Below are 57,363 nucleotides of genomic sequence, written 5' to 3'. Positions count from 1 at the left end.
TGAGCATTCTCGACGGCTCGATCGGCGCACTGCCGCGGCGCGTGATGATCGACGAGGAACAGGTCGACCAGGCCCGCCGGCTCCTGCGCGATGCCGATCTCGGCCATGAACTCTCCCGCTGAAATTGCGGCTGTGCCGGCTGGAACGGCGGGTGCGCCGGTTGGAACCGCCGGTGTGCCTGCGGGCGTGGACGACGCCGAGAGCGCCTGCGCGAGTCCGGAAGGCTTGAATTCTGACGGACTGATGCCGGCAGCCGAAAGGTCCGGCGCCCCCGCGGACACCACGCTCGACGCCTTCTACGCCGGCCGGTTCCAACTGTTGCAGCCGTCCGGCTTCGGTTTCCGCGCCGGACTGGACGCACTGCTGCTGGCAGCAAGCCTCCCGCCGGACCGCGCGGGCAAGGCCGCTGATCTCGGCGCCGGCGCCGGCACCGCCGGTTTTGCCGCGGCCGTGCGCTGCCCTCGCCTCGACCTCACCCTCGTTGAGAATCAGCCGGTCATGGCGGATCTGGCGCGCCGCTCCCTTGTCCTCGCCGAGAACGCCGCGCTCTCGGCCCGCGTCGCCGTCGTCGAGGGTGACCTTCTTGCCGGGCGCGCCGCGCGTCATGCCGCGGGGCTCGGCGACGGCGCTTTTGCCACCGTCCTCACCAACCCGCCCTTCCACCCCGCCGGCGGGCGTGCCTCGACCGACGGCCTGCGCGAAACCGCCCGCGGGATGCCAGACGACGGCTTCCTTACCGCCTGGATCCGCGTTGCGGCGGCCCTCCTCGAAACCGGCGGCCTGTTCGCCATGGTCGCCCGGCCGGTCAACCTTCCGGAAATCCTCGCGGCCGTGCCGAACCGTCTCGGCGACGTCCGCATCCTGCCGATCCACACCCATGCAGACCGCCCGGCCAACCGCATCCTCGTCCACGCCCGCAAGGGCTCGCGTGCGCCGCTGTCGCTGAGGCCTGCCGCCATCCTGCACGACGACGACGGCGCGCTGACCGAGATCGGTGCCGGAATTGGCAACGGTTCCGCCTGGATCGACCTCGGCCTCGCCTGAGCGAACTGGCGCGAAGCGGGTAACGCGTCCCCAAATCCTCCGACACCGACGAGCCTAGTTCTAGCGCTCCGGCATGGGTCCCCGCCCTTCGGGCGAGGATGACGACGGGAGGGTTGTTGCGACTCGCGGCATAGGTTTTAGGAAGCGAGTTGCTCTGGATGAACGCCCGGCCGTTCTGTGCATTGACGCGGCCCTTCGACCGCCGCCCTCCGACCTCTCCAGCCACCGCCCCCTCTCCGGTCGTCATCCTCGCCCGCAGGGCGGGGACCCATGCCATCGCCCCAAGCGCACCATTTTCGCTGCAGGATCGGCATCCCGCCCCGAACCTCTATCCAAATCGACAGCGGCTCATCCGGCACCAGATCACCCCTTCATTCCCCTACCTTTGCCAACAGCCCCGCGGCTTCCCATATCCAGGCTCTGATCCGCATCGAGAGGCTGAGCCGCGTGGCGTTCCCGTTCCAGAAATATCTTCCGAAACGCTTCCGGTCGGATGCCCTGACGGTGCCGGTGGTCCGCTTGAGCGGGGCGATCATGGCGGGGTCCGGGCCGCTGCGGCAGACGCTGTCGCTGGCCTCGACCGCGTCCCTCCTGGACAAGGCCTTCGCCATGAAGAAGGCGCCGGCGGTGGCGATCGTCATCAACTCACCCGGCGGGTCGCCGGTGCAGTCGCGGCTGATCTACAAGCGGATCCGGGATCTTGCGGCCGAAAAGAACAAGAAGGTGCTGGTGTTCGTCGAGGATGTCGCAGCGTCCGGCGGCTACATGATCGCCTGCGCCGGCGACGAAATCATCGCCGACCCCTCCTCGATCGTCGGCTCGATCGGCGTCGTTTCCGGCGGCTTCGGCTTCGTCGATCTTCTGGACAAGCTCGGCATCGAGCGCCGGGTGCACACGTCGGGCACCAACAAGGCGACGCTCGACCCCTTCAAGCCGGAGCGGCCAGAGGATGTCGCCCATCTCCTGGCGCTGCAGGCCGAGGTGCACGAAACCTTCATCGACCTCGTCAAGAACGCCCGCGGCAGCCGTCTCGCCGATCATCCCGACCTGTTCACCGGTCTGTTCTGGTCGGGCAAGCGCGGGCTGGAGCTTGGCCTCGTCGACAGCCTCGGCGACCTCCGCTCGGTGCTCCGCGCCCGCTTTGGCAAGAAGGTGAAACCGGTGCTGATCAGCCAGAACCGCGGTCTCTTCGGCCGCCGGGCGGCCACGGGCGTTACGACCGGGCTCGATCCGGCGCGCATCGGGGCCGGCGCCGTCGCGGAGTTCGGCGCGCTGGCCGAGGAGCGCGGCCTCTGGTCGCGCTACGGCCTGTAACCTTGCGGAGAAAGGCGCCGGCGCATCCGGCGTCCCCGCCCGGCGCTTTACTTGCGCCCGATCGCGGCTCATAGTTTTCGGACCCGTCACCATGGTCGATCTGATGCCCCAATTCATCCTTCTCAGCCTCGTCGGGGCCGCCGCCGTCTACGGCTTCAAGCAGTTGAAGCGCGAGGCCGTCCGCGTCACCGAGCGCAACCGGCGCTCCGAGGCCGAAAGCCAAAGCGGTGCGCAGGGCACGCTCGTGCGCGACGCCGACGGCATCTACCGCCTCAAGCGCGACTGAGCCGTCCGGCCGGGACTTGCTGGCGCGCCGTCAGAACTTGCTAATGCCCGGCTGCCAGCTCTTCTGGTGCCGAAGCGCTTGACGCTCGCGGCCGGCGCATGGCACTCGCGCAGCACCTTCCCCCGCCGCATCCCCCGGGGACCGCGGACGCGGGGGCCAGACAGCGAGAGCCCGCCATGACCGACCTGCCGCTGCACATGCGCCCCGAGCGCTCCTTCCAGGCGCTGATCCTGACGCTGCACCGCTACTGGGCGGACTATGGCTGCGTCATCCTGCAGCCTTACGACATGGAGGTCGGCGCCGGCACCTTCCATCCCGGCACCACGCTGCGCGCGCTCGGGCCAAAACCGTGGAACGCCGCCTATGCCCAGCCCTCGCGCCGGCCGAAGGACGGCCGCTACGGCGAGAACCCCAACCGTCTCCAGCACTACTACCAGTACCAGGTCATCCTGAAGCCGAACCCGCCCAACCTTCAGGAGCTCTATCTCGGCTCGCTGAAGGCGATCGGCATCGACACCGCGCTGCACGACATCCGCTTCGTCGAGGACGACTGGGAGAGCCCGACGCTCGGCGCCTGGGGCCTCGGCTGGGAGTGCTGGTGCGACGGGATGGAAGTCTCGCAGTTCACCTATTTCCAGCAGATCTGCGGCATCGAATGCGCGCCGGTGGCGGGCGAGCTCACCTACGGCCTCGAGCGGCTCGCGATGTACGTGCAGAACGTCGATTCCATCTACGACCTCAACTTCAACGGCCGCGAGGGCGACGAGAAGGTCACCTATGGCGACATCTTCCTGCAGGCCGAGCAGGAATATTCCCGCTACAATTTCGAGCACGCCGACACCGCCGTCCTCCTGCGCCACTTCAACGAGGCCGAAGCCGAGTGCCAGGCGCTGCTGAAGGCCGGCGCCCCCGGCGAGGCCGACGCCGAACGCCGCCACCGCATGGCCCAGCCAGCCTATGACCAGGCGATCAAGGCGAGCCACGTCTTCAACCTCCTCGACGCCCGCGGCGTGATCTCCGTCACCGAACGCCAGAGCTACATCTTTCGCGTCCGCACGCTGGCAAAGGCCTGCGGCGAAGCCTTCCTCGCGACCGAAGGCGGCGGGCTCGGCTATGTCGCGCCGGCGATCCAGGCGGCCTGAGGCCGAACATCGAGCCCCGACTCGGCTAATCGCTTGTCATCTGCGACGGCGATCACGCAAAATGTGACCGGCATGGCACTAAACCGCGGGCGGAACGTTGCCGTGCGGGACGTCAGTCAGGAGTGAGCATCCATGCGTTGGACAGGTCGGCGGCAGAGCGACAACATTGAGGATCGCCGCGGCGATGGCGGCGGCGGTTTCGGTGGCGGCGGCATGCGCGTGCCGATGCGCGCCGGGCGGGGTGGCGGCATCGGGATCGTCGGGCTGATCGTCATCGCCGGCGTCCTGTGGTTCGGCTTCGGCGTCAACCCGATGTTCCTGTTCGGCATGGACGGCGGCCAGCAGCAGACGCAGTCGCAGACCGCCAACGGACCGGGCGTCAACGGCACCTCCGACACCACCGACGACTTCGTCGCGACGGTGCTTGCCGATACCGAGGACGTCTGGACGAAGCGTTTCGCCGACGCCGGCCAGCAGTATCCAAAGCCGACGCTCGTCCTCTTCAACAATTCGGTCGCCTCGGCCTGCGGCAGTGCGAGTTCGGCCAGCGGCCCGTTCTACTGCCCGAACGACCAGAAGCTTTACCTCGACCTCGGCTTCTTCCGGCAGCTGCAAGGCCAGCTGAACTCGCCCGGTGATTTCGCGCAGGCCTATGTCATCGCGCATGAGGTCGGCCATCACGTCCAGAACATCACCGGCATCCTCCCCGCCTTCGACCGCGCCCGGCAGAACGCCAGCCAGACCGACGCCAACGCCATGTCGGTGCGCATCGAGCTTCAGGCCGACTGCTATGCCGGCATCTGGGCACACGACACGCAAGGCGCCGGCTACATCGAGCCCGGCGACATTGACGAGGCGCTGAACGCCGCCCAGCAGATCGGCGACGATACGCTGCAGAAGGAAAGCCAGGGCTACGTCGTGCCCGACAGCTTCAACCACGGCACCTCGGCCCAGCGCCAGACCTGGTTCAAGCGCGGCTACGAGCAGGGCAACATCGCCGCCTGCGATACGTCTAAGGGTAACATCTAGGGCATGAGGCGGACGGGTTGGGTTGGCCTGCGGCGCTCACCGTCCGCGCTGTTGAGGCGCTCACCGCGTCCGCTGCCGGGGCTTACACCGCTTCCGCTGACGGTGCTCACACCCCCCTCTGGCCTGCCGGCCATCTCCCCCTCAAGGGGGGAGATCAGGCACTCGACTGCCGGCGACAGGTCGATCTCCCCCCTTGAGGGGGAGATGCCGGAAGGCAGAGGGGGGTGTGAGACCCGCAACTTTCCGACAAGTGCCTCACCACACCACCTCACCCAATGGCCCTGACCCGCCTCGAACTCAAAGCCCAGCGCGACCGCCGCGCCGTGCAGGCGACCTCCACCCCCCTTGAGCAATTCCTCTGGCCGTCCCTCCAGGCCATTCCCGCTGAAGGCCGCCGCTTCCGCCGCCAGGTCACCATCGGCCCCTATCTCTGCGACTTCGTTTCCCACCCCCTCGGTCTCATCGTGGAACTCGATGGCGACCAGCACCGCACCCCGCGCCAACTCGCCAAGGACGCAGCCCGCGACGCCTGGCTCGCCGCCGAGGGTTACCGCGTGATGCGCTTCGCCAACGCCGAGGTCCGCACTGACGCCGCCGCCGTTCTTGACACCATCCGCGCCGTGGTCGAAGAGCGGCAGGGCTTGCCGCGCCGCGACGAGCCTGCCCTGGCGCCGCCGCCGGGCAAGCGCCGCCCGCGACCGAAACGATAAGGCCGACCGCCGGCCGAAACCCCTCTTCGGAGGGTGGAGAGACCGATGCCCGACCTGTTGATCGAACTGCGCTCCGAGGAAATCCCTGCCCGCATGCAGCGCAAGGCCGCGGGCGATTTGCGCAAGCTCGTCACCGATGGCCTCGTCGCCGCCGGCCTCACCTATGAGGGCGCGCGCGAGTACTGGACGCCGCGCCGCCTGACGCTCGACATCCGCGGCGTCGACGCCCGTTCCAAGGACACCGTCGAGGACCGCAAGGGCCCGCGCACCGACGCACCGGCCAAGGCGGTCGAGGGTTTTCTGAAGGGCGCCGGCCTGTCCTCGATCGAGGAAGCGCACGTCCACAGCGACCCGAAGAAGGGCGATTTCTACGTCGCCCATCTCCGCAAGCCTGGCCGGCCGACCGAAGAAATCGTCGCCGAACTGATGCCGGCCATCATCCGCGAGTTTCCGTGGCCAAAGTCGATGCGCTGGGGCAAGGCTTCGGCAGCGCCCGGGAGCTTGCGCTGGGTCCGCCCGCTGCAGTCAATCCTCTGCATGTTCGGCCCGGAAACCTCCGAGCCCGAGGTCGTCGACTTCGAGGTCTCGGGCATCCGCTCGGGCAACCTCACCTACGGCCATCGCTTCCACGCGCCGGACGCCATCCGGGTTCGTCGCTTCGACGACTACGTGACGAGCCTGGAAAAGGCCTACGTCGTCCTCGACGCGGAGCGCCGCCAGCAGATCATCAAGACCGACGCCGAGAACCTCGCCTTCGCCATCGGCCTCGAAGTGGTGCCGGACGAGGCGCTGCTCGAGGAGGTCTCCGGCCTCGTCGAATGGCCGGTGACGCTGATGGGCACGTTCGAGGAAGCCTTCCTCGACATCCCGCCCGAGGTCGTGCGCCTCACCATCAAGACCAACCAGAAATGCTTCGTCACCCGCCCGGTCGGCGGCGAGGGCCTGTCGAACAAGTTCATCCTCGTCGCCAACATCGAAGCCTCCGACGGCGGCGCCGAGATCGCCCGCGGCAATGGCAAGGTGGTGCGCGCACGCCTGTCGGACGCGCTCTACTTCTGGCAGACCGACCAGGGCGACCTCCCCGACCAGGCGGGCCTTGCCGCCTCCGCCGAAACGCTCGGCCTCGACCTGTCGAAGCCGCTCGACCAGCGCATGGCGAAACTCGACGCCCTCGGCGTCACCTTCCACGCCAAGCTCGGCACGCAAGGCGCGCGCGTCCAGCGCATCGCCGCCCTGGCCGAACAGATCGCCCCGATGGTCGGCGCCGACCCGGCGCTAGCAAAACGCGCCGCCCTTCTCGCGAAAGCCGACCTCACCAGCGAGGCCGTCGGCGAGTTCCCGGAACTGCAGGGGCTGATGGGCCGCTACTACGCCGGCCTCCAGGGCGAGCACCCGTCGGTGCAAGCGGCCATTGAGGAACACTACAAGCCGCAAGGCCCGTCCGACGCCGTCCCAACCGATCCGGTGGCGATCGCCGTGGCGCTCGCCGACAAGCTCGACACGCTGGTCGGATTCTGGGCGATCGACGAGAAGCCGACGGGGTCGAAGGACCCGTATGCGCTGCGGCGCGCGGCGCTGGGTGTGATCCGGATCGTGCTCGACCGCTCGCTGGAGCTGCAGCTTGGCGACATCGTCGGGGATGCCGACCTCGTCTCCTTCTTCCACGACCGCCTGAAGGTTCAGCTCCGCGATCAGGGCGCGCGGCATGATCTCGTCGACGCCGTGCTGTCTGGTGCGCTCGACGCCGACGCTTCGATCTCCCCCCAAGAGGGGGAGATGCCTGGCAAGGCAGAGGGGAGCGCGCGCGACACGACGCCCGCCGATGGTGCGTCCTCGAACGCTGGCGGCCGCGTGCCCCCCTCTGGCCTGCCGGCCATCTCCCCCTCCAGGGGGGAGATCGGCAGTTCGTCGGGCGACAACCTCCTCGACATCGCCCGCCGTGTCGAAGCGCTCGGCGCCTTCCTCGCCACCGAGGACGGCAAGAACCTCCTCGCCGGGACCCGCCGCGCCGCCAACATCCTCGCCGCCGAGGAGAAGAAGGGCACGCGCATCGCCGACAGCGTCGACCCCGCCCTTCTGGCCGAGCCAGAGGAGCAGGCGCTTGCCACCGCGATCGCCACGGTAGATGCCGACGTCTCCGCGGCGGTCGCCCGAGAGGACTATGCGAGCGCGATGACGGCGCTGGCGGGCCTCCGCGGCCCGGTCGACGGCTTCTTCGAGAAGGTGCTGGTCAATGCCGACGACGCGGCGGTGCGCGCCAACCGGCTGGCTCTCCTCGCCCGCATCCGCCTCGCAACCCGCAAGGTCGCCGACTTCGCCCGCATCGCCGGCTGAAGACCGACAGGACGCATTGTCCTTCCTGCAGAACGGCAGCCCCGAATTGTGTCGGAGGCTGCCGTTTTCGCATTCGGGAACAGCCGCTTGCGGCCCTTTTCTAGGGTTGGGACCCCGCCTTGTGCGGCGGCGACAGTTTCGCGCAAGGTGGCGCTAAGGCAACGGGAACAATCCCTTAACCATGAAACGCCACCAAATTATCACGCTATGTTTCATCCGGTAATCTGATATTACTCAGCGTGCCCGGAACAGGCCCGATTGGTCAGGCACACAATTCCTTGTAGCCGCTGGGGAAGGTCCCCAAAACCGCTTGGGGGTGGGGTGGCTGCGAAGGGGAATTTCTGGATGCAGAACTTGCGCGCCGCTTTCGTGGCAGCCATGACGCTCGTCGCCGTGTTCACGGACACCGCCGGCGCCGCCTGGAACAAGCCTTGGAAGGCGGAGGATCGCGCACTCGTCGTCGATGCCTACGAGTTCAACCCGATCGACTGGAAGGAACTGGCGGAGGACAAGCGCATCGCCGGTTTCATCAACAAGGCCTCCGACGGCATGCCGCCGGAATGGAACTGCAGCGGCAAGACCGGCGACGACGAACTGCTCTGCAAGAACCGCTGGTGGAAGTATTCCGTCACCAAGGAACTCTACATGACGCGGCGGACCATGGCGAAGACGCTGGGTCTGAAATGGGGCGCCTACCACCTCGCCCGTCCCGGCAATCCGCGCGCCCAGGCCGACCACTTCATCGATTTCGCCGAGCCGGAGGCCGACGACCTCATCGCCATCGACATCGAGGACAACACCAACGAGTGGATGAGCCTTGCCGATGCCGAGATCTTCGCCGACCAGGTGAAGATCCGCACCGGCCGCTACCCCGTCCTCTACACCAATGGCTCCACCGCCAAGTGGATCTCCGACTACCGCGAGACCTATCCGCTGCTGTCGCGCCTGCCGCTCTGGTACGCCCGCTACCGCGACGACATCACCGGGCTCTTCCCCGAGACGACCTGGCCGAGCTACGCGCTCTGGCAGTTCTCCTCGATGCACAACTGCTCGCCTAAGCAGTGCCCCTACCGCGTCAAGGGCGCCAAGCACGACATCGACGTCAACGTCTCCGCCTACGACGTCGCCGGCCTGCGCGCCGCCTGGCCATTCAAGGACCTGATCAAGCCGCTCGACGCGCCGGACGCCCCGAGCCTCGTCGCCAGCCTGAAGGGCCTGACGAGCAAGGCCGGATCGGTCTTCGCCGCGCTGTCGGCGGACCTCGTCCGGTTCGCCGAGACCCCGGCCGTGGTCGCCCGGGCCGAGGCCCCGCCAGCCGAGACCGCCGCGCCCGACCGGAATCCGACGTTCCTCGCCGCTTACGGCCCGGCCGAGCATCCGGCCCCGCATATCGATCCGCTGCAGCTGATCACCGCGACCGCCGAGGCCGAAAAGGCCGCTGCCCGCAAGGTCGACGCCGCCGCTCTGAAGCCGGCGCCGAAGATCCTGCATGCCGGCGGTCCGATCCAGATCGCCGCGCTCGGCCCGCTCGACGGACTGACCAGCGGCGCCCGCGAAGTGTTCGGCCCCGACCTGCCGCCAGCCATGTCCGGCGCGCGCGATCCGCTCGATGCCGCCGAAAAGGCCCGCCTGCGCCGCTGGCTGCAGATCTCCGCCAACGGCTTCCGCCGCGCCGCCGAAGCCGAAAAGGCCGCCTACATGGCCGACAGGGTCAAGGACGATGCGAGCACCAGCACCCGCGGCCCGCGGCTTCCCGCCGTCGGTGGCCAGGGCATCATCGCCGCGGCCGAAAGGGTCGCGAATGCCTTCGTCGCCACGCGTTAGTTTATTGCGGCCTGAGAGGCGGTAGCATTTGTCGGCCTGAAGGGGGCGCCTTGTGCACGGGGACTGCCCGTTGGCTTGAATAAGCTGGACGCTCACGCCAACGCTTCGTCATCCCGGACTTGATCTCTGCGAAACCAATGGTTTCGCTGGGATCCATTCCAAATCGACGAACGAGTGACCTTACGGTCGACCTTCCGGTGTTCTGTCACGGACTGCGGCATCCACCGCAGAGGAATGCATCCCAGCGAAACCATTGGTTTCGCAGAGATCAAGTCCGGGATGACGAAACTGGGACGTTTCCATTCGTCACAGAACACTCAGCGCGCAACGCACATCGCTGGCGCTCCTCAAGCTGGCCCGCACCCTTTGCCAAGTCCACCACCACCGCTAACTTCCCACGCTGCCGTCGTGCGACCGCCGTGCGGCAAAAGAATTCGCCGAACTCCCCCAGAAATTTAGATATTTTTTACTTTCCCCGGAACCGTTCACGACCGCCACGCTTATTCCAGCAACGCCACACGAACACTTGGCACCCCCCGACCCCGATCCGGCCCCCCTTCCCGATCGATGTCGCCAAGCCCGGGCGTTTTCAGACCATCCGGCCCCCCCCCGCCGGATCTGACAGTGAAAAGAGCAGCCGCCCTCCCCCTCGGGCCGCTGCTCTTTTTTTGCTTTTGCCGCGGTTTGCCGGCAGAAGACCCGGTATGACCCGGCGAATATCCTCCCGCTCCGATGATAGTATTGCTCGCGCCGCAGAGGTTCTGCGGGCCGGTGGACTCGTGGCGATCCCGACGGAGACCGTCTACGGCCTCGGCGCCGACGCGACCAACGGCACGGGCGTTGCCGGCATCTTCGCGGCAAAGGGCCGGCCCCGCTTCAATCCGCTGATCGCCCATGTGTCCGACATGGCGATGGCCGAGGCGACGGCCATGTTCGATCCGCTCGCTCGGCAGCTGGCGGAGGCCTTCTGGCCGGGGCCCCTGACCATTGTCCTTCCCTTGCGCGACAGTGCCGGCATCCATCCGCTCGTCGGCGGCGGCCTGTCCACCATCGCGCTGCGGATGCCCCACGGCATCGCCCGCTCGATCATCGCCGCGCTCGGCGCGCCGGTCGCCGCGCCCAGCGCCAACCGCTCCGGCCGCGTCAGCCCGACCACTGCCGACCATGTCGAGGCGAGCCTCGGCGGGCGCGTCGATCTGATCATTGATGGCGGTCCGTCGGCCGTCGGGCTGGAATCCACCATCGTCAAGCCGATGGGCGATCGCATCGCCCTCCTGCGCGCCGGCGGCATTCCCGCCGCCGAGATCGCCGCCCGCATCGGCTTGCCGCTGTTCAGGCCGGGCCCGGATGCCGGCATCGAGGCGCCCGGCCAGCTCGCCTCGCACTACGCGCCCGAGGGCCGCGTCCGGCTGGAGGCGCGCTTTGTCCTGCCCGGCGAATGGCTGATCGCTTTCGGTCCGACGCGCCTTCCCGGCGAGGAGCAAGCGGCGGGCACCATCAACCTCAGCCCGTCCGGCGATCTCCGCGAGGCCGCCGCCAACCTGTTTGCTGCCCTCAGCGCGCTCGATCGGCCGGACATTGCCAGCATCGCCGTCGCGCCGATCCCGTCAGACGGGCTCGGCGAAGCCATCAACGACCGGCTCTCGCGCGCCGCCGCGCCCCGCGGGTAAGGCGCATCCGCGCCTCGCGGTTGAGGCGCATCCGCTCGACGCGGCTCCGCGGCGTGGCTATCGTCCGCGCATGGATCATCCCCCGCTTTCCGCCGATTCGCTCGCCCGCTTCACCGCGCTCGTTGGCGAGGCCAATGCGCTGCGCTCGCCCGACCTGATCGCCCCGTTCCTGCACGAACCGCGCGACCTCTTCCACGGCCAGACGCAGCTGGTGCTGCGCCCCGGCTGCACCGCCGAGGTGGCCGCGATCATGGCGCTCGCCACCGAAACCCGCACGCCGATCGTGCCGCAAGGCGGCAATACCGGGCTCGTCGGCGGCCAGTCGCCACGCTCGGCGGCCGAGGTCGTGCTGTCGCTGTCGCGCCTCAACCGCATCCGCGCGATCGACCCCGTCGGCCGCATGCTGACGGTCGAGGCCGGCGTCGTGCTGGCGACGGCACAAGCGGCGGCCGATGAGGCAGGCCTCCTCTTCCCGCTGTCGCTGGGGTCGGAGGGCTCGTGCCAGATCGGCGGCAATCTCTCTTCCAATGCCGGCGGTACCGGCGTCATCGCCTATGGCAACGCCCGCGAGCTCTGCCTCGGCCTCGAGGCGGTGCTGCCGTCGGGCGAGATCATGCACGGCCTGCGCCGGCTGAAGAAGGACAACCGCGGCTATGACTGGAAGGACCTTCTGATCGGCGCCGAGGGCACGCTCGCGGTGATCACCGCCGCCGTCCTGAAGCTTTACCCCAAGCCTGCCGGGCGCGAGGTCGCCTATGTCGGCCTCGCCTCGCCGGAGGCCGCCCTGCAGCTTTTGACGCTGGCGCAGGACCGGGCCGGCGCGCAGCTGACCGCCTTCGAGCTGATGAGCCGCCGCGGCATGGAGTTCACCTTGCGCCACACGCAAGGCGCCCGCGACCCGCTGGCCTCGGCGCATCCCTGGTACGTGCTGGTCGAGATCTCCTCCTCGCGCTCGGCCGAGGATGCCCGCGACACGATGGAGGAAATTCTCGGCACGGCGCTCGAGGACGGCACCATCGACGACGCCGCGATCGCCCAGTCGCTTTCCGACGCCAAGGCGTTCTGGACCATGCGCGAGGAGATGAGCTGGGCGCAGAAGCCGGAAGGCGGCTCGATCAAGCACGACGTCTCCGTGCCCATCGCCCGCGTGCCGGAGTTCCTCGCCACCGCCGATGCCGCCGTCCTTGCGGCGATCCCAGGCGCGCGCATTGTCGCTTTTGGCCATCTGGGCGACGGCAACATCCACTACAACGTCTCGCAGCCCGTCGGCGCCGACAAGGCGGCCTTCCTCGCGCGCTGGACCGAGCTCAACCAGATCGTCCACGGCATCGTCGCCAGCCTCGACGGCAGCTTCTCGGCCGAGCACGGTATCGGACAGTTAAAACGAGATGAACTTGCCCGTACCAAGGATGCTGTGGAAATGAAGCTGATGCGCGATCTAAAACGGACGTTCGATCCTTTCCATTTGCTGAATCCGGGAAAAGTCGTTTAAAATTCTATTCAGTTTTTCGACTCAGTAACCCTGTGGATAGTCAGGATCACTTAACTGACTTTCTTAGGCTGACCTCAAGATGCCGGCTGTAGCTTCAAGTCATCAAAGGCCGGGAGACATCGGTCATACCGGGAGACCGAGCGATCGGCTCTCAGGCGAGGCATAGAGGCGTCCAAGATGAACATGGCTTCCACTTCAGCATCCCTGAAACCCGAATGGGCGAATGTTCCGATCCGGCTCGATCCTGCTTCGGCCGACCGCAAGCAGAGCTTCGAAATGCTCGATAATGGCGAGCGCGTCAGCTACCGCGTCGACCACCGCGGCGCGGTGATCAGCCGCAAGCTGGAGATGTCGGGCGTGCCGATGTCGATCGCGCTGCCGGCCCGCGCTTTCAAGGGCATCGCCGCCCGTGCAATGGAGGACGGCGCCGGCGAGGTGACCGTCACCCTCGAGCTCTACCACGAGGACCCGAAGTTCTCCGTGCCGCTGCTGGTCGCCAGCGACCTGTTCGACGTCGCCGCCGATTGGCGCGGCTGGGCAGAGCTGTTCAACCTGCCGATGCTGATGGTGGAGTCGGACGGCAGCGTCCGGCCGCTGGAGGAGACGCTCGGCGCCATCCGCGCCTCGGCCGCCGCCCCGCGCCGCCGCTCGGCGAGCCCGCACCGCAACCGGCGCCCGCGCTTCCTCGCCCGGCGCAAGCCCGGCGGCCTGGGGATGCGGATGGTCATCTCCGGCGAAGAGATCATCGCCCGGACCTGATACCAGTAGCTGTTCAGCGAACAAAGAAGGCCGGCGCGTCCTTGGATGCGCCGGCCTTTCTGCTTCGAAATGGCCTCAGCCGGGAAACGCCAGCGCCCAGAGCGCCGAGGCGATCAGCCCGGCGAAGACGATCCAGCCGAACGAGGTGTTTGACTTGAACAGCACCAGGCACTGGTCGGGATCGTCGATGTCGAGCGTGCGGATCTGCCAGAACATCTGCCCCGCGCCGATGGCAAGGGCCGCGAAGGCCGGCCAGGTCGGCCCGACATTCGGCCCGGTCAGCCAGTAGGCCGCGGCAAAGCAGACGAGCGTGCCGCCATAGAGCAAGGCCAGCGCCCGACGGGTATGGCTGCCGAACAGCCGCGCCGTCGAGCGCACGCCGACCAGCGCGTCGTCTTCCTTGTCCTGGTGCGCGTAGATCGTGTCGTAGCCGATGGTCCACAGCACGCTGCCGGCAAACAGCAGCAGCGGCGCTGCCCCGAGCGAGCCCCAATAGGCGGCCCAGCCCATCAGCGCGCCCCAGGAGAAGGCGAGGCCGAGGCCGAACTGCGGCCAGTCGGTCACCCGCTTCAGGAACGGATAGACCGCGACGACGCCGAGCGAGGCGATGCCGAGGCAGATGGCGAAGAAGTTGAACTGCAGCAGCACGGCAAGACCGACCAGCGCCTGCACGACGACGAAGATCTTGGCCTGCCCGCTCGTGACGCGGCCCGATGGCAGCGGCCGCGAGCGGGTGCGCGCGACCTTGGCGTCGATCTTCTGGTCGACGAGGTCGTTGTAGCTGCAGCCGGCGCCGCGCATGGCGATGGCGCCGATGAGAAACAGCGCGAGGTGCCAGAGGCTCGGCAGGCCGGTAGTCACCGCCCCCGCGGCCATCGCCTGCGGGGCGAGCGCGGCCGACCACCAGCACGGCCAGAGCAGCAGCTGCCAGCCGATCGGCCTGTCCCAGCGCGCGAGCTGCGCATAGGGCCAGGCACCTTGCGGCAGCAGGCGGTAGACGAAATTGTCGGACGGCGCGTCGGCAACCCGGTGCTCGGGCGGGGCGGACGCAACGGGATCTCTGAGATTCGACATGGCCGGAGAGTGCGCCGAAAGCCTCTTTCGTCAAGATGTTTCCCGTTGGTAGCGCCTTTGCGACCTTGACCTTGCGCCTTCCTCGCCCGTAATCGGCCTTTCGGCGATGAAAGACGGGCCCCGTTCCATGACCAATCTCCTCCTGATCGGCTCCGGCGGCCGCGAACACGCGCTGGCGTGGAAACTCGCGCAATCGCCCGAGATCGGCGCCTTCTACGCCGCCCCCGGCAATCCCGGCATCGCCGCACATGCGAAAATCGTCCCGCTCGACATCACCGACCACGCCGCCGTCACCGCCTTCTGCCGCGCAAAGGCCGTCGATCTCGTCGTCGTCGGTCCCGAGGCGCCGCTCGTCGCCGGCATCGCCGATGCCCTGACGGCCGCCGGCATCCTGGTCTTCGGCCCGACCGCGGCCGCCGCCCAGCTGGAGGGCTCGAAAGGCTTCACCAAGGACCTCTGTACCCGCATGTCGATCCCGACCGCGGCCTACCAGCGGTTCGCCGATGCCGAGAGCGCCAAGACTTATGTCCGCGCGAGCGGCGCGCCGATCGTCGTCAAGGCGGACGGGCTCGCCGCCGGCAAGGGCGTCACCGTCGCCGAGACGGTCGAGGCCGCCCTCGCCGCGGTGGAGGACTGCTTCGCAGGCGCCCCGGAGGGTGCCGAGGTGGTGGTCGAGGAGTGCATGACCGGCGAGGAGGCGAGCCTCTTCTGCCTCGCCGACGGGACGCGCGCCGTCCTGTTCGGCACCGCGCAGGACCACAAGCGCGCCTTTGACGGCGATCAAGGCCCCAACACCGGCGGCATGGGCGCCTATTCGCCGGCCCCGGTGATGACGCCGGCCCTGACCGAGCAGGTGATGGCCGAGATCATCCGCCCGACGCTGAAGGGCCTCAGCGAAGCCGGCACGCCGTTCTCCGGCGTGCTCTATGCCGGGCTGATGCTCACCGCCGCCGGGCCGAAACTCATCGAGTACAATGCCCGCTTCGGCGATCCCGAGTGCCAGGTGCTGATGATGCGGCTCGAGAGCGACCTCCTGCCGATCCTCATGCAGGCGGCGCGGGGCGATCTTTCCGGTTGCACGCCGGTCTGGCGCGACGATCCGGCGCTCTGCGTCGTCGTCGCCGCACAGGGCTATCCCGGCGCCTATGCCAAGGGCACCGAGATCCGCGCGCTGCCCGAGGACGACGACCGCGCGATCGTCTTTCACGCCGGCACCCGGCGCGACGGCGACCGGCTGCTGGCCGAGGGCGGCCGCGTCCTCGGCGTCACCGCCTCGGCTCCGAGCGTCGGCGAGGCGGCCGTGAAGGCCTATGCCGCGGTCGCCGAGATCGACTGGCCGGAGGGTTTCTGGCGCACCGACATCGGCCACCACGCCATCGCCCGCGAAGAAGCCTCGGCGGAAGGCTGAAGCACGGCACGGCCAAGCAACCGAGCGATCGAGGGCTGCTGGGCCGTCGAAAGTAAGCGGCCCCGGGGCAACTGGAAACGGTAGGTTTGGCGTCAGCGTACCGGACGCTGCTGCCGCGGCCGGGTGTCGCGCTTGCGCCGAGAAGAACTGTCGGCGAAGTTGCAGACATATCCAATACGCGACTTTCCCGTCCACTGCGTTAAGTTCCCCGTCAAGGAACACTTCGAGGGAGGATGCCATGTCGTTTCGCAGAGACAGGATCACCAAGCCGATCTTCCGCTGGGCCAAGGGCGTGCTGCCGGCGATCTCGGCGACCGAGCGGGAGGCGATCGCCGCCGGCACGGTCTGGTGGGACGGCGAGCTGTTCACCGGCAGCCCCGACTGGCAGAAGCTCATCGACATGCCGCCCTCGCGCCTCTCCCCCGAGGAGCAGGCTTTCATCGACGGTCCGGTCAACCAGCTCTGCGCGATGATCGACGAGTGGAAGCTGGTCTGGGAAGACCGCGACCTGCCGAAGGAAGTCTGGGACTTCCTGCGCCAGGAGAAATTCTTCGGGATGATCATCCCCAAGGAGTATGGCGGCCTCGGCTTCTCGCACACCGCCCATTCCGAAGTCGTGCGCAAGGTCTCGTCGGCGAGCGTCGTCGCCGGCGTCACGGTGATGGTGCCGAACTCGCTCGGACCGGGCGAGCTGATGCTCCACTTCGGCACCGACGCGCAGCGCGATTACTGGCTGCCGCGCCTCGCTGACGGCCGCGAGATCCCGTGTTTCGGCCTGACCTCGGCGGAGGCCGGCTCGGACGCTGCCTCGATGACCGACCACGGCATCATCTGCCACGGCGAGCACGAGGGGCGAGAGGTCCTTGGCATCCGGCTCAACTTCGCCAAGCGCTACATTACCCTCGGCCCGGTCGCGACGGTCATGGGCCTCGCCTTCAAGCTGTCGGATCCGGACAACCTCCTCGGCCGCGGCGAGTCGCTCGGCATCACCGTCGCGCTGATCCCGACCGACACCGCGGGCGTCACCACCGGCGATCGCCACATCCCGCAGTTCACCTTCTTCCAGAACGGCCCGCTGACGGGCGAGGACGTGTTCATCCCGATGAATGCGGTGATCGGCGGCGAAGCGCAGATCGGTCAGGGCTGGACCATGCTGATGACGGCGCTCGCCGCCGGCCGCTCGGTCTCGCTGCCCTCGCAGGCCGCTGCGGCGGCCGCCTATTGCGCCCGCGTCACCGGCGCCTATGCCCGCATCCGTCAGCAGTTCAACCTGCCGATCGGCCAGTTCGAGGGCATCCAGGAGCCGCTGGCGGACCTTGCCGCCAACGCCTACCAGATCGACGCCGCGCGCCGGCTGACGGTCGCCGCCCTCGACGAGGGGCACAGGCCCTCCGTGGTCTCGGCCATCATGAAGGCGCACGCCACCTACCGCGCCCGCGAATCCGTCGAGCGCGCGATGGACGTGCATGGCGGCAAGGCGATCATGGACGGGCCGGGCAACTATCTCGGCGCCCAGTACAAGTCGCTGCCGATCGGCATCACCGTCGAGGGCGCCAACATCCTCACCCGCAGCCTGATGATCTTCGGCCAGGGCGCCATCCGCGCGCATCCTTACCTGCTCAAGGAAATGCTGGCGCTGGCCGACACCGACAAGGCGGCCGGGCTCCAAAGCTTCGACACGCATTTCTGGGCGCACGCCCGCCACGCGGTCACCAACACCTTCCGCTCGCTGCTTCATGGCTGGACCGGCGGGCTGGCAGCACATGCGCCGGTCGGCGTCGCCTTCACCAGCCACTGGCGCCAGCTGTCGCGCTACGCCTCGGCCTTCTCAATGCTCTCCGACCTCGCGCTGCTGACGCTCGGCGGCAGCCTGAAGCGGCGGGAGCTCCTGTCCGCCCGGCTCGGCGACATCCTGTCCGAGATGTACCTGCTCGGTGCCGCGCTGAAGCGCTTCGAGACCGAGGGCCGACCGGAAGCTGACCGGCCGCTGGTCGAATACGTCATGCAGAAGGGTTTCTTCCGGATTGGGGTCGCCTTCAACGGCGTGCTCGACAACTTGCCCGCCCGCTGGGCCGCGGTGCTGACGCGCGTCGTCGCCTTCCCCTTCGCCATCCCGCTGCCGATGCCCTCGGACGAGCTGGTGACCGAGGTCGCGCAAATCCTGATGCGCCCCTCCACCCAGCGCGACCGGCTGACGCCCGACCTCTATCTCGGCGAGGGGCGGACCGACCATCCCGTTGCCGCGCTCGAGGCGGCCTTCGAACTGGTCGCCGAGGCGGCCCCGATCGACCGCAAGCTGCGCGAAGCCGGCATCCGCGATTCCCAGAAGGCGCTGGACCAAGGCGTCATCACGGCCGCGGAATTCGACCAGTGGGCTGCGGCACGCACCGCGGTCGCCGGGGTCGTCGCCGTCGACAGCTTTCCCATGGCCGAGGTGTCGCCGATCGCCGCCCAGCACGACCGCCCGTCGGCGGAAGCAGCCCCAACTGCGGCCACGCCGGACGACATCGCTCCGCCGCGCTCGTTCCCCGAGACGACCCAGCCTGCAGAGGCGGCACAGCTGAGCGATGCGACAGCGCTGGGCGCCACCAGCGGGACAGGCGATGCACAAGAGGGCACTGTCGAGACGGTCGAGGTGGAGAACGATCTTGCGGTGTCCCCTGAAACCCTCACGCCCGCCAAGCCACGCGTCCGTCGCCCCCGCAAGCCCGCGGCCGAGTAACCGGCGGAGGCGACAGGATCGCCACCGTCACTGTCCGCGAGGCACTTGCGTTACAATCTGCGCGCGAAAGTGGCGATACGAGAGCGGCGGCGAGAATGCGGTCCCCATCGTGGGATGCGCCGCTGATGGACATGGGCAGCGAAAGCCGGACGGCCTTGTCCCGACCGGTCTTCGCGCATCCAGCTACGCAATCTGCAGTCTAGTCTATTTTCCTATATAGGATTTTATGTCAGATTTTGCGGACTGCGGAGAGACGGACTGATCAAGCGCCCACTCCTGCAGCCTCCGGGTTTGCCCTCCGTCGCGAAAGGGTGGACGCCCGCTGGTTGATGCCTGAGACAGCCCCCGCCGGGCGCGGGACCCGCCCGGCAGATCGGGCCGAGGCAGCGAACGCGGGCGGCGGCAATGGCCTTGGCCGGGCCGGCGCTGCCGATGGAAGGCCTCGAGGGATTGGCATTCCCGAGAGGCAGCGGCCCAGGCGCCAGCGCCCTGGGTCAGGACGTGCAGGGGCGGATGGTCAACGTCTGCCGGAAAACCCGCGGTGCGCCGGACATGCCTGCCACCTTGCGCAACACCAACCCCGGCGCTCCGCCGTTTCCATATCACCCTCCCGGCCGCCCGCGGCGCGGGAGCGCTCCAGGCTGTCAGCGGCATTCTGGGAAGAGGAGCGGCTCAGCTGGAGACGCAGACATAGTCCTGCACCCCGAGCCCCGTCGCCCCGAGCCGCATCCGGTCTCCGACCGCCAGGAACCGCGGCGGGTCATAGGACAGGCCGACACCGCCGGGCGTCCCCGTCAGGATCACGTCGCCCGGCTCCAGGCGGGTGAAGCGCGAGAGGTAGGAGACGAGATAGGGCACCTTGAAGATCATGTCGGCCGTCGAGCCTTGCTGCTGGCGAACGCCGTTGACCTCGAGCCAGAGCGTCAGGTCGCCGTAGTCCTGCAACTCGTCGGGCGTCACGAGCCAGGGGCCGAGTGGCGCAAAGGTGTCGTGCGACTTGCCCTTGGTCCACTGCCCGCCCCGCTGCAATTGCAGGCTGCGCTCGGTCACGTCGTTCGCCAGCGTGAACCCCGCGACATGCTGCAAGGCGTCCTCGACACGGATGTATTTCGCCGTTCGTCCGATCACCACGGCGAGCTCGACGCCCCAGTCCGTGCGGTTCGACATGCGGGGAATCTCGATGGGATCGTTCGGTCCGCTGATCGCCGAGGTCGCCTTCATGAACACCGTCGGCTCGGGGCTCGACTTGAAGCCGGCCAGCGACGCGCTCGCCTCGAAGTTCGGCCCGACGCCGATGATCTTGCCGATCCGCGACAACGGCGCGCACAGGCGCGCCCCGGCCGGCGCGAGCGGCAATGACGCCTCATCGATCAAGGCAAGCGCCCGGAGGGCGTCTGGATCGAGAGACGCACCGGAGAGCGAGCGCACGTGCTGGGAGAGGTCGCGAACCTCGTCCTCGCGGTCGATCAGGCCCGGACGCTCTGACCCGCGAGCGCCAAAGCGCACCAGACGCATTCTGAAATCCTCCACATTTTCAAAGGCGAAATGGCCGAGCCCGATCATGGTTCCCGCCACTGGAAGCTTCGCGCCGAGGGCTTGCGAGCCTAGCGCGCCGCCAGTGCGACAACAACCTTGGATTGCATACGCTGAATAAACAGGATGCGTAGTCAGAACAGAATCAGGCGCAACCGCCCGGCGCAAGAGCGGGCGGATGAAAATGCCGGCGGGCGCCCGCGCCGTCACCGTCAGGGCGGAAGCAGCGCCGCCGCGCCTTCGTTGTCAGAGCGGATTGAGCTCGGCAGCCTCTGCCTGCACATCGCCATCCCCAGCGCTTACCCCGACCCTTGCGGACGGCCACGGATTGATCCCGTCCCTCAGCCAGCGCAGCGTCTCCTGCCAGAAACCGTCGCGGTGCCGCGCATGGAACAGGCCGAAATGACCGATAGCGGGAAAGCCGAGATCTTCGGGCGCGAGGACGACCGCGGTCCGCTCCGCCCCCGTATAGTAGGCGAGAGCCCGCTCGATCGCCGGCTTTGGCGCCAGCGGATCGTCGCTGACCCCGACGGCCAGGATCGGCGCCCGGACAGCCGCAAAGCGGGAGAGAATCGCTGCCCGCTCCTGCCGGGGATAGCTCTCCTCCATCCGACGCCGTCGAGAACTCCATTCCAGCGCGACGCCGGCCGGCAGGTCTTCCAGCCAGCCGAGCCGCCTTCCTGGGAAATAGCCGAGCATCAGCGTCAGCGCGGGCATCGCGACATGCCATTTGAGGAACAAGCGCCGCCGGTCCTCGGCACGGTAGTCGCGCCAGTAGGCATATTGGGCGCCGACCGTCAGCATCCGGTCGATGGCGGGCGCGTGCCGCGAGAAACCCGGCAGGAAGCCGCCGATCGAATGCCCGACCACCTGCAGCGGTTTCGGCAAGGGCTGGGCGAGGACGAAGCGCAAGGCGGCATCGAAATCCTCTTCGCCCCAATCCCGCCAGCGGTAGCTACACCCGCGCAGCGACGCCGGCCGCGAGGCGCCGATGCCGCGATAGTCGTAGGTCACGACATGGAAGCCCGCCTCGGCCAGGAAGGCGGCATAGCGGTGATAGTAGCGGGCGAGGACTCCGGTCGCCGGGTTGACGATCACCGTGCCGTGGGTCCCGCCGCAAGGCGCCGTCCAGAGGTGGCCGCCGAGCCGTACGCCGTCGCGGCAGACGAGCTCGATGGCGGTCGGCAAGCCGGTCATGTCGAGGATCAAGCCCTCACTGGGGTTTCGGCAGCAGCCAAGACGCAGTCCCTTCAACGCAAACGGGTCTGCCCGCGAAGGCAGCCCGGCTCAACCCTAACGCAGGGGCGACGCGTCGGGAACGGCCGAGCCGCTGGCGAACGGAGACACCCTCCCCTTTCACCAGAAGGTGAGGCTCGTCCGGTCAAGGCGTGGCGGCGGGCCTTGCGGCGGCGGACGGCTTGCGGCGCCATCCCGTCAGCTTCATCACCGAGACGTAGAACAGCGGCACGAAGAAGATGCCGAGGAAGGTCGCGGCGAACATGCCGCCCATCACGCCGATGCCGATCGCCCGCTGGCCGCCGGAGCCCGCGCCCGTCGCCAGCGCCAGCGGCGTCACGCCGAGGATGAAGGCGAAGGAGGTCATCAGGATCGGCCGCAGGCGTTGCCGCGATGCCTCGAGGGTCGCGGCCACGAGCTCCTTGCCTGGCGCCTCCAGGTCCTTGGCGAACTCGACGATGAGGATGGCGTTCTTCGCCGCCAGGCCGATCGTCGTCAGTAGGCCGACCTTGAAGTAGATGTCGTTCGCCTGGTCAGTCAGCGTCGCCGCGACCAAGGCGCCGAAGACGCCGATGGGCACCGCGAGGATGATCGAGAACGGCACCGACCAGCTCTCATAGAGCGCGGCAAGGAAGAGGAAGACCACCAGCACAGAGATCGCATAGAGGAGCGTCGCCTGCGATCCCGACAGCCGCTCCTGGTAGGACAGCCCCGTCCACTCCGAAGTGTAGCCGCTGCCGAGCGCGGCGACCTGCGCGTCCATCGTGTTCATCGCGTCGCCGGAGCTGACGTCGGCGCCGGGCGAGCCTTGGATGTTGACGGCGGCAACGCCGTTATAGCGCTCCAGCCGCGGTGGCCCCTCGGTCCAGGCGGTCTGGGTGAAGGCCGAGAACGGCACCATCTCGCCGGTGCCGTTGCGCACATACCACCGGTCGATGTCGCTCGGCAGCATGCGGAAGGCAGCGTCCGCCTGGACGTAGACCGGCTTGATCCGGCCGCCATTGTCGAAGTCGTTGACGTAGGTGCCGGCCCAAGCGGTCGAGAGCGTGTTGTTGAGATCGGAGATCGCGATGCCGAGCGCCCCCGCGAGCTTCTGGTCGATGTTGACCTGGAACTCCGGCTGCTCGCTGGCGCCGTTGCGGCGAACGCCGGCGAGCGATGCGTCCTTGCCCGCGGCCGCCAGCAACTTGTCCTGCGCCTCGAGAAGCGCCGGCCGGCCATTGCCGCCGGAGTCCTTCAGATACATGCTGAAGCCCGAGGAGTTGCCGAGGCCCGGCAGCGCCGGCGGCGACAGGGCGATCACCTGCGCGTCGCGGATCTTCGAGAAGGCCCCCATCGCCCTTCCGGCGATGGCGCCGGCGCTCTGGCCGGCGCCCGTCCGGTCGTCGAAATCCTTCAGCTTGACGAAGGCCATGGCATTGTTCTGACCGGTGCCGGAGAAGCCGAAGCCGATGGCCGCAAAGACGCCGGCGACGTTGTCCTTCTCCTGGTTGAGGTAGTAGTCCTCCACCTGCTTGACGACCTCGATCGTCCGTTCGGCGGTGGCGCCCACCGGCAGCTCGATCTGCGTCATCAGGACGCCCTGGTCCTCCTCCGGCAGGAAGGAGCTCGGCAGCGCCCCGAACAGCCAGACGCCGCCGCCGCCGATCGCCAGGAACACGGCGAAGAAGATCAGCGGCCGGCGGATCATGCCGCCGACACTGCCCTCGTAGGCGCCGGTCATCCGCGCAAAGCCCGCGTTGAACTTGCGGAAGAACCAGTTCTTCGGCTTGTCGTGCGCGGGTTTGAGGATCGTCGCGCAGAGCGCCGGCGTCAGCACGATCGCGACCAGCACCGACAGGAGCATGGCCGTCACGATGGTGATCGAGAACTGCTGGTAGATGATGCCGACTGAGCCGCCGAAAAACGCCATCGGCAGGAACACGGCCGACAGCACCAGCGCGATGCCGACGAGGGCGCCGGTGATCTCCTTCATCGATTTCTCCGTCGCCTCCCTCGGCGACAGGCCCTCTTCCGTCATCACCCGCTCGACGTTCTCGACCACCACGATGGCGTCGTCGACGAGGAGGCCGATCGCCAGCACCATGGCGAACATCGTCAGCGTGTTGATGGAGTAGCCGGCGATGGCGAGGACGCCGAAAGTGCCGAGCAGAACGACGGGCACCGCGATGGTCGGGATCAAGGTCGCCCGGAAATTCTGCAGGAAGACGAACATCACCACGAAGACCAGCACCACCGCCTCGAGCAGCGTGTGGATCACCTTCTCGATCGAGAGCTCGACGAAGGGCGTGGTGTCATAGGGGTAGACGACGCTGACGTCGGAAGGCAGCGCCCCTTCCAGCGTCGTCAGCGCGGCGCGGACGCCCTCGGCGGTGTTGATCGCATTGGCGCCGGTGGCAAGGTTCACGCCGAAGCCCGCCGCGGTCTGGCCGTTGTAGCGGCTGAACGAGGAATAGCTCTCGGCGCCGATCTCGACGCGCGCGACATCGCCGATGGTGACGACGGAGCCGCCGGTATCGGTCTTCAGGGTGATCGCCCGGAACTGGTCCGGCGTCTGCAGCTGGCTCTGCGACGTCACGGTGAAGTTCATCTGCGTGCCCGGCACGGCCGGCAGGTTGCCGAGCTGGCCGACCGAGACCTGGACGTTCTGCGCGGAGATGGCGGCAGTCACGTCCGAAGGCGTCAGCTGGAACTGCGCCAGCTTGTTCGGATCCAGCCAGATGCGCATAGCATAGCCGGAGCCGAAGATGTTGAGATTGCCGACGCCGACGACGCGCCGGATCGTGTCCTCGAGGTCGGAGCTGATGAAGTCGGCGAGATCGGTGGAGGAATAGGACGGGTTCTGCGAGGTCAGCGCGGCGATCATCAGGATGCCGGAGCTCGACTTCGTCACCGTGACGCCTTGCTGCTGGACGGCGTCCGGCAACTGCGATTCCACCAGCGACAGCTTGTTCTGGGTCTGCACCTGCGCGGTATCGGGGTCGGTGCCGTTCTCGAAGGTCAAGGTGATCGACGCGGCGCCCGACGAGGCGCTGGTCGAGGAGATGTAGAGCAGGCCATCGAGCCCGGTCATGTTCTGCTCGATGATCTTCGTCACTGAGTTTTCGACCGTCTCGGCGCTGGCGCCGGGATAGGTGGCGCTGATGCTGACGGTGGGTGGCGCGATCTCGGGATACTGCGAGATCGACAGCTGGGTCAGGGCGAGCAGGCCGCCCAGCATGATCGCGATGGCGATGACCCAGGCAAAGACCGGGCGGGTGATGAAGAAATGCGACATGCCCCTACTCCGCCGCCGTCGCTGGCTTGGCCGCCTTGGCGGGGTCTGATGTCGGGGCGGCGAGCTCTGCCGGTGCGGTCGCCGCGGCCGAGGGATCGACACCTGCCGCCGCCGGGACCTTTTCGGCGTTCGTCGTGACCGGCTTCGCATTGCCGGCAGCGTCGATCGCCATCTCGGTCACCGTCGCGGTCTGCCCATCCTGCACCTTCTGCAGCCCCTCGACGATCAGCCTGTCGCCATCGGCAACCCCAGAGGTCACCAGCCAGTTCGAGCCGACATCGCGCAGCACCGTCAGCGTCCGGGTTTCGGCCTTGCCGTCGGCGGCGATGAACCTGGCAACGGCCTCGCCCTTCGAATTGCGGCTGACCCCACGCTGCGGGAGCAGGAAGCCGTTATTGTCGATGCCGAGGCGGACGGTGGCGCGCACGTACATGCCGGGCAGGAGGATCCGGTCGGGATTGGCGAATTTGGAGCGGAAGGTGAAGCTGCTCGTCGTCTCGCTGACAAAGCGGTCGGCGGCCTCGATGGTGCCGGTCTCGGAATAGGGGGTACCGTCCGCCAGCGTCAGCTTGGCCTCGATCTTCTCCTCGCCGCCGGCAACACTGCGCACCGCCCCTTCCTGCAGCTCCTTGCGGAACTTCAGGAGGTTGCCGCTCGATTCGGTGAGATCGACATAGACCGTGTCGAGCTGGCGGATGGTGGCGAGAACATTGCTCTGAGCGGCGGTGACGAGCGAGACGGAGGAGACCGACGACGTACCGATCTGGCCATCGATCGGCGCCTTGATCGTGGTGTAGTCGAGGTTGATCTGCGCGGTTTCGAGGTCGGCTTCCGAGACGGCGACATCCGCCTCCGCCTGGAGGTAAGTCGCCTGCGCGTCCTCGGCGTCCTGCTTGGAAACGACGCTCGTCGCGCCGAGATTGTTGTAGCGCTCGGCCTTGGCCTTGGCCGAGGGAACGGCGGCCTGCGTCTTTTTCAAGGCTGCAGCGGCGGCGGCAAGCTTGGCCTGGTAGCTGCGCGGATCGATCTGGTAGAGCACGTCGCCCGCCTTGACCTCGCTGCCCTCCTGGAACACGCGCTTCTGCACGAGACCATCCACCTGCGGCCGGATCTCCGCCGTCTGCAGCGCCACGACGCGGCCGGAGACGCTGGCCGTGATCGAAATTTCCTGCGGATGGACAGTCACCACGCCGACCTCCGGCACCGGCGCAGGACGGGCCGCCGCGTCCTTCGATTCACCGGAGCAGGCGGAAAGGCTCAACGCCGCCAGCATCAGGCCGATGACGGCCCGCTGCCGTGTGGTCGGCAGCGCCCAGGAGGCATTTGCTGTCTGGTTCATATCGGCCACTCTGGTGAGGATCTCGCCGAACCCAGTGCGGGCACGCGGTGTAAGGTGCTGGATGATATATAGGCAGCCAACCGTTACGCCGTGTATCAAATTATATCCGCGCTTCCGGCGCCCGGCGGGCGGGCGTGCGCGGTCCGCCAAGACCGCTCGAGTGTCCGGCAGGCTCGCGGAATAAGCAACGTTCAGCGAGTGTTGGTAAGGATCGAGGCCTCATCGACGGCAGGGGCGCTGACACGGCCGCGATCCCATCGGCCAGCCTGTCAGACCCTGCATCCCTGCGACAGAAAAACAAAAGGCATCGAGATAGGTGCTCTATCTCAATGCCTTCGGTCGCTTCACAGCCGTATTTGGACAGGTCCCCGAGGGGACGGCCCTACTCCCACTCGATCGTGCCGGGCGGCTTCGAGGTGACGTCGTAGACCACGCGGTTGATGCCCTTGACCTCGTTGATGATGCGGGTCGCGGTGTTGCCGAGGAATTCCATGTCGTAGGGGTAGAAGTCGGCGGTCATGCCGTCGACCGAGGTGACGGCGCGCAGCGCGCAGACGAACTCGTAGGTGCGCCCGTCGCCCATCACGCCGACGGTCTGCACCGGCAGGAGCACGGCGAAGGCCTGCCAGATCGCGTCGTAGAGGCCGGCCTTGCGGATCTCGTCGAGGTAGATCGCATCGGCCTGGCGCAGGATCTCGAGCTTCGCCCGGGTGATGCCGCCGGGGCAGCGGATCGCAAGGCCCGGGCCCGGGAAGGGCTGGCGGCCTACGAAATGGGCGGGCAGACCCAGCTCCTTGCCGAGCACCCGCACCTCGTCCTTGAACAGCTCGCGCAGCGGCTCGACGAGCTGCATGTTCATGCGCTCGGGCAGGCCGCCGACATTGTGATGCGACTTGATGGTGACGGAGGGGCCGCCGGTGAAGGAGACGCTCTCGATCACGTCGGGATAGAGCGTTCCCTGCGCCAGGAAGTCGGCACCGCCGATCTTCTTCGCCTCGGCCTCGAAGGTCTCGATGAACAGGCGGCCGATGGTCTTGCGCTTGACCTCGGGGTCCATCTCGCCTTCCAGCGCGTCGATGAAGAGGTCCTGCGCCTCCACGTGGACGAGCGGGATGTTGTAGTGGTCGCGGAACATCGTGACGACTTCCTCGGCCTCGTTCATCCGCAGAAGGCCGTGGTCGACGAAGATGCAGGTCAGCTGCTCGCCGATCGCCTCGTGGATCAGCACCGCCGCCACCGACGAGTCGACGCCGCCCGACAGGCCGCAGATGACGCGGCCCGTGCCGACCTTGGCGCGGATCTCCTCGATCGCCTTCTCGCGGAAGGCGGCCATGGTCCAGTCGCCGGGAAGGCCCGCGACCTTGTGCACGAAGTTATGGATCAGCTTGGCGCCGTCGGTGGTGTGCATCACTTCCGGGTGGAACATCAGGCCGTAGAAGTTGCGGCTGGCATCGCCGAAGACGGCATAGGGCGCGCCGGGGGATTTCGCGAAGATCTCGAAGCCCGGCGGCATGTCGATGACGCGGTCGCCATGGCTCATCCAGACCTGGTGGCGGGTGCCCTCCGGCCAGACGCCGGCAAACAGCGCGCAATCGCGCTGGACCTCGACGAAGGCGCGGCCGAACTCGCGGTGCTGGGAGCTCTCGGCGCGGCCGCCGAGCTGCACGCACATGGTCATCTGGCCGTAGCAGATGCCGAGGATCGGGATGCCCGCCTCGAAGATCATCTGCGGCGCGCGGGGGGAGCCGATGTCGCCGGTCGAGGCGGGACCGCCCGACAGGATCACCGCCTTCGGCTTCAGCCGCTCGAAGGCTGCTTCCGCCAGCTGGAAAGGCACGATTTCCGAGTAGACCCCGGCCTCGCGCACGCGACGCGCGATGAGCTGCGTCACTTGGGAGCCGAAATCGATGATGAGGACTGTGTCTGGATGTGCGGTCATTGCAAGCCTTTAAGCAGGCATCGCCGGGAAGGCAAGGGTTTCGGTGAGTCTCGACCCCGAGCGGCCGCACGATAGGAGGGGCTGCGGACCCCCGCGGATGGCAGGCGGCAGCGCCGGCTAGATCCGTCCCGCTTCGATCGCCGCGGGCAGCCGGTCGACGGCCTCGGCGAGGTTCTCGTCGACGACATGGAGAAGGCTCGTCCAGTCATCGTAATGGTGGAGGTCGGCGGCCCCGTCCGAAATGCCGCGCAGGCCGATCAGCGGCACCCCAAAGCGCTGGCAGGCGCGCAGGATGGCGAAGGTTTCCATGTCGACCATCTCGGCATCGATCGCGTCATAAGCCGCGCCGGAGACAATGTCCGCGCCACTCGACAGGCGGACGGCCGCGAAGCCCTCGATCGGCGTCGGCAGCGGCGTGTCGACGGGATGGTCGAGGAAGGGGGTGACGCCCTTGGTGAAGCCGAGCGGCGAGGCGTCGATGTCCCGCCAGGAGACCGACGCCGCCTGGTAGACCTTGCCTTGCTCGAGGACACGCGAGCCGGCCGAGCCGAGCGAGACCAGAAGGTCCGGCAAGCCGCCGGAAGCACTCAACGTCTGCAGCGTGACGCCGGTCGCCAGCGCCGCCTCGATCGGGCCGACGCCGGTGATCAGCGGCCTGATGCGCTGGCGCAAATGCCGGCCGTATTCCGGCAAGGCCGCCATGACGAAGAGCACCCGCCTTCCGGAAATGCTCTCGGCCGCGGCGGCGGCGTTCACCCGATCGACCTCGCTCATGCGTCTCTCCCAGAGCGCTGGGCGTCCAAGAGGACGCAAAGAAGACGCTCTATCTTTTCAATGCCGAAGTGACCGGCGCCTTTCCGGGGCACCGGTGCCTCAGTTCAGCCACCAGATCGAGCCGTTGAGAAGCCCGGCAAATGCTACCCAGAGCGCATAGGGCAGGAAGCAGAGCGCCGCCGGCCTGTCGCGCCGCCAGGTCGTGGCGATGAAGGCGAGGATCGCCGCGAACATCGCGACGAGGATGGCGAGGCCGAGGCCGATCTGGTGCTGGCCGAAGAAGGTGGGCGACCAGGTCAGGTTGATCACGAGCTGCAGCACCCAGATCGCCAGCGGCAGCCGCAGCCCGGCCATGAACACCCGCCAGCCGGCGATGCCGATGAGGATGTAGAGCACCGTCCAGGCGGGCGCGAAGACCCAGCCCGGCGGGTTGAAGCTCGCCTTTGCCAGCCCGGCATACCATTCGCCGGGCGGGTTGGAGATGCCGACCAGCATGCCGCCGCCGAGCGACACCGCCAGAAACAAGGCGAGGAGGCCGTAGCGGGCGGCAGGGCCTCTCACTGGCGCACGAGCTGCGCGAAGAAGAAGCCGTCGGTGCCCGTCAGCTTCGGCGTCAGCGTCAGCACCGTGCCGCCGTGCACCTTCTCCTCGCGGTACGGCGTTCCCGCCGCTGGGAAGGCTTTCGCGAACACCGCGGCCGAGTCGCCGGCGGAAAAGTCGCGGTGGCGCTCGAGGAAGGCGCTGACGCGGCCGGCATTTTCCCGGCCGATCAGCGAGCAGGTGATGTAGGCGAGTGTGCCGCCCGGCCGCACGAAGCGGGCGGCGGCGTCGAGCGCGGTATCCTGCTCAGCAACCCGCTTGTCGATCGCCGAGGCGGCGAGCCGCCACTTGGCGTCCGGCCTCCGGCGCCACGTGCCAGCCCCGGTGCAAGGTGCGTCGACCACGACGCGGTCCATCAGGCTGCCGAGGACGGAGATGTCCTCGCGCGGCCCGTGGACCTGGACGTTGCCGGCCTCGGCGCGCTTCAGCCGGTCGTAGATCGGCGCGAGCCGCTGCCTGTCGGCATCATAGGCGTGGACGGTGCCTTGCCCGTGCATCGCGGCGGCGAGCGCCAGCGTCTTGCCGCCGGCACCGGCGCAGAAGTCGAGGATCTCCTCGCCCGGCTCGGCCCCAGTAAGGCGCGCGGCGATCTGCGAGCCTTCGTCCTGGATCTCGAACCAGCCCTTCTGGAAGGCGGCCTCGACCTGGACATTGGGATGGCGGCCATTGCCGGCGATCGGCGGGATGCGGAGGCCGGTTTCGGAGATCGCCGTCGCCTCGGCACCGAAAGGCGCCAGTGCCGCCAGCACCTGGTCGCGGTCCGACAGCAGCGTGTTGACGCGCATGTCGAGCGGCGGACGGGCGGAGAGCGCCTGCGCCTCGGCGATCCAGTCCTCACCCAGCGAGGCCTCGAACTCCTTGGCCAGCCAATCCGGCAGGTCCGCTTGCACGGCGGGCGCGGCCTTCGACAGGTCGCTCGACGAGAAACGGCCGAGGTCTTCGAGGCTCGGCGTCTCCGGCGCGAAGCGGTCGCCCTCGAGCGCGGCGAGCATCGCCTCGGGGTCGAGGTTCTGGCTGTCCATGAGCGCGGCGAAGACCAGCGCGCGCGGGCTGTCATTGCCCATGCGCCAGCCATAGGAGCGGCGCTTGCGCAGGACGTCGTAGACGATGTTGCCGATGGCGGCGCGGTCGCCCGAGCCAGCGAAACGGTGCGACAGGCCCCAGTCCTTCAGGGCGTCGGCGACCGGGCGGCGCTTGGCGGCGGTGTCGGTGAGGATTTCGATCGCGGCCGCGATCCGGCCACCTAGACGCATGGGATCACGCTCCCGGCGGGGCGGGGCAGCGGCGACATCTGGAATAAAGTCAAAAGAATCACGTTTCGTAAGGGTTCAGAAGCTTCGCACCGGTCGGCTCGAAGTGTCGGGTGTTGCGGGTGACGACGGTGAGGTCGTGCTCCAGCGCGGTGGCGGCGATGAGGAGATCCATGTCACGGCGTCCCAGCCGCGTATACAGGCTTCCCCAGCGCAAGGCGACCTCCACCGTCACCGGCAGCGTGCGCTCTTCGTACAGGGCGCGGGTTTCGGCAAACCAGAGATCGAGCCGCCCACTGAGAGTTGGGTTAGCCAGCCGCGTCTTCTCGATACCCGCCGCAATCTCGCCGAAGCTGATGGCGCTGACATAGGTGACTGCGCGATCAGCCTGAGCCAGAAATCGCATGGCGCCCGCGTCCAGTTTCGGCCTGCGCGGTTCGGAAACGACCATGGTGTCGAGCAGGAACACCGGCCTCAGTCTCCAAAATCTATATCGCGTGGAATGAGTTGCGGTCGGTTGTCGAAGTCCATGAAGTCCTCCATCCCTTCCGGCAGCTTCGGAAAATCCAGGATATGCTCGATGAAGGTCTTGGGGCGCCGGGCCATCAGGTCGTACTGGCGGGCGGAGACCAGGACTACCGCGTCGTCGTCGGTCATGGCGATCCGCTGGGGCTCGCCGTCGCTCGCGGCATGGGCGAGCGTCACGAATTCGGCTTCGGCGTCTTTCAGCGTCCATTTGCTTCCCACTGCCGTCTCCCTCAAGGCCGGGCCTATGGCGAGCCCGATCATACGGCCAATCCGGAAGCCCAACAAGCGATCGCTCGCCACCCAAGGGAAAAGCCCGGCCCAACGAAAAAGGCCGGGATTGCTCCCGGCCTTCTCTGTCGTCTTAAATCGAAGACGCCTACTCGGCGGCCTGCTGCGGCGTGTCGGCGGTCACCGAGATCGCCGGCTCGCGGCCCGTCAGGGTCTCGCGGGCCTTGCGCACGCCGACGCCGTAGTCCGGGTGGACCTTGTCGAAATGCGCCAGCTGGCGCTCGCCGATCTCTTCCGGAATGCCCGACATCGCCGCGGCGATGTTGGCGAAGAGGCGCTGCTTCTGGCCGTCGTCGAACAGGTTGAAGAGGTCCCTCACCTGGCCGTAGTCGTCGTTGCCGATGCGGTGGTTGTAGCGGTCGGCATCGCCGTGGATCCGCAGCGGCGGCTCCATGGCGGAGGGCACCTCGACCGGGCCGTTCATCGAGTTCGGCTCGTAGTAGGCGTCCGGGTTGCCGGTCTTGATGCCACCGAAGACGTTCATCTGACCGTCGCGGTGGTAGTGGTGCACCTCGTTCTTCGGACGGTTCACCGGGATCGTCTCGTAATGCGTGCCAAGACGGTGACGGTGGGCGTCGGCATAGGCGAAGACGCGGGCCTGCAGCATCTTGTCCGGGGAATAGCCAATGCCAGGCACGATGTTCGACGGCGAGAAGGCCGCGTTCTCGATCTCGGCGAAATAGTTCTCGGCGTTGCGGTTCAGCTCCATCACGCCGATCTCGATCGGCGGGTATTCCGAATGCGGCCACACCTTGGTGAGGTCGAACGGGTTGTAGCTGGTCTTCTCGGCGTCCATTTCCGGCATGATCTGGACCTGCACGGTCCAGCGCGGGAACTCGCCCTTGGAGATGCCGCCGAACAGGGCTTCCTGGTAGCTCTCGCGGGTCTTGCCGATGATCTGGTCGGCTTCCTCGTTGGTGTAGTGCTTGTGGCCCTGCTGGGTCTTGAAGTGGAACTTCACCCAGTAGCGCTCGCCGGCATCGTTCCAGAACGAGAAGGTGTGGGAGCCGTAGCCGTTCATGTTCATCGGGGTCTGCGGCAGGCCGCGGTCCGACATCAGGATCGTCACCTGGTGCAGGCTCTCAGGGCTCAGCGACCAGAAGTCCCACATGGCGGTCGGCGAGCGCATGTTGGTCTTCGGGTGGCGCTTCTGGGTGTGGATGAAGTCCGGGAACTTGTAGGGGTCGCGGACGAAGAACACCGGCGTGTTGTTGCCGACGAGGTCCCAGTTGCCTTCCTCGGTGTAGAACTTCAGCGCGAAGCCGCGCACGTCGCGCTCGGCGTCGGCGGCACCCGCCTCGCCGGCGACGGTCGAGAAGCGCGCGAGCATCGGCGTCTCGGTGCCCGGCTGGAAGACCTTGGCCTTGGTGTACTTCGAGATGTCGCCGGTGATCTTCAGCGTGCCGTGCGCGCCCCAGCCCTTAGCGTGGACGACGCGCTCGGGGATGCGCTCGCGGTTCTGGTGCGCGAGCTTCTCGATCAGCTGGTAGTCCTGCAGCAGAATCGGGCCGCGCTCGCCCGCGGTCCACGAATTCTGGTTGTCCGGCACCGGCGCGCCGGCGGTCGTCGTCAGTTTCTCGGTCATGGAGTCACCTCGGTTTGGAATGCTTCCAGTCAGCAATGGACCCTTTGGGGTCATAACGGCAAATCGTATTTGCTAGGCTACGCGATCAGTTTATCCTATCGGCATGATCACGATCAGACAGCTCCGCTACTTCGAGGCGCTGGCCACAACCCTGCATTTCGGGCGGGCGGCCAAGCACCTCAACATCAGCCAACCAGCGCTTTCGGCGCAAATTGCGGCATTGGAGGAAAGCTTCGGCGGACCGCTGTTCGAGCGGCGGCCGTCCGGCGTCCTCCTCACCAGCGACGGCGCGCTGGTCCGCGACCGGGCGCGAAAGATCCTCACCGACATCCGTGATCTGGAAGGCCTTGGCGCTGCCGGGCACGCGGTGCTGGACCGCCGGCTGAAGCTCGGCCTCATCGCCACCGTCGCCCCCTATCTGCTGCCGCATCTGTTGCCGCAGCTCGCCCGCGAGCATCCGAAACTCGACTGCGAGATCCGCGAGAGCCTGACCGAGACGCTGACGGCGGACGTCCTGCACGGCGACCTCGACTGCGCCGTGCTGGCCTTGCCGATCGAAGCGGAGGGGCTCGATACCATCGAACTGTTCGAGGACCGTTTCCATCTCGCCGTGCCCGCCCACGGGTCGGAGCGCTTCCAGGGCCGCATCTCCGTGCAGGCGCTCGCCACCGAACGGCTGATCCTGCTCGAGGAAGGCCATTGCCTCAGGGACCAGGCGCTGAAGATCTGCGAGCTGGTCGAGGCGAGCCAGTTGGCGAGCCTTGGCGCCACCAGCCTCACCACCATCCTGCGGATGGTCGCGGGTGGGCTCGGCGCGACGCTGATCCCGGACATGGCGGTGGCCGCCGAGAGCCGGGGCGGCGGTATCCGCATCCTCCCGTTCCAGGATCCCGCCCCCTCGCGCACGCTCGCCCTGGCGTTCCGGCCCTCGGCCGCGCGGCGGCGCGACTTCGAGGCGATCGCATCGCTGATCCAGCGGTTGCCCGGAAGGGCAGATGCTCCATCTTCGGCCGAAACGGAAGGCAGCGCGGTCCCTCAGAGGTTGTAGGACCCGGATCGGCTGTTCGGCGCCCCTTCAGGAACGGAAAGTCCATCGCATGCCAGACCAGACCCGCTGGGCCTTGATCGGGACCGGCAGCATCGCCGCACGTTTCGCCGCCGACATGCACCATTCCCGCGCCGGCCGGATCGTCGCGGTCGGATCGCGGTCGGCGGAGAGGGCGGCCAGCCTTGCCGAAAAGCTCGGCCCCAATATCGTCGGCGGTCGCTTTGAAGACCTGCTGCGGCGGGACGACATCGACGCGGTCTATCTCGCGACGCCAAACGAGGCCCACGGCCGGCAGGCGCTTCAGGCGATCGCCGCCGGCAAGACGGTGCTGGTGGAAAAGCCCTTCGCGCTCTCCGCCGAAGAGGCGCGCACCGTCGCCGAGGCCGGGCGCCGCGCCGGCGTCCTGGTGATGGAGGCGATGTGGATGCGCTTCACGCCCGGCATCGTCCGGCTGAAACGCCTTGTGGACGAGGGCCGCATCGGCGAGATCCGCCGGCTCGACATCTCCGTCGCCTATCCGCAGCCCTTCGACGCCGCCTCGCCGCTCTACGATCCGCTGAAGGGGGGCGCGCTGCTCGACCTCGGCGTCTATCCGCTGTCCCTCGCGGTCCACCTCGCCGGCATCCCCCGTAGCGTCGACGCCACCGTCATCCGGGCTGGGAACGGCGCTATCGCCGTCGCCGGCCTGCTGCTCGGCTACGACCAGGCGATCGCCACCCTGTCCTGCGGGTTCGACGTCGAGGGTGCCAACGAGGCCGTCGTCACCGGCACGACCGGGATCGCCAGCGCCCATCGTCCGGTGCTGTGTCCGCCGCTCATCTCGCTGCGCCAGACCGGCGGCGTCGAACCCGACACAGCTCCCGGCGAGCCCGGCGAGGCCGCAGCGCCCCCCCATCCGCTGGTGCGCCCGCTGACCGCCCTCTCCGCGCTCCGGCCGCTGGTCGGCCGCCTGGCGACGCGGCGCTACCCGACGCTCCACATCGGCACGGGGCTCCAGTACCAGGCGGACCATTTCAGCCTCTGCCTGCAGCAGGGTTGGACAGAGAGCCCGGTCATGCCGCTCGACGAGACGGTCGCCGTGCTCGATCTGGTCGAGCGGGCGGCTGCCAGTGCCCGCGACAGCGCGGGGGCCCGTCCGCAGCCGTGACGCCAGAGGTCATCCGCTGATCTCGGCGCGGGCCGGAGAGATCGCCCCTGCCCTTCAGCCCCGCCTGCCCGCCAGTTCAACAGCCTACCCGCCCATCCGACCGCAGGCCTGTATCACCCGCCAAAACTGCTCGTCAGCCGGTACGGCATGGGATAGCGGTCGGCGTTCTGGGCGACTAGCGCGAGCTCGGTGACGTGAAGGGCGAAGGCGCCGCCGTACGGGTGGGGCGTGCCGGCGGCGATCGAGCGGGCGAGGTCCGCGGGTCCGCGGGCAAAATCCATCCGCGAGGAGGTGCCGGGCACCTTGGCAGCGCTCGGCTCGACCGTCAGCTTGCGGCCGAACCAGTGGCGCAGCGGCCGCCCACGCTCCAGCCGCTGCAGGATTTTGCCGAGGATCGCGGGCCGCGACGCCCAGTGCCCCTCCGCCGTGCGCAGGAACACCGGCGACTGGTTGTCCCAGCCATCGGTCAAGGAGAGGACGCCTTCGGTGCCGACGACGTGCAGCGAGCGGTCACGCGGCGCGGCAAGGCCACAGGTTAGGCGCGCGACGACGCCCGATCGAAACGTCAGGCAGGAAACCGAGAGGTCGTTGGCGATATCCGCCGCCGGCTGGGCCGTACCCTTGTCGTCGAACAGCTTGGCGGAGAAGGCGGTGATCGTCTCGACCGGGCCGAAGAAGGCGCAGAGCCAGGTGAGGTAGTAGCCGGCATGCTCGAGCGTCGCGCCGACGGAAAACTCGTCCTCCGCCGGCCAGGGCGCGCCGGACGGGCTCGTCCAGCGGCGATAGTCCTCGCGGAAGACCATCGAGTCCTCCATCTCGGCATAGACCAGCTTGACGGTGCCGATCGTGCCGCCAGAGATCGCGCTGCGGACGGTGTCGGCGGCGGCCGAGAGGTAGGAGCACGGCGCGGCCGCGATCTCGAGCCCGCGCTCAGTGGCGAGCGCCACGAGGTCGCCCGCTTCCTCCGGCGACATCGCCAGCGGCTTTTCGGAATAGACATGCCGCCCGGCCTCGAGCGCCGCCTTCGAGACCGCGTAATGGCTGGACGGATTGGTGAGGTTCAGCATCAGCTCGACCGAGGGCTCGGCGAGAAGCGCGTCGAGGCTCTCGAAGGCACGGGCCTTGAAATAGGCCGAGAACCGCCGGAGCGCCGCGGGGTCGCGGTCCCAGACGCCGACCAGCTCGAGCTCCGGATGGTTGGCGAGCGTCAGCATGTAGTAGTCGGCGACGAAGCCGCATCCGACGATGGCAATCTTCATGGGGCAGGCATCCGCAGGATCGGCAAGACCCGCAGCATAGGCCGGGAGCCTGAAGGATCTCTCTACGAACTCCGCGCAGGCGTCAGGAGTGCCCCAACCTACCCGTCAAAGAGTTCGTGCGGACAGCCAGCAAAAGACCCGCCATCGCAACCTTGCACCGGTCGAAGATCGCATTCTATGCTTGATCGTATTCTTCCAGGAGGGGCCGATGCGCATAGAGGTGACCCCTGAAATGCAGCGGATGGCGGAGGAACTCGCTGACATCAAGGGCGAGAGCCTGACAGCGGCGGTGACCACGGCCCTGCAGGAGCGCCTCGCGCGCGAGCGCCCGGAAGATCCCGAAAAAATCGCGGCGCAACTACGGGATATCGGACAGCGCTATGCGCGGCTTCCCGACGCCGATCCGCGCTGTGCCGACGATATTCTCGGCTATGACGAACATGGCCTGCCGACCTGATGGTGATCGACACCTCGGCCATCATTCAAGGGCGCGGATTTCACGCTGACAGACGTCAAGCTTGCCTTGGCGTGACCGCCGTGCCGCTACGCTGCGTCGGCGCGGTCTAGGCCGCACCCGCGGCCTCCAGCGCCCCGACGACGTTGAAGACGTGGAAGGCCAGCATGATCCAGAGCAGCAGCACGGCGAAGAGGCCGGCGGCGAAGGCGGGGGCGCGCAGGCGCAGGTCGTTGCTGCTTAGGTGCACGGCGGCGTGGACGATGCGCGAGACCGCGAACACCCAGGCGAGGATCACCGCCAGCCAGTTGGCGCCGTTGGTGACGTAGAGCGACAGGCAGACGGCGTAGAACAGCACCGGCAGCTCGAACTGGTTGGCAAGGTTCTTCACCGCCGCGCTGCTGCGGTCGGGCTCGGCGCCGGCCCTCCGGAAGTCGCCGAGGCTCGCCTCCCCCGCCGAGACCGCCGATTTGCGGCGGAAGAACAGCATGAAGTAGACCGCGATGGTCAGGAAGGCCTGGACGATCATGGGCCAGAAGATCGCGATGTTTCCGTTCATCTCGGCATTCCCTTCAGAGCGGCGTGCGTCCGGGTGGCGCACGGGAGACGCGATCTTCTGATGTATTAGAGCCCCGAGCCCGGATAGTTCGGGCTCTCGCGGGTGATGGTGACGTCGTGGGCGTGGCTTTCGCGCAGGCCGGCATTGGAGATGCGCACGAAGGTCGCCTTCTCCCGCAGCTCCTCGAGGCTGGCGGCGCCGACATAGCCCATGGCGGCGCGCAGGCCGCCGGCGAGCTGGTGCAGCACGGCCGAGACCTGGCCCTTGTAGGGCACCTGGCCCTCGATGCCTTCCGGCACCAGCTTCAGCGTGTCCCGCACCTCGGCCTGGAAGTAGCGGTCGGCCGAGCCGCGCGCCATGGCGCTGACCGAGCCCATGCCGCGGTAGGATTTGAACGAGCGACCCTGGTAGAGATAGACTTCGCCCGGGCTCTCGTCGGTGCCGGCGAGCAGCGAGCCGATCATCGCCGCGGACGCGCCGCCGGCGAGCGCCTTCGCGAGATCGCCGGAATACTTGATGCCGCCGTCGGCGATGACCGGGATGCCAGCCTTGTCGGCCTCCTCGCAGGCGCCCATGATCGCCGAGAGCTGCGGCACGCCGACGCCGGCGACGATGCGCGTGGTGCAGATCGAGCCGGGGCCGATGCCGACCTTGATGCCGTCCGCGCCGGCGTCAATCAGCGCCCGCGCGCCGCCGGGGGTCGCGATGTTGCCGGCGATCACCTGCACCTCGTTCGACATCTTCTTGACGCGGGTGACGGCGTCGAGCACGCGCTGCGAATGGCCGTGCGCGGTGTCGACGACGATGACGTCGACGCCAGCATCGATCAGCCGCTCGGCGCGCTCGAACCCGTCATCGCCGACGCTCGTCGCGGCGGCGGCGAGCAGCCGGCCCTGCGCATCCTTAGAGGCATGCGGGTTGAGCTGCGACTTCTCGATGTCCTTGACGGTGATGAGGCCGATGCAGCGCTGGGCGTCGTCGACGACGACGAGCTTCTCGATGCGGTGGTGGTGCAGCAGGCGCTTGGCCTCGGCCTGGTCGACGCCGTCGCGGACGGTGATGAGGTTCGACTTGGTCATCAGCTCGTGGATCGGCTGCGAGTCGTCGGTGGCGAAGCGCACGTCGCGGTTGGTGAGGATGCCGACCAGGAGGCCCGGCGTCGGGCCGGCGTCGGCGACCACCGGGATGCCTGAGATGTGGTGCATGTTCATCAAGGCGCGCGCGTCGCCCAGCGTCGCCGACGGCGAGATGGTGACGGGATTGACCACCATGCCGCTCTCGAACTTCTTCACCCGCCGGACCGCATCGGCCTGTTCGGCCGGGGTGAGGTTGCGGTGGATGACGCCGATGCCGCCGGCCTGCGCCATGGCGATGGCCAGGCGATACTCGGTGACGGTGTCCATCGCCGCCGAGATGATCGGCAGGTTCAGGCGCAAGGTCTTGGTGATGCGGGTGGAGAGATCGACCTCGCCCGGCATAACGACGGAATGTCCGGGCTGCAGCAGCACGTCGTCGAACGTCAGCGCGGTCGCGCCGGTGGCAGTTTCGATGATGCGTGCCATTGGCCAGTCCCCAAAATAAAGAAACCGCCGGGTCCGGCAAGGACCGCCCGCGGTGAAGGATTGGCAAGGGCTGCTAGCACGATGACGGACGGGAGGGAAGGCGCAAGCGGCTTATGAACAGCGTGTCCACTGTCGGGCAGAGGGGAGCGGGGTGGCAGGGACAACCGAATGGTGCACACTTCCCCCCCCCCCCCGGTCACCTGACACCGCTACCGCCGCGCTCTGCGGCACCCCCCTCTGTCCTGCCGGACATCTCCCCCTCAAGGGGGGAGATCGGGCGGCGGGGATGCAGCAACTTTCGAAAACGCGATGCCGTCCGCCATACCGGCAACGCCCGCTGGCTATGTCCGCAACGGCGGCGATCGGTAAATCTCCCCACTCGAGGGGGAGATGGCCGGCAGGCCAGAAGGGGGCCCGCTGCCGCAGCGCTCGATCCCGCCCACCGGCGCACCTGAAGCCGCTATCCCGCGCTCGACGCCCCGCTCTATCCTCACGGACATCTCCTCCATCAGGGAGGAGATTGGGCGGCACCGATGTCTACGGCAGCCTAGCTCCGGTGGGTGAGGAGCGGCGATGAGCCCGGTGGCCGACGGCGGGAAGATCGAGGGCTGACGGCCCCTAGATATCCAGTTGATAGGTCAGCGGCACGAAGCGATAGCCGCCGTCGATCGTCTCGGCATAGCCGGCGGCGGGGAACGGCATGTGGTAGCCGATGAACAGCGCGCCGGTCTTGGCGATCTCGTCGAAGACCTTGTGCCGCGTCGCGATGGCGGCCTTCTTGTCCATGTCGAACTTCACCTCCCAGTCCGGCTTCTGCAGCGAGGCGACGAAGTGGTTGGCGGTGTCGGCGGTGAGCCAGAGCGTCTTGTCGCCCTCGGCGAGCGTGAAGACGAGATGGCCCGGCGAATGGCCGAAAGCCTCGTGCGCGGTGAGGCCCGGGACGATCTCGGCGCCCTCGGCGATGAAGCTGGTGTTGTCCTTCAGCGGCACGACGTTCTTGCCGACCATCTCGGCATTCTGCGCCCGCGGCCCGGCCTTCGCCGCGGCCGAGGTCCAGAAGTCGAACTCGACCTGGCCGGCGATGTAGCGCGCTTTCGGGAAAGCCGGCTTACCATTTTCCATCAGCCCGCCGATGTGGTCGCCGTGCATGTGCGTGAGGACGACGATGTCGACATCCTCCGGCGCATAGCCCGCCTCGGCCATGCGCTGGGTGAGGAGACCCATGCCGTTGGCCCGGCCGCCCTCGCCCATGCCGGTGTCGAACAGCACCAGCGTGCCGCCCTTCTCGACGAGGACCGGGCAGAAACCGGTGACGAACTTCGTCTCCGGCAAAGAGTTCGCCCGCATTAATTCGGCGACGGCCTCGGCCGTCTGGTTCTCGCCGAAGGTCGGGAAAGGACCATCGCCCGGCCGCAGGCCATCCAGCACCACGGTGATCACCGCCTCGCCAAAGGCGAAACGGAACCATTTCGGCGAGGTAGCAGCCTTCTGCGCCACCGGCGCAGCGGCGCCGGCCGACTGCGCCAGGGCAGCGCCGCCAAACAGGAGAGAGGTCGACGCGCCGGTGGCGACGGCCGCGAGCTTCATGGCGTTGCGGCGGCTGACCCGGCTCGGGTCGGTGCGGCTGTCGTCGGTCATCTCTTGTCTCCTGCTGCGGGGATGGGCGATTGCGAGCGTGGCAACGTGCGCAACACCCAGGTTGCGGCCACAACTGGTCGCGGATGGGGCCACCTCAAGGGAAGGACACGCCGAGTTGACCCGCGCCGGCGCTGCGTGTCACGCCCTCATTCCTTCGCCTCCTATCACCGGCCGCCGCATCGCGGTAAGGCAGGCTTAGAATATCTCCCGCTCCTGGTGTCGCCCGTGAAACGCATCGTGCCCCTCGTGCTCGCCGTCGCCTTGTTCATGGAGAACATGGACTCGACGGTGATCGCGACGTCGCTTGCCACCATCGCCCGCGACATCGGCACCAACCCGATCGCGCTGAAGCTGGCGCTGACGAGCTATTACGTCTCGCTGGCCGTGTTCATCCCGATCTCCGGAAGGATCGCCGACAAGTTCGGCGCCAAGACGGTGTTCCGCTGGGCGATCGGCGTGTTTGTCCTTGGCTCGCTCGCCTGCGCCATGGCCGGCTCGCTCGAGGGCTTCGTCGCCGCGCGGTTTCTGCAAGGGGTGGGCGGGGCGATGATGACGCCGGTCGGCCGGCTGCTCCTGGTGCGCTCGGCGGCGAAAGCCGATCTCGTCTCGGCAATGGCCTGGTTTAGCATTCCCGCGCTGATCGGGCCGCTGGTCGGACCGCCGATCGGTGGCGCCATCGCCACCTATGCCGACTGGCGCTGGATCTTCCTGATCAACCTGCCGATCGGCATTGCCGGCATTCTCCTCGCCACCCGTTTCCTGCCGGAGGTCGAGAAGATCCCCGGCATCCGCTTCGACTGGACCGGCTTCGTGCTGTCGGGAGTAGCCTGTGCCGGCGTGGTGTTCGGCCTCTCGGTGGTCTCGCTGCCGGCGCTGCCGCCGGCCCTCGGCCTCGGCCTTGCCGGTCTCGGCGCAGTCTCGGCGCTGCTCTACATCAGCCATGCGCGGCGGCACCACAATCCGGTGCTGGAGCTGCGGCTGCTCGCCATCCCGACGCTGCGGGCGGCGGTAATCGGCGGCGCGGTGTTCCGCATCGGCGCCGGCGCCGTGCCTTTCCTGTTTCCGCTGATGCTGCAGATCGGCTTTGGCTACACGCCGCTCGAATCCGGCGTGATCAGCGCGGTCTCGATCGGCGGCGCGATGATGATGAAGTTCCTGGCCAAGCCGATCCTGAAACGCTTCGGCTTCAAGCAGACGCTGATCGGCACCGGGGCAATCGGAGGCATCTTCGTGATGATGATCGGCTTCTACCGGCCGGAGACGCCCGTGCTGGTGCTGGTGGTGCTGCTCCTGATCGGCGGCTTCTTCCGCTCGCTGTTCTTCACCTCGATCAACACGCTGGCCTTCGCCGACGTGCCGTCCGCCAAGGCCGGCGACGCGACGGCGCTGCTTGCCGCCTTCCAGCAGGTGGCGATCGCCGGCGGCGTGGCGGTGGCCGGCGCGATCCTCGAGATCGGCCTCGCCGTCGGCGATACCGGCGTCTCGACGCTGGGTGATTTTTCGGCGGCCTTCCTGATCGTCGGCGCGATCACGGTGTTCGCCGTCGCCGCCTTCCTCAAGCTGCCGCAGAGCGCCGGCGCCGAGATTTCCGGGCGACGCATTCCGGCGGAATAGGCCGATCGATCTCCCCCCTTGAGGGAGAGATGCCGGCAGGCAGAGAGGGGTGGGCTGCCGCAGACCTTTTAGCCTGTCTTTTGCTGATCGCGAGGAGACGCCGCGCCCTGCGGCGCCCCGCTCTGGTCTTCCGGCCATCTCACCCTCGAGTGGGAGATCGGCGTGCCGGGACGGATCAGCCGAGCGGCGAAACGTCCTCGTCTTCGTCCACAGCGACGGGCTTGCGGCCCTTAAAACCCTTGGCCAGGAGGTAGAGCTCGACCGAGTCCTCGCGGCTCGCCGGCGGCTTCACATGGTGCACGCTGGTAAAGTTCTGCTTCAGCATGGTGAGGAGGTCGCCCTCGGTGCCGCCCTGGAAGGTCTTGGTGAGGAAATGCCCGCCGGGCTTCAGCACCTTGACCGCAAAGTCGGCGGCGACCTCGCAGAGATACATGGTCTTCAGATGGTCGGTCCGGCGGTGGCCGGTGGTCGGCGCGGCCATGTCGGAGAGGACGATGTCGGGCGGGCCGTCGAGCGCATCGAGCAGCTTCTGCGGCGCGGTCTCGTCGAGGAAATCGAGCTCGAGGATCGTCGCGCCGGCGATCGGATCGACCGGGAGGTAGTCGATGGCCGCGACGCGCGACTCCGCCGTCGCCGAGGCGCAGCGCTCGACGGCGATCTGCGTCCAGCCGCCGGGCGCGGCGCCGAGGTCGACGACGCGCATGCCCTTGGTCAGGAGTTTGTAGCGGTCGTCGATCTCGGTCAGCTTGTAGGCCGCGCGCGAGCGGTAGCCGTCGGCCTTCGAGCGGCGGACATAGGGGTCGTTCAGATGGCGCTCGAGCCAGGCGCGCGAGGACGCCTTCAGCTTGCCCTTCTTGACCCGGACGGTCAGCCCGCGGTCGTCGCCGCGGCCGCCGCCAGCGCCGCTCATGCCCGGCCCCGCGGGAAAATCGTGTTCATGCCAATACCTTCTGGCGCACCGGGGCACCCTTGCGCCAGACACCGTCGGCGACCATCATTTCCGTGAGCAGGCCCTCGCGCAGGCCGCGATCGGCAACGCGCAGCCGCGGCGCCGGCCAGACCCTGCGGATCGCCTCGAGAATGGCGCAGCCGGCCAGCACCAGGTCCGCCCGATCGCTGCCGATGCAAGGATTGGCGACGCGCTCCTCGAAGCTCCAGCCGGCGATCCGCGCCACCAGTTCGCTCACTTCATCGTTGGTCAGCCACAGTCCGTCAACCTGCCGGCGGTCGTAGCGCTCGAGATTGAGGTGAACGCCGGCAAGCGTCGTCACCGTGCCGGAGGTCCCGAGCAGATGGAAATCCCCGGTGCCGACGAGGTCGGCGAGCTTGTCGCGGCCCTCGAAACTTTCGATGCGCTCGACGACGGAGGCGATCATTGTCTCGAACAGCGCCGGCGTCACATCGCGGCCGCCATAGTGCTCGGCAAGCGAGACGACGCCGACGGGCAGCGACGTCCAGGCGACGATGTGGTTCGACAGCCGACGCGAATAGCCTTGCCGGAGATCGAGGAGCGCGATCTCCGACGAGCCGCCGCCGATGTCGAAGAGCACCGCGCCCTTGGCTGCGCGGTCGACGAGCGAGCCGCAGCCGGAGACGGCGAGGCGCGCCTCGCTCTCGCGGCTGACGATCTCGAGGTCGAGCCCGGTCTCGCGCTTCACCCGCTCGATGAACTCCTCGCCGTTCGCCGCCGCGCGGCAGGCCTCGGTCGCGATCAGCCGGGCGCCGGCGACTTGCCGGGCGGCGAGTTTCTGGCTGCAGATCGTCAGCGCCGCGACCGCACGGTCCATGGCGGGGGCGGCGAGCCGGCCGGTGCGGCCGAGCCCCTCTCCCAGCCGGACGATGCGCGAGAAGGCGTCGATCACCCGAAACTGCCCGGGCCGCGAGGGCACGGCGACGAGCAGCCGGCAATTATTGGTGCCAAGATCCAGCGCGGCATAGACCGGCGGCCGGTCGTCCGTCACCGGCTGCGGCGTGCGCTGCGACGGGGACGGAGCGCGCACCGCCGCGCCGGAGGTCGGCGACAACCGCGCCGGCTGCGGCACGCTCGCTGGCACGGCACCCGCCTGCCCGCCCGGCTCGCCGGCCTGACGCGCCGTTCCGCGCCGGCGGCGGCGCCGGCCGGGTTTTGCCTCGCGCACTTCGCCCGCAGTTGGCGCGGGAACCGGCGTCTCACCCTGAGGCGCCCCGGTGCCGCCGCTGCCGCGCCGCCGGCGCCGCTTCTGACGCTTGGTGAGGCTCGCTTTGGCACCGGGATCATCAGCGCCGGGCGCATCCCCCTCCTCGCGGGCGGGGCCTTTGCCGGCCGCAGAGCGGGGCGAAGCCGCGGACGCGTCGCGACCGCCCCTCGGGGCGCTGGCTTTTGAGATGCCGTTGCCCGACAAACCTATCTCGGCAGATGGCTGGCCCGAAACGCCCGAATGAGGGCCGTCCGCCAAAGGCAGCGCCGATCTCGGCTGATTCGGCCGCGGGCCCGCCGGACTGGAAACGCCAGCGGGCTGAAAATCTGCGCGCGGCCCTTCCGGCCGCGCCGCGTCGTTGTCGGGTCGCAGAATCGGGCCAGTAGCCTTGGCACGGCCGGGCGTCGCCATGCCATCAGGCCCGCGCCCGCTCTCTTCCCGCATTACTGTCGACGGCGGCTGCAGTCTCCCGGTACGTTCATCGATGCTCACTATTTCTCTCCGGCACAGAGCGGCCGTGGAGGCTGGCCCGTGCGCCTTGGTTCCTTGGTTAAGTCGAGTGTATCAAGCCGGTGGGCAAGCACAAGGGAGCCCCGCCGCCGCCCCACAGGAAGGCGGCCAGCGCCCTCCAGTCTGCCGGCAGGCCGTCCCTCTGCGACAGACCACTTTACTGTCGCCGAAACCGACAAATGCGCCGCCTGAACACCGCCCTGCACATTCTCCCCCTAAAAACGCCACAGGGTGGGTTCCCATCGCCCCGATGTAGCGCTATAAGCCCTCCCGACCGGTGCCCTTCCCGCGCCGCTCTCCTGCTGGGGAATAGTTTAAGGGTAGAACAGCGGACTCTGACTCCGCTAGTCTTGGTTCGAATCCAGGTTCCCCAGCCAGTCAAGACCTACTAAGTCCTTCAAAAAGCCCGGTTTTCCGGGCTTTTTGCTATTCGGACCTCTGAAGCCGCTGGACTGCCGGAAACTCCATATCCAGCCCGCTCGACTGGAATGTCTCATGGGCGGTGGATATGCACTGGATATGGCATATCCACCCCGAGGCTATCCCGATGCCCACTGAGGAGGTCCGATTCGGACCGAACGCCCTGAAGCGCGCACTCGCCGAAGCCGACGGGCGCCATGCCTCGAACGCGGCCTTGATCCTGCGCGACCCGGCGGAAGTCGGGCTGACGATCCGCGTCTCCGGAAAGAGCGTCGGGTGGTACCTGCGGTGGGATGGGAAATTCAAACGCCTTGCCGGGGTCGGCAATCCCGACGTGACAAGCAAGAAGAGGGAAAAGGGTCTCCTCTACACCTGCACCGACGCCTCCGAGCTCGCGGCGAACGTTCGCGAGCTCATGAAGGTAGGCAAGGACGTCGACGGCTACATCGCGGTGCGAATGGAGGGGAAGTCGCACGATGAAGCTGCGGCGACGGGTGAATCCGTTCTGGCCCGCGAGAACGGCGCCTGGACCTTCGCCGTCCTAGCTGAACGATACCTCGCCGAGAAGGTCTCGATGCCGTCGATCCGGCGGAATGGGTCCGTAAAACCGGAGAAGCCACAAGCGATCCGGGACACCCGTGCCATCATGCGTCATCCCGACGTCGTCGCGGCCTTGGACGAGAAGCTTGCCCGTGACCTGCGAAAGCGAGACATCGAGGCTATCCGCGACGTCTGGTGGCGGGCGGGAGCCAAGAGCCGCCAGCGCAAGCTGGTCACCTACATCAAGTCGGCGATGACATGGGCCAAGGAGCGCCATTCGGGCGCCGGGCTGGACGACGTGCTGCCGTGGTGGGTCGAACTGCATTACGAGGCCTACGCCTCGCAAGCCGAGATGGACGCGATGGAGGGCAAGCCGGGCGGCCGGCCGTTGACGGCGCAGGAGGTCGCCCTGCTCTTGGACCTCGCGGAGGAACACCGCGTCGCCCCGGGGCGCAAGATCGCGCTGGAGACCAGTGAGATCGCCATGGCGGCGCTCTGGTGGGTGGCGCTTACCGCGCAGCGCACGCACGCCGCCTACCAGGCAACGATCTCCCGCGTCGACGACCGCGTCACTACGGACGGCTGGTACGACGTGTCATGGGTCCCGCGCGACATGAAGGGCGGGCGCCACTTCAGTCTCGCCATCCCTCCCGCCGTCTATGACCGAACCCTCGGACGTGCCTTGCGGGACCCGCACCGCCGCCCCGACAGCGCCTGGGTCTTCGCGTCGTCCAGAACGAAGGTGAAGGGCAAAGACGAGCATGCTGACCGTCCCGTCGGCGACACGATTTTGAACAGCCTCTTGGGTCGCCTACGCGGAGTGAAGGATGGGAAGAAGGTTGGTGACGACTTGCTGGCGGCGGCAGGTTTGCCGCATTTCACGCTGCACGAGCTGCGCGATGCCCTTGCGACCCACCTCGCCTCGCACACGAGCCTTCCGGCGTCGGCGGCTTCGGCGATCCTCGACCACGCGAACGACGGCGACCGGGATCCGGATGCCAAGGAGTCGACCGTCACTCGAGACCACTACAACAAATCTCAGCGGCTCACTTTGAAGTTCGCGGGCCTCTCGGCTTGGTCCGAGGCGGTGCTGACGGAATACGAGGTACTACGGGCAAAGCGCCATGCGCGCATGCGGAGCCCTCTGAACCGAGCGACGGCGCCTAAGCGAATGGTCTCCCGCCGGGCGGCAGAGCGGGCGGCTGCGGCGCTGGCCTCGAAGGCTGCCGCCGTCGATAGGTCCGACGCGAGCATCAATTTGAAGCGGCTCGGCGTCGTGTCCGGTGAGGAGGGTTTCGACGAACGAGGGGCGGCACAGACCGCAGCCCTTCGAAACGAGGAAGGGTGATCAGTGCTTCGTCGCATCGAAGGCGTCGAGCATCCCGGTGGCCTCCTCGATCGACATCGCATTGCTCACCCGCCCCGCTGCGCGCTCGGCGACGAGAAGGTGGGCAGCCTCGTACTCCCATCCCAGCCCTTCGATCCGGCGCTGCCGCCGTTCGCGCGATGCCTCGATCGTCTGGCGCGCCCGCTCCCGGGCGGCGTCCAACTTGATCCGGTTGCGGGCGCGCCGGGCTTCAAGGGAGTCTCCGTCTTCGGGAGACTCCTCTCGCGGCGGTGGCGGCTCTTGGTCGTCGGCGCTCACGCGGAGACTCCCCGTGCGCGAGACTCGACGTCGACGATGAGGCGTGGGTCCCAGCCGCTGTGCTCGTGACGGTAGCCGCGAGGATTGCAGACGATGCGCGTGTCGCCGACGACGTGGTCGCACGCCGTGTGCACGTGCCCGTGGATCCACAGGTCCGGACGCCCGGTTTCGACGACGTCGGACATGTCCGATGCGAAGCCGGGATTGAGCACGCTCTCGCGGTACTGCGCAGCGATGCTCCCCGGATGCGGCGCATGGTGCGTCACGACGACCGTCGCGCCGTCGAACGGCTGCGCGAGCGCGGCTTCGATGAACGCGCGCGAGCGCTGATGAACCCGTCGGGCGTCTGAGGGAGACCACGGTCGCCTCGCCCCGTCGCCGCCGACGAAGACGCGGCGGTGGTCGTTGATCAGGCGCCCCGCCACTTCCATGGCATTCGCGATCTCGACATCGGCACACTTCGGCGACAGGCCGCCGGCGTATAGCGCGTAGTTGGTCCAGAGGGTCGCGCCGACGAAACGCACGCCGTCGATCACGACGGCGTCGTCGTCGAGGAAGTGGACGCCCGGCACCGGGTCGGCCTTCGCCTGCGCCCGCGCGCGGACGAACCCGTCGCCGTAGAACTCGTGGTTCCCCGCAACGAATACGACGGGCATGCGGTGGGCCACGCGGGCGCCGAGCAGCCGCAGGGATCCGAGGAGCGGCTGGTAGAGATCGCCGGCGCACACGCAGACGTCGGCGTCCGGGATGTCGAGGTCGATATCGTCCTCGTGCCGGCCCAGGTGGAGGTCGCTGATCACCCAGAGCCTCAACGCGCGCGCTCCTTCGCCTCGTCGTCCTCGCACAGCACGGCGTACCAGCCGTCGACGTTCACCGGACGGCCCCGCTGGCCGCAGATCTGGCAGGTGCGCTGGGCCTCTTCCTCGGCCCCGTCGACGAGCGCGTCGACGTCGAGGCTGCCGCCGTTGTGGTAGACGCGGAGGCCGAATTTCTCCTTGATCTGCGAGACCTTGAAAGCCTCCAGCTCCGCAGGCTCGAGCTTCTCCTCAATGCGGCGAAGGAGGCGCTCGACCAGCGGAACCCAGCCCTCCGGAGGCGACACGTCGAACGCGCTGCGGAGCATGTTTGGGAAGGATTCGCGCAGGTCGCGCTTGGTGATATTGGACATGAAAATGGCCTCCATGGGTGGGGTTGTCGTTGCACCCGCCGGATGAGGCCGGGTGCCGTCAGTGCATGCGTGGGCGGGGTCCTATGGTGGTCATGAGGGCTGCTTGGCTTTCCCAGGGCGGTAGACCTGGTGCATCGACATCGCGACGCCCCGTTCCTCGTCGATCACGAGAAGCGGGGAGCTGAGGTGAAAATTCCCTGACGCGACCCGCGTGCCGGCCAGCGCCTCGACGGGCCGGAACGCGATGGCCCAGTTATCGAGAAGCGCGGACTCAGCGGGGTCCCGCCAGTGTCCGTCGGCCGCAGCGCGCAGCCGCCGCGCGATGACCTCGAACTCATCGGCGCGCTCGCGCAGAGCTTCGGGGTGCAGCGCGACGCGGATCACTGGACCACCCCCGTCGTCGGCGACCGCACGTCGTCTGGAGCGCCCATCGCGAGCCATCCGCGGAGCGTCAATACCGCCGACATGTCGGGCATGTGCGCGTAAACGGTGCCGACGTCGGCGTTAAACTGGCCGCGCTCGCCGTCGCGCCGCCACGTGCCGCGCAACGACGGCACGTACTCCGACGTCCAGCGCCAGCCATGCAGCACGGGCGCCGCCCTAAGGCTGTCGTCCGCCGGCCGGCGCAAGGTCGCCAGCTCGCGCAGCGCGGCGCCGAGGGCTTCGTGCCGACGGGCGTGCTCGATGAGCTCCGCCTGGTGGTCTTCGGTCATCGGCCAGGGCTTCGGCATCAGCGGACCTTGCTCGTCGGCAGCATGCCGTCGTCGATCATGCGGACCATCGGCGATCCGAGGCGGTACCAGCGGCTCTGCGTGCGGGCCACGCCGGCCCGAACGGAGAGCGCATGCAAGATGCTGGTATGAGTCCAGCCGTCGAGAAGCGGATGCCCGGTGGGGAAACCCTCGAGGTTCGGGGAGCTGCGCTGCGACAGGATCCAATCCTTGAGCACGGGCGCGTCCGGCAGGCTCTCCGGGGACGGCCAGTCGTGCGCGAGGACGTCGCGCAGGTCGTCGACGACGCGCGCATAGAGCGCCACCGTCGTCTCGACGTCGGAGCGCTCGCGGTCGGTCATGGGAATGCGGCTCATTGCGATGCTCTCCGGGTTCCGAGGCGGTACCACCGCGACTGCGTCCGCGCGACGTCCGTCCGATTGCCCTTCGCCGAGGTGATGAGAGGCGTGGTCTCGATGGCGCCGTCGAAGATCAGCGGATGCCCGGACACCTCACCGTGGAAACAGGTGACGGGCGTCAGGCGCAGCCGCCAGTCGTCGAGCATCGGAGCATCCGGCAGGTCCTCCAGCAAAGGCCATCCGTTGGATTCGAGCGCACGCAGGTCGGCAACCAACGCTTCGTAAAGCCGGAGCGCGCGCCGCACCTCGGCAAGTTCGTCGGGCGTCAGGTTTCGACCGCTCATCGACGCGCTCCGGTCGCCAGTGGCAGCAGCCAAGGATGTTCAAGACGCAGGTACTGTCCGTCCGGGCAACGCGCCCAGGTGCCGTCCGAACCGTACGCGACAACTTGAACGGACTGCACGCTGCCGTTCTCGGCGACGCCCATCACGCTCACGCCGCCGAGCGACGAGAGGGACCAGAGGCGGAGCGTCGGCAGGCCATCGAGAGAGGGCGGGGCTGGCGCGGCGTCCTCGGCGCCGTGAACGCGTGTTGCGGCAGCGAGTGCGCGGACGTCGATCTTGCGACGTGGCGCGTGGAGCGGGCGTGGCGGCATAGGAGATCTCCTCGGGATACGGTCGTCACCGCATGATTGCGGCGGCGGACTGACGGGGGCGTCAGGTGCGTATCGAGAAGGTGTCCTTGCGCATGAGAGTGACTCCAGTTGAGGCTTACAGGTAGCCGGCTGACGGCGCGGCGCCAAGGGCCCGCCGGCGAACGGCGCCGGCAGGGTTAATGGCTCCTTGAAGGGAATCGGTCACGGACCGAGGAATTCCTTGTGTCAGTCCCGCCGGCGCCGAACCATGGTCGTGACACCTCACCCGGCGGAGATCGGGAGCGGCGATCAGACCCACGACGACCGAGCAGGACCAGCGATGTCATCGATCCAAAGCCCGAATTCCGAGAAGCCGCCCCAGATGCCCCTTGGGCGCAAGGCGTCGACTAAGCACTTCCGGATGCCCGCCGGAGTCGTGGCGCGTGACAGGCCCCTAGGCGGGCGCCACGCCTGCTCGTGGGAAGCGGTCGCCGAGCAGCTCCCCGACCTCCCGAAGCCGAAGACCGCCATGCAGGCGCGGGCCATGGCGACCATCGTGTGTGATGTGGCCTTGGAGGCACAAGGCCGGGACCGCCGGACGTCCTACTCGCGTTCGCAGAAGTGGTACGCAGCACAATCGCCGTGGATGGACAGCCTCGACTACGGATACGAAAGCGTCGTCACCTCGGTCGACGCCTTGCTCGAGGTCGGCATCCTCGTCGATGGGCAAAAGGCCGACACGAAGTCCGGGGCGACCGGGTGGCAGAGCTCGTTCGCGGCCGGTCCCGCCCTCCGCACCTTCACGATCCCCGAGTCCTCCATCGTCGTGTGTCCGCGGTTGCTCGTCCGGCTCCGCAACCGGGAGACCAAGGAGCAGATCATGCTTCCGGACACGGACGCGCTGCGGCGCATGTCCCGCTGGATGGAGCGCGCCAACGAGGCGAGGTCATCCTTCGACGTAGTCCTCGACGCTGGCGAGCGGAGGGGCCACCTGCTCGACTTCAAGGGGGTGCGCGACGGGAAGGAAGTAACGCATACAATCGACACCCGGATGATCCACTCCTACCGCAGCTTCTCGGGGAACCTCCAGCTTGGCGGCCGGATGTACGGCGACGGCATGCAGGGCGTACCCGCGCACCTGCGGGCGGGCGTGATCTTGTGCGGCGAGAAGGTGGCCGAACCCGACTTCGCCGCGCTCCACGCCAGGCTGCTCTATGCCCATGCAGGCATCATCCTGCCGGACAGCTACGACCCGTATACTGACGTCGCATGGGGCGAGGAGATTGATCCAAAGACGAGAAGGGACAGGCTCAAGCTGGGCTTCCTCATTCTCGTCAACGCCTCCCACAGCGTGATCGCCACCATCGCCGCCATGCTCATGCGCGAGGACGGCCGCATCGGCATCCCCGAGAAGCCGGACTGGAACTCGGCGCGCGCGATGGTCCGAGCGATCGAGAAGGCGCATGCCCCGGTCAAGCACATGCTCGGAGCAGACATGGGCGTCCGGTTCCAGCGTATCGACTCGGACGTGGCCGTGAAGGTCATCGACCGTCTGGTCCTCAAGGAAGGCATTCCGGCCCTCCAGATATTCGACTCGTTCATGATCCCGGAGCGGCAGGAAGGCCACGTCCGGGGCGTCATGGACGACGTGCTAGGTGACACCCTGCGAGGCATTTCTGCCGCCATGAAATCTCGGGCGAAAACAACGGGTTCGTCTGAATTCGTTCCCCATACCCGGCTGGGCCTCCCCTCCCCCTCCCGGCCTACCCACCGCTTCGCTGGAGACTCATCGAATCCTTACCATGACCCGTCGCCCCGGCGTCCTCGCTCCAAGGCCAAGGCCCCGGTTTCGACCCGCCCCGTCCCATCCTCCAAGCCGCTCTTCATGATCAATCCAAAGGTCTCCCCCATGCCCGACTCCACGACATACTTCGTCCACTCCGAGACGGCCCCTGCCGAGGCCCGCACGGCGCATGTCGAGACGACTCCGGCACTTCCCCCCGCCTTTCCCGTCACACGCACCACGGTGGCCTCTCCCGCTGCCCCTTGGGGTCGTCCGTTCCGCAAGCCCGACTTCCTCCAGCACAGCGATAAGGAACGCGCCACGGCTCTCCTGACGAACCTTGCGAAGGCTCTCCTCGTCCAGTCGGGTCAGACCTCGAAGGCGTTGCGGGATGCAGCACGGAAGGCAGGATGAGCCCCATGCAGGAGACCACCACGATGACGACCAGCTTCACGGCATGCCGACCCGTTCGCGAGCGCCCCCGGGGACCACTGCTCACCGGAGCCGTTCGAGTATGTGACTTCGCCCTTTGACTGATGCAGCGAACGCGCCCACGATCGTCTAGTCCCCGGTCGGGACGGTCTGAATTTTTGGGAGGCTTCGGCCTCCTTTTTTTTCATGGCGGACATGTCCGACAGCATGCTGCGCCATGTCCGCGGGCGCCGCACGCTTGGTGTCTGAATGAGGGAGATCAGCATGACCGACCACAACCAGACCGACGTCCAGACCGCGGCCCTCGCGGCACTTTACCGAGCCGCGCCGCAGCGAGGGCGAAGGGTCCGAAGACCGTCCGCCAGTTATCCGGCGAGGACCGCACGGCATACGACCGGGTGAACAAAAGGCGGCAGCGGGAGCGCGCTCGTGCCACGAAGGAGTCCGGCCGTCCGGAAGCAAGCGACGCCGCGATCCGAGAGGCGCTGGCGGACACTGCATCCTTCTGCTTGCTGTCGGCGGACCGGGTGGAGACGAGATCCAGCGTGCCGTCCATAAAGCGTTCCCTGGGCGCTTCGCCACCGCCGTGACTGTCCGCGCGCGGTGCCGGGCCGGGGACGCTCGAGCCGAAGGTGCTGACACCGGAGCGGCTTGCTACAAAGGGCTGATCGTCCCTTGCACGCCTCCCCCCCATCATCACGAGGTGACGGGAGGAGGCAGACGATGGCGACGAGGCGGACGGTGAATGCGCGGCACGCCGAGCAGATGCGGCGCTACAGAGAACGGCTCAAAGCGAAGGCGAAAGTTGCCGACGACGGCACGCGGAAGTCCAAAGGCGCGCCGGAGACCCGTGCCGTCGTCCAAAGCCTTGCGGTAGCTGTACGCAAGCTCGCCGCTACGGCGCGCGACAAGCCGGACTGCCCGGCCGCGACTGTCTACGTCCAACTCATGACCGTGGCGTACAAGGCCCTCGTCAAATCGGGCTTCGATCCTGCCGAGTCCTATTCCCGGCTTACTTTTTACACGCTTCCGGATGAGCCGAAGTCTCGACGCCGGAAGGCCGATATCGAAACGCGCTACTGGGAGCAGCCGCCGACAGGCGGAGTCCGACGAGTGACGGAGCTCGAGTCCTAGAATCCTTGATACGCCCCTGTGACTTCGTTCTTCCGGCGATCGTGTCCTCGATCACCGCGAGAATGGAAAGTTGCACCGTGGCCACGTTCACCGACCTGCGCGCTGTCACCCACGGAAACTCGATCGTCTTCGGCGACGCCGGCATGCAGCGCGCGGTTGAGGTCCTGCTGGCGGCGGGTGGCGGGAACGGCCTGTTGTCGATCCTCGACATCCTCATCGACCTGCGTGAGTCGATCTACGGTGACTTCGGCGGGCCGGGCATGACGGAGTCGGTCGGCGAATGGCTCGTGTCGACGGGACGCGACGAGGAGATGCCCGGCATCACGTCGGGCCTGCTGACCCTCATCCAGGAGTTCGCCCGTCGTCTCGACATCATCGAGACGCAGGTCGTTGAGCGGCTCACCGCGATAGAGGAGGAGCCAACATGCCGAAGAAGAAGATCAAGCAGGACGAGTACGTGGTCGACACGGGGCTGATCCTCGACGCTGCGCAAGCGGCGATGGTCCGCAAGCAGATCCACGAGGGTCCTACAGCCTTGGCGCGCCCACGGTGGCGACCACGGCCGACGGTGCGCGACGGTCAAATTCGTCGCGTACACGGTCCACGGCGACAGCCGCATCACGACCATCGTGTCGTACACGCCCGAGGACGCGGTCGATGGCTACAGGCCGTACGTCGTCCCGTCTTTGCAGGATCTCGTCGGCCAGGCGATGGAGGGCGCTCGCACCGACGCCGAGGCCGTGATCGAGGCGGTGAACGAAGAGTGGGAAGCCAACGTCGGCGACGTCGACGACAAGAACGAGGACGAAGGGCTGCGCGAGGGTCCGGTCGTCGGCGGGTCGCTCGGCTCCGCCGCTGAGGCCGATGACGAGGCGGTACCGTCCATCGCGGAGCTGAAGCGACGCAAGGCGTTCGCCGAAACTCTCGTTGCCTCGCTGAAAGCCAGCAAGGCCCGGTGCACCGCCGACCTGGTGACCGTCGAGGAGGCGCGACGCCGCTCGGCTGTTGCCTGGGCGCTCGTTGCCGAGGAGAAGGCGGCCGAGATCGTTGGCGACACGATCCGGATCCCGAACTCCGAGTACGCCGACTTGCTCGCCGCCAAGCGCAAAGGCGAGTTCGCGATCGCTCAGCTCGAGTCCTTCCCCGTCGTTGGGCGGGTCTTCTTGAAGTCGGGCGTCATAACGCTGCGGACGACGTCCGAGGGTCTCGCATCGCTCGACGCGGCGATCGCCACGTTTCCGGTCGACGCATTCTGGCGTCGCTCGTGCGGCACGGCGTCGGACGTGTCCGACAGCACGCAGGATGATGGCGGCCCGGTAGAGCCGGAGCTGGACATCGATGTGCTGGTTGCGGCGGTCGACGTGCAGCGCGACACCTGTTCGCTCGACATCCGGGCTGTGCGCAGCACCGAGTACCCAGCGCTGACGCTGACCGTCACCGGGGCCGGGTCAGCCGACCTCGTGCGTCGGATCCTCTCGGAGATCCACCTACCGACGCTCACGGAGCCGCTGGTGAACGTTCGCCTGGTGCAGGTCGATGTCGGTGAGTTCGCGGCCACAAGCGTGGACCCCGTTGCCGACGTCGCAGCCTTCCGTCGCGCAGTCAGGGCGCGGATCTGATGTCCGCCCCGTCGACCGTCCACGACGCTAGCGCCTCCGAAGGCGCTCCCGTGTTCGTCCCGCTGAAGCAGGGCGAGTACGCTGACTTCGTCGCCCGACGCGACGAGTTCACCCGCCTGACCGCCGAACTCGAGTACGCCAACGCGCGCACGATGGCGGGCTTCGCTTCAAGAACGACTACGGCCAGTTTTTCCTCGACAACGGCGACTCGTGGGCGACGGCGCGCGGCGACCTCAAGGTGCAGCCCGTTGTCGCCGAGTGGGAAGACTGGGAGCAGTGAAGGTCGTCGATCGCCGCGGCGCCCCGCGCTCCTGGTACGACTTCAACGAGAACGGAAACCCGTGGGCTTGGTATGACCCCGTCCGCCCATCGTCCATGTCCGTCGAAGGGTGACCGACGACCGCGAGATGAGCGGGCTGCTCGACGTGCAGGGTCGCCCCCTCGGTCGCGTCCGTCGCGGCCCCGGCTTCGGGATCTACTGACTTGGCCGACGACACCATCGAGCTGATCCTCAACATCGCCGCCGGCATTGCCATCACCGTGTTCTGGACCGTCGTCATCGGGTTCGGTCTCGTATAGCCCCTCGGCACCATCGTCTACCTCGCGTTCAACGCGGCTCCGCTGTGCTAGAGACCTTCGCCCTCCTCGTCGCCGCGCATGCCTTGGCGGACTACCCCCTTCAGGGCGACTTCCTGTCCCGCGCGAAGTCGCGCTGCGCGCCGCTCCCGGGAGTGCCCTGGTACTTAGCCCTCGGTGCGCACGCGGCCATTCATGCCGGCGCCGTCGGTCTCGTGACGGGCAGCCTCGCGCTGGGCCTCGCCGAGCTCGCGGCCCACGCGGTGATCGACGATCTGAAGTGCCGGGGCCGGATTAGCTACGACGTCGATCAGGCGCTGCACATCGTGTGCAAGGTGGCGTGGGTCGCCGCGCTGACTCAACTTGTCTGATGTGCCTTCGCATGCGCCTTTCTCGTTGCCATCTCTGATGACAGCAACGCGACCAGCGCTTCGATCTGCGCGGTCGTCAAGACGGACATTAGAACCGCAGTGATCGCAGGCAAGTCCTTCCCGGTGCTCGCGTCTGGCATCGACGTCGTAGGAAGCGTGTAGGCCGTTCCCGACCCGAAGACCGGATCGCCGTAGATCGTCCTGTTGCCCGTGGCTCGACGAGAGCAGCCGAAAGGCCCTTCCATGACCTCGGCCATAGCGCGGCCGGCAAATTGCTTCAGGAGATCGTCGGTCGCCACCTCCGGACCGATCTCGTCGATCATCAGCTTTGACAACGCAACGACAGGTTTCTTGTTTTTGGCGACACAGTCGAGCGCCGATGCTTGAACTGACGATCGCGCTGCAATCTCCAGCACTTTGAGGAAAGATGGATTATCGCCAGCACGACGGATCAAATCATCGGAAAAAGTCACGGGTATACCTCGGCTCATCGGGGATGAATTTACCATTCGTACCCCTAATGAATGGGTATGGTCAAGCTCGATTTTTGGTGTCGAGACGCCTGCCGCCTCGCATCTTGCAGGAGCAGTCTCACCCTGAGGAGACTCCTCTGTTCACGGTGCCCAGCATGCCCACGCCCCCTGCCCTCGGCTTCGGCCTGTCGATCGACTACGCCGCCTTCGCCCGTGACATGAACGCCATCGGCCGGAAGGCCATCCCCCGCGCTGCCGCCGCCGTCATGAACCGGGCGGCTTGGGAGGCGAAGGTCGCCCTCGACGAGCACGCCGTTCAGGTCTGCGACCGCCCGAAGCCAATGACCCTCCAGGCCTTCGTCGTCCGGAAGGCC

The 57,363-nt window shown here is 67.6% G+C and carries 51 protein-coding genes and 1 tRNA gene (2 of these 52 cut by a window edge); 26 read left to right on the top strand and 26 right to left on the bottom strand.

All coding sequences use genetic code 11. The features are described 5' to 3' along the window. The 12 genes from ACZLZY_RS15225 to ACZLZY_RS15170 all read left to right on the top strand — a co-directional run. Window positions 1–122, top strand: the 3' portion of a protein-coding gene (locus ACZLZY_RS15225; protein WP_472934580.1) for a putative signal transducing protein. The gene continues 100 nt to the left of window position 1, outside the view; the window shows 122 of its 222 coding nt (coding positions 101–222); its start codon lies off the left edge, out of view; the stop codon is at window positions 120–122. Window positions 123–243: 121 nt separating this feature from the next. Further along, a complete protein-coding gene (locus tag ACZLZY_RS15220; protein ID WP_472934579.1) occupies window positions 244–1,044 on the top strand; it encodes a methyltransferase in 801 nt (266 codons plus the stop codon). Window positions 1,045–1,491: 447 nt separating this feature from the next. After that, the gene (locus ACZLZY_RS15215) at window positions 1,492–2,358 is read left to right on the top strand and encodes a S49 family peptidase (protein WP_472934578.1); all 867 of its coding nucleotides are present in this window, start codon (window positions 1,492–1,494) and stop codon (window positions 2,356–2,358) included. Between the two features lie 103 nt (window positions 2,359–2,461). Next, the gene (locus tag ACZLZY_RS15210; protein WP_472934577.1) at window positions 2,462–2,644 is read left to right on the top strand and encodes a hypothetical protein; all 183 of its coding nucleotides are present in this window, start codon (window positions 2,462–2,464) and stop codon (window positions 2,642–2,644) included. 176 nt (window positions 2,645–2,820) lie between these two features. Next, on the top strand, window positions 2,821–3,786 hold the full coding sequence (locus tag ACZLZY_RS15205) for a glycine--tRNA ligase subunit alpha (RefSeq protein ID WP_472934576.1): 966 nt from the start codon (window positions 2,821–2,823) through the stop codon (window positions 3,784–3,786). A gap of 132 nt (window positions 3,787–3,918) precedes the next feature. Next, a complete protein-coding gene (gene ypfJ, locus ACZLZY_RS15200) occupies window positions 3,919–4,815 on the top strand; it encodes a KPN_02809 family neutral zinc metallopeptidase (protein WP_472934575.1) in 897 nt (298 codons plus the stop codon). Window positions 4,816–5,090: 275 nt separating this feature from the next. Further along, on the top strand, window positions 5,091–5,525 hold the full coding sequence (locus ACZLZY_RS15195; RefSeq protein WP_472934574.1) for an endonuclease domain-containing protein: 435 nt from the start codon (window positions 5,091–5,093) through the stop codon (window positions 5,523–5,525). A gap of 45 nt (window positions 5,526–5,570) precedes the next feature. Further along, the gene (glyS, locus tag ACZLZY_RS15190) at window positions 5,571–7,859 is read left to right on the top strand and encodes a glycine--tRNA ligase subunit beta (RefSeq protein ID WP_472934573.1); all 2,289 of its coding nucleotides are present in this window, start codon (window positions 5,571–5,573) and stop codon (window positions 7,857–7,859) included. A 345-nt stretch (window positions 7,860–8,204) separates the two neighbouring features. Continuing rightward, window positions 8,205–9,683 (top strand): glycoside hydrolase family 25 protein, encoded by a 1,479-nt coding sequence (locus ACZLZY_RS15185; RefSeq protein ID WP_472934572.1) that lies wholly within the window; start codon window positions 8,205–8,207, stop codon window positions 9,681–9,683. A gap of 704 nt (window positions 9,684–10,387) precedes the next feature. Beyond that, window positions 10,388–11,353 (top strand): L-threonylcarbamoyladenylate synthase, encoded by a 966-nt coding sequence (locus tag ACZLZY_RS15180; protein ID WP_472934571.1) that lies wholly within the window; start codon window positions 10,388–10,390, stop codon window positions 11,351–11,353. A 70-nt stretch (window positions 11,354–11,423) separates the two neighbouring features. Further along, entirely contained in the window at window positions 11,424–12,845 is a 1,422-nt protein-coding gene (locus ACZLZY_RS15175; RefSeq protein WP_472934570.1) for an FAD-binding oxidoreductase, read from the top strand. A 177-nt stretch (window positions 12,846–13,022) separates the two neighbouring features. Continuing rightward, window positions 13,023–13,604 carry a DUF6101 family protein gene (locus ACZLZY_RS15170; RefSeq protein WP_472934569.1) on the top strand — a complete coding sequence of 194 codons (582 nt, stop codon included), beginning with the start codon at window positions 13,023–13,025 and terminating at the stop codon, window positions 13,602–13,604. A 75-nt stretch (window positions 13,605–13,679) separates the two neighbouring features. Here the strand turns inward: ACZLZY_RS15170 and ubiA are convergent, their stop codons facing one another. Then, window positions 13,680–14,678: a 4-hydroxybenzoate octaprenyltransferase gene (gene ubiA / locus ACZLZY_RS15165; RefSeq protein WP_472934568.1), complete on the bottom strand. Its 999-nt coding sequence runs from the start codon at window positions 14,676–14,678 to the stop codon at window positions 13,680–13,682. A 127-nt stretch (window positions 14,679–14,805) separates the two neighbouring features. Here ubiA and purD point away from each other — a divergent pair, with 127 nt between their 5' ends. Further along, on the top strand, window positions 14,806–16,086 hold the full coding sequence (gene purD / locus ACZLZY_RS15160; RefSeq protein WP_472934567.1) for a phosphoribosylamine--glycine ligase: 1,281 nt from the start codon (window positions 14,806–14,808) through the stop codon (window positions 16,084–16,086). A gap of 238 nt (window positions 16,087–16,324) precedes the next feature. Further along, entirely contained in the window at window positions 16,325–18,808 is a 2,484-nt protein-coding gene (locus ACZLZY_RS15155) for an acyl-CoA dehydrogenase (RefSeq protein ID WP_472934566.1), read from the top strand. A gap of 672 nt (window positions 18,809–19,480) precedes the next feature. On the opposite strand, the gene ACZLZY_RS15150 is transcribed toward ACZLZY_RS15155, so the two are convergent. The 11 genes from ACZLZY_RS15150 to katA form a co-directional block, all read right to left on the bottom strand. Beyond that, on the bottom strand, window positions 19,481–20,323 hold the full coding sequence (locus ACZLZY_RS15150) for a fumarylacetoacetate hydrolase family protein (RefSeq protein ID WP_472934565.1): 843 nt from the start codon (window positions 20,321–20,323) through the stop codon (window positions 19,481–19,483). A 264-nt stretch (window positions 20,324–20,587) separates the two neighbouring features. Next, a complete protein-coding gene (locus ACZLZY_RS15145) occupies window positions 20,588–21,538 on the bottom strand; it encodes an alpha/beta hydrolase family protein (RefSeq protein WP_472934564.1) in 951 nt (316 codons plus the stop codon). A gap of 184 nt (window positions 21,539–21,722) precedes the next feature. Next, window positions 21,723–24,854 (bottom strand): efflux RND transporter permease subunit, encoded by a 3,132-nt coding sequence (locus ACZLZY_RS15140; protein WP_472934563.1) that lies wholly within the window; start codon window positions 24,852–24,854, stop codon window positions 21,723–21,725. A 4-nt stretch (window positions 24,855–24,858) separates the two neighbouring features. Next, complete coding sequence (locus ACZLZY_RS15135; RefSeq protein ID WP_472934562.1) at window positions 24,859–26,193, bottom strand: efflux RND transporter periplasmic adaptor subunit; 1,335 nt, start codon at window positions 26,191–26,193, stop codon at window positions 24,859–24,861. A gap of 382 nt (window positions 26,194–26,575) precedes the next feature. Continuing rightward, window positions 26,576–28,132 carry a glutamine-hydrolyzing GMP synthase gene (gene guaA / locus ACZLZY_RS15130; protein ID WP_472934561.1) on the bottom strand — a complete coding sequence of 519 codons (1,557 nt, stop codon included), beginning with the start codon at window positions 28,130–28,132 and terminating at the stop codon, window positions 26,576–26,578. A gap of 117 nt (window positions 28,133–28,249) precedes the next feature. Further along, a complete protein-coding gene (locus ACZLZY_RS15125; RefSeq protein WP_472934560.1) occupies window positions 28,250–28,906 on the bottom strand; it encodes a 5'-methylthioadenosine/S-adenosylhomocysteine nucleosidase in 657 nt (218 codons plus the stop codon). Between the two features lie 99 nt (window positions 28,907–29,005). After that, the gene (locus ACZLZY_RS15120) at window positions 29,006–29,467 is read right to left on the bottom strand and encodes a TspO/MBR family protein (RefSeq protein WP_472934559.1); all 462 of its coding nucleotides are present in this window, start codon (window positions 29,465–29,467) and stop codon (window positions 29,006–29,008) included. Beyond that, complete coding sequence (locus ACZLZY_RS15115; RefSeq protein ID WP_472934558.1) at window positions 29,464–30,759, bottom strand: RsmB/NOP family class I SAM-dependent RNA methyltransferase; 1,296 nt, start codon at window positions 30,757–30,759, stop codon at window positions 29,464–29,466. Before ACZLZY_RS15115 ends, ACZLZY_RS15120 begins: the two co-directional genes overlap by 4 nt. A gap of 58 nt (window positions 30,760–30,817) precedes the next feature. Then, on the bottom strand, window positions 30,818–31,225 hold the full coding sequence (locus ACZLZY_RS15110; RefSeq protein ID WP_472934557.1) for a type II toxin-antitoxin system VapC family toxin: 408 nt from the start codon (window positions 31,223–31,225) through the stop codon (window positions 30,818–30,820). Window positions 31,226–31,230: 5 nt separating this feature from the next. Continuing rightward, window positions 31,231–31,545, bottom strand: a complete 315-nt coding sequence (locus ACZLZY_RS15105; RefSeq protein ID WP_472934556.1) for a type II toxin-antitoxin system Phd/YefM family antitoxin — start codon at window positions 31,543–31,545, stop codon at window positions 31,231–31,233. Between the two features lie 115 nt (window positions 31,546–31,660). Beyond that, window positions 31,661–33,157, bottom strand: a complete 1,497-nt coding sequence (katA, locus tag ACZLZY_RS15100; RefSeq protein WP_472934555.1) for a catalase KatA — start codon at window positions 33,155–33,157, stop codon at window positions 31,661–31,663. 103 nt (window positions 33,158–33,260) lie between these two features. On the opposite strand from katA, the gene ACZLZY_RS15095 reads away from it, so the two are divergent. Together ACZLZY_RS15095 and ACZLZY_RS15090 are read left to right on the top strand one after the other, a co-directional pair. Next, on the top strand, window positions 33,261–34,205 hold the full coding sequence (locus ACZLZY_RS15095) for a hydrogen peroxide-inducible genes activator (protein WP_472934554.1): 945 nt from the start codon (window positions 33,261–33,263) through the stop codon (window positions 34,203–34,205). Window positions 34,206–34,254: 49 nt separating this feature from the next. Next, window positions 34,255–35,352: a Gfo/Idh/MocA family protein gene (locus ACZLZY_RS15090; protein WP_472934553.1), complete on the top strand. Its 1,098-nt coding sequence runs from the start codon at window positions 34,255–34,257 to the stop codon at window positions 35,350–35,352. A 113-nt stretch (window positions 35,353–35,465) separates the two neighbouring features. Here ACZLZY_RS15090 and ACZLZY_RS15085 read toward each other — a convergent pair whose 3' ends face one another. Next, window positions 35,466–36,611, bottom strand: coding sequence for a Gfo/Idh/MocA family protein (locus tag ACZLZY_RS15085; protein WP_472934552.1), 1,146 nt, complete (start codon window positions 36,609–36,611; stop codon window positions 35,466–35,468). 88 nt (window positions 36,612–36,699) lie between these two features. On the opposite strand from ACZLZY_RS15085, the gene ACZLZY_RS15080 reads away from it, so the two are divergent. After that, window positions 36,700–37,068 (top strand): type II toxin-antitoxin system VapB family antitoxin, encoded by a 369-nt coding sequence (locus ACZLZY_RS15080; protein ID WP_472934551.1) that lies wholly within the window; start codon window positions 36,700–36,702, stop codon window positions 37,066–37,068. Between the two features lie 106 nt (window positions 37,069–37,174). On the opposite strand, the gene ACZLZY_RS15075 is transcribed toward ACZLZY_RS15080, so the two are convergent. From ACZLZY_RS15075 to ACZLZY_RS15065, 3 genes are all read right to left on the bottom strand, one after another. Then, entirely contained in the window at window positions 37,175–37,624 is a 450-nt protein-coding gene (locus tag ACZLZY_RS15075; protein ID WP_472934550.1) for an MAPEG family protein, read from the bottom strand. Window positions 37,625–37,689: 65 nt separating this feature from the next. After that, window positions 37,690–39,186 (bottom strand): IMP dehydrogenase, encoded by a 1,497-nt coding sequence (gene guaB / locus ACZLZY_RS15070; RefSeq protein ID WP_472934549.1) that lies wholly within the window; start codon window positions 39,184–39,186, stop codon window positions 37,690–37,692. Between the two features lie 618 nt (window positions 39,187–39,804). After that, window positions 39,805–40,824: an MBL fold metallo-hydrolase gene (locus ACZLZY_RS15065; protein WP_472934548.1), complete on the bottom strand. Its 1,020-nt coding sequence runs from the start codon at window positions 40,822–40,824 to the stop codon at window positions 39,805–39,807. Between the two features lie 225 nt (window positions 40,825–41,049). Here ACZLZY_RS15065 and ACZLZY_RS15060 point away from each other — a divergent pair, with 225 nt between their 5' ends. Beyond that, window positions 41,050–42,438, top strand: coding sequence for an MFS transporter (locus ACZLZY_RS15060; protein WP_472934547.1), 1,389 nt, complete (start codon window positions 41,050–41,052; stop codon window positions 42,436–42,438). A 175-nt stretch (window positions 42,439–42,613) separates the two neighbouring features. Here ACZLZY_RS15060 and ACZLZY_RS15055 read toward each other — a convergent pair whose 3' ends face one another. Next, the gene (locus tag ACZLZY_RS15055) at window positions 42,614–43,348 is read right to left on the bottom strand and encodes an RlmE family RNA methyltransferase (protein WP_472934546.1); all 735 of its coding nucleotides are present in this window, start codon (window positions 43,346–43,348) and stop codon (window positions 42,614–42,616) included. A gap of 25 nt (window positions 43,349–43,373) precedes the next feature. Next, window positions 43,374–44,819 (bottom strand): Ppx/GppA phosphatase family protein, encoded by a 1,446-nt coding sequence (locus ACZLZY_RS15050; RefSeq protein ID WP_472934545.1) that lies wholly within the window; start codon window positions 44,817–44,819, stop codon window positions 43,374–43,376. 609 nt (window positions 44,820–45,428) lie between these two features. On the opposite strand from ACZLZY_RS15050, the gene ACZLZY_RS15045 reads away from it, so the two are divergent. Together ACZLZY_RS15045 and ACZLZY_RS15040 are read left to right on the top strand one after the other, a co-directional pair. Further along, window positions 45,429–45,502: transfer RNA gene (locus tag ACZLZY_RS15045), tRNA-Gln, on the top strand. 170 nt (window positions 45,503–45,672) lie between these two features. Further along, window positions 45,673–47,433 (top strand): hypothetical protein, encoded by a 1,761-nt coding sequence (locus ACZLZY_RS15040; protein WP_472934544.1) that lies wholly within the window; start codon window positions 45,673–45,675, stop codon window positions 47,431–47,433. Here the strand turns inward: ACZLZY_RS15040 and ACZLZY_RS15035 are convergent, their stop codons facing one another. From ACZLZY_RS15035 to ACZLZY_RS15005, 7 genes are all read right to left on the bottom strand, one after another. Continuing rightward, window positions 47,434–47,730: a hypothetical protein gene (locus ACZLZY_RS15035; RefSeq protein ID WP_472934543.1), complete on the bottom strand. Its 297-nt coding sequence runs from the start codon at window positions 47,728–47,730 to the stop codon at window positions 47,434–47,436. Further along, window positions 47,727–48,542 (bottom strand): metallophosphoesterase, encoded by an 816-nt coding sequence (locus ACZLZY_RS15030; protein ID WP_472934542.1) that lies wholly within the window; start codon window positions 48,540–48,542, stop codon window positions 47,727–47,729. The genes ACZLZY_RS15035 and ACZLZY_RS15030 overlap by 4 nt, the downstream gene beginning before the upstream one ends. Next, window positions 48,539–48,898, bottom strand: a complete 360-nt coding sequence (locus ACZLZY_RS15025) for a hypothetical protein (RefSeq protein WP_472934541.1) — start codon at window positions 48,896–48,898, stop codon at window positions 48,539–48,541. The genes ACZLZY_RS15030 and ACZLZY_RS15025 overlap by 4 nt, the downstream gene beginning before the upstream one ends. 90 nt (window positions 48,899–48,988) lie before the next feature. Beyond that, window positions 48,989–49,282: a hypothetical protein gene (locus ACZLZY_RS15020; RefSeq protein ID WP_472934540.1), complete on the bottom strand. Its 294-nt coding sequence runs from the start codon at window positions 49,280–49,282 to the stop codon at window positions 48,989–48,991. Further along, window positions 49,279–49,611, bottom strand: coding sequence for a hypothetical protein (locus ACZLZY_RS15015; protein ID WP_472934539.1), 333 nt, complete (start codon window positions 49,609–49,611; stop codon window positions 49,279–49,281). The genes ACZLZY_RS15020 and ACZLZY_RS15015 overlap by 4 nt, the downstream gene beginning before the upstream one ends. A gap of 17 nt (window positions 49,612–49,628) precedes the next feature. Further along, a complete protein-coding gene (locus tag ACZLZY_RS15010; RefSeq protein ID WP_472934538.1) occupies window positions 49,629–49,985 on the bottom strand; it encodes a DUF6634 family protein in 357 nt (118 codons plus the stop codon). Next, window positions 49,982–50,344: a DUF6634 family protein gene (locus ACZLZY_RS15005; protein WP_496253585.1), complete on the bottom strand. Its 363-nt coding sequence runs from the start codon at window positions 50,342–50,344 to the stop codon at window positions 49,982–49,984. Before ACZLZY_RS15005 ends, ACZLZY_RS15010 begins: the two co-directional genes overlap by 4 nt. A gap of 597 nt (window positions 50,345–50,941) precedes the next feature. Here ACZLZY_RS15005 and ACZLZY_RS15000 point away from each other — a divergent pair. The 5 genes from ACZLZY_RS15000 (at window position 50,942) to ACZLZY_RS14980 (ending at window position 56,516) form a co-directional block, all read left to right on the top strand. Beyond that, on the top strand, window positions 50,942–52,798 hold the full coding sequence (locus tag ACZLZY_RS15000; RefSeq protein WP_472934535.1) for a hypothetical protein: 1,857 nt from the start codon (window positions 50,942–50,944) through the stop codon (window positions 52,796–52,798). Between the two features lie 741 nt (window positions 52,799–53,539). Further along, the gene (locus ACZLZY_RS14995; protein WP_472934534.1) at window positions 53,540–53,950 is read left to right on the top strand and encodes a hypothetical protein; all 411 of its coding nucleotides are present in this window, start codon (window positions 53,540–53,542) and stop codon (window positions 53,948–53,950) included. A gap of 77 nt (window positions 53,951–54,027) precedes the next feature. After that, window positions 54,028–54,426 carry a hypothetical protein gene (locus ACZLZY_RS14990; protein ID WP_472934533.1) on the top strand — a complete coding sequence of 133 codons (399 nt, stop codon included), beginning with the start codon at window positions 54,028–54,030 and terminating at the stop codon, window positions 54,424–54,426. Window positions 54,427–54,579: 153 nt separating this feature from the next. Next, complete coding sequence (locus ACZLZY_RS14985) at window positions 54,580–55,569, top strand: hypothetical protein (protein ID WP_472934532.1); 990 nt, start codon at window positions 54,580–54,582, stop codon at window positions 55,567–55,569. 623 nt (window positions 55,570–56,192) lie between these two features. Further along, window positions 56,193–56,516: a DUF3307 domain-containing protein gene (locus ACZLZY_RS14980; RefSeq protein WP_472934531.1), complete on the top strand. Its 324-nt coding sequence runs from the start codon at window positions 56,193–56,195 to the stop codon at window positions 56,514–56,516. Here ACZLZY_RS14980 and ACZLZY_RS14975 read toward each other — a convergent pair. Beyond that, window positions 56,504–56,989 (bottom strand): hypothetical protein, encoded by a 486-nt coding sequence (locus ACZLZY_RS14975; RefSeq protein ID WP_472934530.1) that lies wholly within the window; start codon window positions 56,987–56,989, stop codon window positions 56,504–56,506. The two genes, ACZLZY_RS14980 and ACZLZY_RS14975, sit on opposite strands and share 13 nt — an antisense overlap. A 155-nt stretch (window positions 56,990–57,144) precedes the next feature. On the opposite strand from ACZLZY_RS14975, the gene ACZLZY_RS14970 reads away from it, so the two are divergent. Beyond that, window positions 57,145–57,363, top strand: the 5' portion of a protein-coding gene (locus ACZLZY_RS14970; protein WP_472934529.1) for a hypothetical protein. 507 nt of this gene lie beyond the right edge of the window; only the first 219 of its 726 coding nucleotides appear in the window; it begins with the start codon at window positions 57,145–57,147; the stop codon falls past the right edge of the window.

The sequence above is a fragment of the Mesocryomonas lacus genome (assembly GCF_055730135.2).
The sequence above is the reverse complement of the archived record's forward strand: the minus strand, read 5'-3'. Positions and strand labels throughout refer to the sequence as shown.

Coding starts and splice junctions, on each gene's coding strand:
- ACZLZY_RS15220 (WP_472934579.1), top strand. CDS start 244: ATGCCGGCAGCCGAAAGGTCCGGCGCCCCCGCGGACACCACGCTCGAC.
- ACZLZY_RS15210 (WP_472934577.1), top strand. CDS start 2,462: ATGCCCCAATTCATCCTTCTCAGCCTCGTCGGGGCCGCCGCCGTCTAC.
- ACZLZY_RS15205 (WP_472934576.1), top strand. CDS start 2,821: ATGACCGACCTGCCGCTGCACATGCGCCCCGAGCGCTCCTTCCAGGCG.
- ypfJ (WP_472934575.1), top strand. CDS start 3,919: ATGCGTTGGACAGGTCGGCGGCAGAGCGACAACATTGAGGATCGCCGC.
- ACZLZY_RS15195 (WP_472934574.1), top strand. CDS start 5,091: ATGGCCCTGACCCGCCTCGAACTCAAAGCCCAGCGCGACCGCCGCGCC.
- glyS (WP_472934573.1), top strand. CDS start 5,571: ATGCCCGACCTGTTGATCGAACTGCGCTCCGAGGAAATCCCTGCCCGC.
- ACZLZY_RS15185 (WP_472934572.1), top strand. CDS start 8,205: ATGCAGAACTTGCGCGCCGCTTTCGTGGCAGCCATGACGCTCGTCGCC.
- ACZLZY_RS15180 (WP_472934571.1), top strand. CDS start 10,388: ATGACCCGGCGAATATCCTCCCGCTCCGATGATAGTATTGCTCGCGCC.
- ACZLZY_RS15175 (WP_472934570.1), top strand. CDS start 11,424: ATGGATCATCCCCCGCTTTCCGCCGATTCGCTCGCCCGCTTCACCGCG.
- ACZLZY_RS15170 (WP_472934569.1), top strand. CDS start 13,023: ATGAACATGGCTTCCACTTCAGCATCCCTGAAACCCGAATGGGCGAAT.
- ubiA (WP_472934568.1), bottom strand. CDS start 14,678: ATGTCGAATCTCAGAGATCCCGTTGCGTCCGCCCCGCCCGAGCACCGG.
- purD (WP_472934567.1), top strand. CDS start 14,806: ATGACCAATCTCCTCCTGATCGGCTCCGGCGGCCGCGAACACGCGCTG.
- ACZLZY_RS15155 (WP_472934566.1), top strand. CDS start 16,325: ATGTCGTTTCGCAGAGACAGGATCACCAAGCCGATCTTCCGCTGGGCC.
- ACZLZY_RS15150 (WP_472934565.1), bottom strand. CDS start 20,323: ATGCGTCTGGTGCGCTTTGGCGCTCGCGGGTCAGAGCGTCCGGGCCTG.
- ACZLZY_RS15145 (WP_472934564.1), bottom strand. CDS start 21,538: ATGACCGGCTTGCCGACCGCCATCGAGCTCGTCTGCCGCGACGGCGTA.
- ACZLZY_RS15140 (WP_472934563.1), bottom strand. CDS start 24,854: ATGTCGCATTTCTTCATCACCCGCCCGGTCTTTGCCTGGGTCATCGCC.
- ACZLZY_RS15135 (WP_472934562.1), bottom strand. CDS start 26,193: ATGAACCAGACAGCAAATGCCTCCTGGGCGCTGCCGACCACACGGCAG.
- guaA (WP_472934561.1), bottom strand. CDS start 28,132: ATGACCGCACATCCAGACACAGTCCTCATCATCGATTTCGGCTCCCAA.
- ACZLZY_RS15125 (WP_472934560.1), bottom strand. CDS start 28,906: ATGAGCGAGGTCGATCGGGTGAACGCCGCCGCCGCGGCCGAGAGCATT.
- ACZLZY_RS15115 (WP_472934558.1), bottom strand. CDS start 30,759: ATGCGTCTAGGTGGCCGGATCGCGGCCGCGATCGAAATCCTCACCGAC.
- ACZLZY_RS15105 (WP_472934556.1), bottom strand. CDS start 31,545: ATGATCGGGCTCGCCATAGGCCCGGCCTTGAGGGAGACGGCAGTGGGA.
- katA (WP_472934555.1), bottom strand. CDS start 33,157: ATGACCGAGAAACTGACGACGACCGCCGGCGCGCCGGTGCCGGACAAC.
- ACZLZY_RS15095 (WP_472934554.1), top strand. CDS start 33,261: ATGATCACGATCAGACAGCTCCGCTACTTCGAGGCGCTGGCCACAACC.
- ACZLZY_RS15090 (WP_472934553.1), top strand. CDS start 34,255: ATGCCAGACCAGACCCGCTGGGCCTTGATCGGGACCGGCAGCATCGCC.
- ACZLZY_RS15085 (WP_472934552.1), bottom strand. CDS start 36,611: ATGAAGATTGCCATCGTCGGATGCGGCTTCGTCGCCGACTACTACATG.
- ACZLZY_RS15075 (WP_472934550.1), bottom strand. CDS start 37,624: ATGAACGGAAACATCGCGATCTTCTGGCCCATGATCGTCCAGGCCTTC.
- guaB (WP_472934549.1), bottom strand. CDS start 39,186: ATGGCACGCATCATCGAAACTGCCACCGGCGCGACCGCGCTGACGTTC.
- ACZLZY_RS15065 (WP_472934548.1), bottom strand. CDS start 40,824: ATGACCGACGACAGCCGCACCGACCCGAGCCGGGTCAGCCGCCGCAAC.
- ACZLZY_RS15055 (WP_472934546.1), bottom strand. CDS start 43,348: ATGAGCGGCGCTGGCGGCGGCCGCGGCGACGACCGCGGGCTGACCGTC.
- ACZLZY_RS15040 (WP_472934544.1), top strand. CDS start 45,673: ATGCCCACTGAGGAGGTCCGATTCGGACCGAACGCCCTGAAGCGCGCA.
- ACZLZY_RS15025 (WP_472934541.1), bottom strand. CDS start 48,898: ATGTCCAATATCACCAAGCGCGACCTGCGCGAATCCTTCCCAAACATG.
- ACZLZY_RS15015 (WP_472934539.1), bottom strand. CDS start 49,611: ATGACCGAAGACCACCAGGCGGAGCTCATCGAGCACGCCCGTCGGCAC.
- ACZLZY_RS15010 (WP_472934538.1), bottom strand. CDS start 49,985: ATGAGCCGCATTCCCATGACCGACCGCGAGCGCTCCGACGTCGAGACG.
- ACZLZY_RS15000 (WP_472934535.1), top strand. CDS start 50,942: ATGTCATCGATCCAAAGCCCGAATTCCGAGAAGCCGCCCCAGATGCCC.
- ACZLZY_RS14995 (WP_472934534.1), top strand. CDS start 53,540: ATGGCGACGAGGCGGACGGTGAATGCGCGGCACGCCGAGCAGATGCGG.